Here is a 56748-nt window from a genome sequence, read left to right on the forward strand (position 1 = left end):
CTTGTAGACCACGCCGTCGATGTCATACGGCAGCGCGTCGCGGCGCTGGCCGATATCGCGATAGAAGTCCAGCAGCCCCTGCGCGCCCTTCACCACCTCGCGGTCCTTGCACACGGGCAGGCCCAGCGCGGCAAAGCCGTCGAGCATGGCGCTGTGGGTGGGCGGACGCTCCACGCCCTGCAGCTCACCCAGGCCGTAGGCAAAGAATGACAGCGGGCGCCTGGCGGTGATGCGCGGATCGAGCTGGCGCAGGCTGCCCGCGGCGGCGTTGCGCGGGTTGACGAAGGTCTTCTCGCCGGCCTCGGCCTGGCGCTCGTTGAGCTTGTCGAAGTCGCGGCGGAACATGAAGACCTCGCCGCGCACTTCCAGCACCGCGGGCGCCTGGCCGCGCAGCTTCAGCGGGATCGCCTTGATGGTGCGCACGTTGACGGTGACGTCCTCGCCGGTCTCGCCATCGCCGCGGGTGGCGGCCTGCACCAGCCGGCCGTCCTCGTAGCGCAGCGACATGGCCAGGCCGTCGAACTTCAGCTCGCAGGCATACTCGACCGCATCGGCGGCGCTGAACAGGTCCTGCTCGCCGGCGGCGGGCGCGGTGCGGCCCAGGCCCTGCGCGCAGCGGCGGTCGAAGTTCAGCACGTCTTCGTCGGCGAAGCCGTTGTTGAGCGACAGCATCGGCACGCGGTGGCGCACCGAGTCAAAGGCCGACAGCGGCTCGCCGCCCACGCGCTGCGTGGGCGAGTCCGGCGTCTGCAGCTCGGGATGTTCAAGCTCAAGGGCCTGCAGTTCGCTGAAGAGCGCGTCGTATTCCGCATCGGGAATGGTCGGCGCGTCGAGCACGTAATACTGGTGATTGTGGCGGTCGAGCTCGTCGCGCAGCCAGGCCACGCGCTTTGCTGCGGCTTCGGGCGGCAAGGCGCCGACGGGCGCGGAGGCATCTGCCTGCGCGCCGCGGTGTGTTGCGGTCATGGCAGGCTCCGGCTAGTTGCTGAACAGGCGCAGCGTCACCGACGAACCGGCCGGCATGCCGCGCGCTTCCAGCTTGTTGTACAGCGTTTCAAGCTGGCTGAAGATCGCGACGAACGAGGCTTCGGTCAGCGGACGCATATTGTCGTCGACCAGTTGCGCACCCATGCGCTGGGCCAGCGTGTGGCCGTACTCGCACACCGTCTTGAACGGCTTGGCGGCCTGGTCTGCCACCGGCACGTCGAGCAGCAGCGTGATCTGGCGGCCGGCCTTGACGGTCAGGTCGTCGCGCAGGAAGTTGGTGTCGCCGAACTGCAGCGTGAACAGCGGACGCTGCACGCCCTCGGCATTGGCCTGATAGCGGATAAAGCGGGTGCCGTCGCGCGACAGCACCAGCCCGTCCTGCGTGGCCACGTTCTGCACATAGGCTGCCGACCATGGCGCGCCGTCCGAGATCACGTTGACGCCCAGCTGCACGTCGCAGCCGGCGGCAAAGCCATCCAGCTCGCGTGCATTGGCCACGGTCTCGCTCATGTCTGGCAGGTCGGCGGAGGCGTCGAGCGATTCGGCCAGCGACTCCACCGCCGTGACGAATTCCGAAAACTCCAGCGCGTTGAGCGGGCCGCCGCGGTTGGCCAGCTGCACGCCGACCTGCAGGTCTTCGTACTGATGGCCGGCGGTGACCGGCTCCCACGCGTTGGCCTCGGTGCGCAGGCCCTCGATATGAACCGGCTTGGTGCCGGCGCGGCGCAGCCGGCCGGTCAGCGGCAGGATGCGGTCGCCGGAGGCCTTGCGCTCCAGATGCAGCGGCACGATGCAGTCGATCAGCGGATCGACCACGGCCGGCGCGGGCTGGCCGTCTGGCACAGCAGCGACCGGGGCCGGCGCGGGCGCGGGCGCTGGTGCTGGTGCTGGTGCCGCGACCACTTCAGCTTGGGCCTCGCCGGCCTGCGCATGCGAAGCCGCGACGGCTACTTCTTCGGCGACGGCTTCGTCGGCATCGGCCGTGCTTGCGGCAGCCGCGGCGGCGGCAGCCACGTGGTTGTTGTCAGTCACCGCCGCGGCGCCGGCCCTGGCTGACGCCTGCGACAGTGTCGGCTCGCGTCGCGGTGGCTGCTCGGCAGCGGCTTCATGCAGGCGCGCGGCAGTTTCCGGCGCGGTGCTATGCCCGACCACCGGCTCGCGCATCGGCGGCAGGTCGTCTTCGGGGCTCAGCTCGCGCGGGCGGCGCGCCTTGCGGATCTGCCACTGGTTGTAGCCGAACACCAGTACTACGAAAACCACGCCCGCGACGATCAGCGCGGTCTGCAGGTCCATGTTCAGGTTCATGCTGCCTCCGCCATCGAAACCGCCGCGTCCATATCCACGGCCACGATACGCGATACGCCCTGCTCCTGCATGGTCACGCCAATGAGTTGATGAGCCATTTCCATGGCGATCTTGTTATGTGAGATGAAAACGAATTGAGTCTTGTCCGACATGCGCGCCACCATATTGGCGTAGCGTTCGGTGTTGGCGTCGTCCAGCGGTGCGTCCACCTCGTCCAGCAGGCAGAACGGTGCCGGGTTGAGCTGGAACATGGCGAACACCAGCGCGATCGCGGTCAGCGCCTTCTCGCCGCCCGACAACAGGTGGATGGTCGAGTTCTTCTTGCCCGGGGGCTGCGCCATCACCTGCACGCCGGCATCGAGGATTTCCTCGCCGGTCATGATCAGGCGCGCCTGGCCGCCGCCGAACAGCGACGGGAACAGCTCGCCGAAATGGTGGTTCACCTGGTCGAAGGTGCCCTGCAGCAGCGCGCGGGTTTCCTGGTCGATCTTGGCGATCGCGTCTTCCAGCGTGTTGATGGCGTCGTTCAGGTCGGCCGACTGCGCATCGAGGAAGGTCTTGCGCTCGCGCGCCGCGGCCAGCTCGTCGAGCGCGGCCATGTTGACCGGGCCCAGCGCGTTGATGGCGTTGTTGATGCGCGTGACTTCGCCCTGCAGGTACGACGGCTTCAGGTCGCCGGTCAGCTTGTCCGCCAGCGCAACCTCGTCCACCTCGGCCGTGGTCAGCTGCTCGCTGAACTGCTCTTGGTTAAGGCGCGCGGCCTGTTCCTTGAGCTGCAGTTCGGTGATGCGGTCGCGCAGCGGCTGCAGGCTGCGCTCGGCGGCCAGGCGCTGTTCGTCGAACTGGCGCAGCTGTGCCGACAACGCATCCAGTTCGGTGCGCGCGATGGTGAGCTTTTCTTCCTTCTCGGCGCGGCGCTCCAGCGCTTCCTGCAGGCCGGTATGCGCGGTCTGCTCGTTGATGGTCTCCAGCTCGGCGCGCGCGTTTTCCAGCGACTCGGCAATGCGTTCGGCCTGGTCTGCCGCGACCTGGATATTGCGGCGCAGCTCGTCGATGCGGCTGGCCAGGTTGCGCTCGGCAAAGAGGGCTTCCTGTGCGGCGCGTTCGAAGTCGCGCAGCTGGTGGCGTGCGCCCGAGAGCTTGCTGTCCAGCGCCTCGAAGGCCATCTGCTGGTCTTCGTGACTGGCCTGCATCTCGGCCAGCGCAGCGTCGTGCTGCTCGAAGCTGGCTTCGGATTCGGCGCGGATGGCGCGTTGCTCTTCGATCTGCGCGTGGATCTCGTCCAGTTCCTCGCGGATCTGGCCGCTGCGCGCGGAATAGCGCTCCATCGCCTGCGACAGCTTGAGCACGTCCATCTGCAGCGCATGCACGCGGCGGGTGGCCTGCTCGGCGCGGCTGCGGGCATCGCCCAGGCCCTGGCTGGCCTGGGTGTAGGCCGCTTCGGCACGCACGGCCTGGGTCTTGGCTTCGTCGGACAGCAGCAGCTGCGCGCGTGCCTGCTTGTGCAGGTTTTCGATTTCCTGCTCGCGCGCCAGCATGCCCGCCTGCTCGGAATCTGCGGCGTAGATCTGGATGGCGTTGCGGCCCACCACGTGACCCTCGGCCACGACAAACGACGCGCCGTCCGGCAGCGTGTTGCGCGCGGCCAGCGCCTGTGCCATGTCGGTGGCGACATAGATATCGGCCAGCCAGTCCTGCATCACCGCGCGGATGCCAGGCTCGGTGATCTGCACCAGCGACATCAGCGGGCGCAGGCCGGCAGGCGTTTCCAGCGGACGGGCCGCGGCCGGCGGCGAGTAGAACGCCAGCTTGGCCGGCGGCGCGTCGGACAGGAAGGCCTTGACCCAGTCCAGGTTCGACACTTCCAGCGCGGCCAGCTTCTCGCGCAGCACGGATTCGAGCGCGTTTTCCCAGCCCGGCTCGATATGGACTTTCTTCCACAGGCGCGGCAGCTCGGCCAGCTCATGCTTGGCCAGCCACGGCTGCACCTTGCCGTCGGTCTGCACGTTCTCCTGCAGCTGGCGCAGCGCCGACAGGCGCGCCTCCAGCGTGGCGATGGCGGCGGCTTCGCTGTGCACGCGCGCCTGCGCGGCACGGCGCTCTTCGTCCAGGCGCGGCACGCTCTCTTCGGCATCGGCCAGCACGGCCTGGGCTTCCTCGACCAGCGCTTCCTGCTCGGCCAGTTCGGCGCGGGCCTGCTCCAGGCGGGTCTCGTCGGGGCGGTCCAGGCCTTTGTCTTCCGCCGACAGGCGTTCGCGGCGCTGTTCCAGCTGCTGCAGCATCTGGTCGGCGCTGCGCTGCTGCGCGGCTTCCAGCTTCAGCGCCTGCTCGGCCTGCATGATGCCGGCACGCTGCTCGTTGAGCAGTTGCTGCGCGTCGCGCCATTGCGCTTCCAGCGTCGGCAGTTCGTCGCTCTTGTGGGCAACGGCTTCCTGCGCCTCGACGGTGCGGCCTTCGGCCACGGCCAGGTTCTCTTCAGCCTGCGCCAGTTCGTCGGTGGCCTGTTCGGCCTTGCCCTGCCACTGCTCGCGCTGCGCGGTCAGCGCAGCGATCTGGGCTTGCACGCGGTTGCGCGATTCCACCACGTAGCGGATCTCGGCTTCCAGCTTGCTGACCTCGGCATTGGCCTCGTACAGCCCACCCTGGGCGGCGTGCATGCCATCGGACGCCGCGTAATGCGCGGCGCGCATGGTTTCGAGTTCGGCCTCGACATGGCGGAGCTGCGCCGTCTGCGCTTCCAGGTCGATCTGGGCCTGCTCGATGGCGCGCTGGTGGCGTTCCTGCTCCTGCTGGGCCTCGCGCTTGCGCAGCAGCCACAGCAGGTGCTGCTTTTCTTCGCCATCGGCCTGCAGCGTCTTGAAACGCTGCGCCACTTCGGCCTGGCCTTCCAGTTTCTCGAGGTTGCTGCCGAGTTCGCGCAGGATGTCTTCCACGCGGGTCAGGTTCTCGCGCGTGTCGGACAGGCGGTTCTCGGTCTCGCGGCGGCGTTCCTTGTACTTGGACACGCCCGCGGCCTCTTCCAGGAAGATGCGCATGTCATCGGGCTTGGCCTCGATAATGCGCGAGATCATGCCCTGCCCGATGATGGCGTAGGCGCGCGGGCCCAGGCCCGTGCCCAGGAAGATGTCCTGGATGTCGCGCCGGCGCACCGGCTGGTTGTTGATGTAGTAGGACGACGTGCCGTCGCGGGTCAGCACGCGCTTGACCGCGACTTCGGCGTACTGGCTCCACTGGCCGGCGGCGCGGCCCTCGGCATTGTCGAACACCAGTTCGACGCTGGCCCGGCCGGCCTGCTTGCGCGCGGTGGAGCCGTTGAAAATGACGTCCTGCATGGATTCGCCACGCAGCTCGGACGCGCGTGACTCACCCAGCACCCAGCGCACCGCATCGATGATGTTCGATTTGCCGCAGCCGTTGGGACCTACGATGCCGACCAGTTGGCCGGGCACTTGAAAATTGGTGGGATCGACGAATGACTTGAAGCCCGCCAGCTTGATCGAGGATAGTCGCACGGTTTCTCGTGTGGTATCGGCCACTCCGGTATCGGAACCGGACCTGGCCTGGTATCGGGGCTATTGCACTGTTCAGAAAGCCGGGCTGCGCGGGAGCCGGCGCGGCGTGACGCCAGCACCTCAAAATACCCCTCGGGCCCGAGAATTGGGGCTAATCATACCATCGCAGATGCCTTGGCCGGCCCGTTTGCCGGTCGCCCCGGCGTCATATCCCATGGCGGATTTCCCTTGCTATTCCGCCGCTTGCAAGCGTTTCCACAAGCACTTTGGCAGGCCGCGCAGGCGCTGTCAGCCGGCATGGCCGGTCGATCGTTGGGAAACTAACTAGGGTAAATGCTAGTCTCTCATCTGTTGACGTGACTTCGGATGCCCTCCGGAGCGCACACCCATCAACGCGCCCCTCGCAGCCTTTGGCCAACCAGGAGGACAGAGCATGAGTGAACCGTCAGCGGCCGCCCGGCCGTGGTCTGTCAACGATATCGACTACCAGGCGATCGACGTGGAACGCGTGCGCGGCGACCGCGACCTGTTCTACCTGCTGGTGTCAGCCTCGTTTATCGAGAGCGGCTCCGACACCTATGCCGGTAATCTCGCCACCTACTACGCCCGCGTGCCCGACGCCGCCGGCTGGCTGTCCGAGCACTGGGAGGCCGAGGAACTGCAGCACGGGCTGGCGCTGCGGCGCTATGTCGAGCATGTCTGGCCGGAATTCGACTGGGAGCGCGGCTATGCGCGCTTCTTCGACGAGTACAGCAAGACCTGCTCGATCGACCAGTTCGAGCCGACCGAAGCCCTGGAAATGGCGGCCCGCTGCGTGGTGGAAACCGGCACCGCCGCGTATTACCGCGCGCTGGAACAGGCCAGCGACGAACCGGTGCTGCGCGACCTGACGCGGCGCATCTCCAACGACGAAGTGCGGCACTACAAGCACTTTTACCAGTTCTTCAACCGCTTTGCGGCATCGGAGCGGCTTGGCCGGCTGCGGGTGCTGGGCGCGCTGGCGCGCCGGCTGCTGGAGATCAAGAACGAGGACGCCGCGATTGCGCTGCGAAACGTGCTGCGCATGGAGCGCGGCGTGGAGGCAGTGGCGGAAGCCGAGGTGCGCGCGCTCAATACGCGCGTGTCGGGCGTGATCCGGCGCAATATCCCCATCGACATGACCGTGAAGATGCTGCTGCGGCCGCTGCACCTGCACCGCGGCGTGGAGCGCGCGGTAAGGACACCGCTGGTGGCCATGGTGTCGCGGGTCATGCTGCACTGACCCGCGACTAGTTACAGGCAGCTGCCTCGGCATGCGCCGGGGCCGGCGCCGAGGGGCGGCTGCGGTGCACCAGCCCCGACAAGGCGCCGGCTGCGATGATGCACAGGCCTCCGGCCGCTTCCTTCCAGCTCAGCACCTCGGTCGCCAGCCACCACGACGACACCGCGGCAATCACGATCTCGAACAGCATCAGCAGCGACACGCGGTTGGCCGGCAGCCGCTGCAGCCCGTACTGCACCACCGAGTTGCTGACCACCAGCACCGCCGCCAGGCCCAGCACCAGCATGCCTACGCTGACGTGTGCCCCCGGGACGATTGTCACCGACGGGCCATCGAGCAGCAGCGCAGCCGGCACCCCGACCACCGTGCAGCCCAGATAGACCACCACCGTGCGCACGCGCGCGTCCGTGTCCGGGAAACGCTGGCCGGCGCGGCGCGACAACACGTTGTTGACGGCAAAGCCCATGCCGCCGACCAGGCCCGACCATTCGGCGGCCGAGCCCGGCAGCGGCACGCCGACCTCGGGCGTCCACAGCATCAGCCCGGCGCCGAACAGGGCCAGCGCCACCAGCGACAACCCGGCCGCCGACAGCCGCTCGCCCAGGAACAGCCGGGCGAACAGCGCGGTCCAGACCGGAGTCAGGTAGAACAGCAGCAACACGCGCATCACATGGCCGTTGACGCTGCCCCAGACGAAGCCGGCATTGGTCACGCCCGCCGCCAGCCCGATCGCGACGAACAGCCAGTGCGGACGCAGGCCCACCACCAGCAGCGACAGGATGGCCGCGACCGAGCTGACCAGCGCCGCGGCGTGCATGCCGCCCAGGCCCCAGCCCGCCAGCACGCGGTACGGGAACCAGGCGATGCCCCAGACCGAGGCGCCGATCAGGATGGAAAGCGATGCCTTGACCGCATGGCGGTCGGCCGGCGCATGCTGCGCCGCAACAGTATTTGTGCTCATAAAGGGAATCTATGCGAGGCGAGCCGGGCCGCCGGCCGGTGACAGGCAGGCAGCGTCCGGACGGCGCCGGCGGCATCACCGGGGCGTGATGCCCGCCATCTGTGCCCGCGGCCGGCCCCGCGGGCCTGGCCGGCGCACGGAAACCCGCGCCGTTCCTCTATAATGCGTCGTTTTAACCGGCCCCGACTGACACTGTGAATCCGCGCCTCGACCTGCTCCAGCCCTACCCGTTCGAGAAACTGCGGGTGCTCTTTGCGCAGGTGAAGCCTGCCGACAAGCCAGCTATCAGCTTTGGCATTGGTGAACCCAAGCATCCGACGCCTGAATTCATCAAGCAAGCGCTGGCAGAGTCGCTCGCGGGGCTGGCGAATTATCCCACAACCGCCGGTTCCGATGCACTGCGACAGTGCATCGCCAGCTGGCTGGAACGCCGCTACGGCCTGCCCAAGGTCAACGCCGCCACTGAAGTGCTGCCGGTAACCGGCTCGCGCGAGGCGCTGTTCGCCTTTGCCCAGACCGTGGTCGACGGCACCCGCCCCGGCGCGCTGGTGCTGTGCCCCAACCCGTTCTACCAGATCTACGAAGGCGCGGCGCTGCTGGCCGGCGCCACCCCGGTATTCGCCAACAGCGACCCGGCGCGCAACTTCGCGCCGGCCTTCGACCGCATCGCCGACGATGTCTGGCAGAAGGTGCAGCTGCTGTTCGTGTGCACGCCCGGCAATCCGACCGGCGCGGTGCTGTCGCTGGAAGACTGGAAGCAACTGTTTGCGCTGTCGGACCGCTACGGCTTTGTGATCGCCTCGGACGAGTGCTATTCCGAGATCTATTTCGACGAAGGCCGCGCGCCGCTGGGTGCGCTCGAAGCCGCGCACAAGCTGGGCCGCGGCTTTGACCGGCTGGTGATGTTCTCCAGCCTGTCCAAGCGCTCCAACGTGCCGGGCCTGCGCTCGGGCTTCGTCGCCGGCGATGCCGCGCTGCTGAAGAAATTCCTGCTATACCGTACCTACCACGGCGGCGCCATGAACCCCGCGGTGCAGTCCGCCAGCATCGCCGCCTGGAACGACGAGGCCCATGTGCGCGAGAACCGCGCCGCCTATGTGCGCAAGTTCAGCGAGGTCACGCCGATGCTGGCCGAGGTGCTGGACGTGGCACTGCCCGATGCCGGCTTCTACCTGTGGGCCGATGTCTCGCGCACCGGCCTCACCGATACGGAATTCGCCGCGCGCCTGCTGGCCGAACAGAATGTGACCGTACTGCCTGGCAGCTACCTGGCGCGCGAAGCCGATGGCATCAACCCCGGCGCCAACCGCGTGCGCATGGCCCTGGTGGCTACGCCTGAGGAATGCCTGGAAGGCGCGCGCCGGATTGTCGAATTCTGCAAATCGCTGGGCTGAGGCTTTGGCCTTGACCACTGCTTTGCTCCCCTCTCCCGCTTGCGGGAGAGGGACCGGGGGAGAGGGCAGGCATCTCTGGATGCGTGGTCGCTAGCTAAACCACCCCTCTCCCCGACCCTCTCCCACTGAGGGGAGAGGGAGAACACAATTGGCCTGACACAAGCATCAACATCAACACTGAGAAAACGAACATGACGCAAGCTCTGCAAGCCCTGATCGACCAGGCCTGGGAAGACCGCACCAGCCTGTCGCCCAAGTCCGCCCCCAACGATATCCGCGAGGCCGTCGCCAACGTCATCAGCCAGCTGGATTCCGGCGCGCTGCGCGTGGCCGAGAAGCAAGGCAAGGACTGGATCGTCAACCAGTGGATCAAGAAGGCCGTGCTGCTGTCGTTCCGCCTGGAAGACAACGCGCCGATGAGCGCCGGCGGCTTTGCCCAGTTCTACGACAAGGTCCCGACCAAGTTCGCCAACTGGAGCGGCGATGACTTCGCCAAGGCTGGCTTTCGCGTGGTGCCGCCGGCCGTGGCCCGCCGCGGTTCGTTCATTGCGAAGAACGCCGTCCTGATGCCGTCGTACGTCAACATCGGCGCCTATGTCGATGAAGGCACCATGGTCGATACCTGGGCCACCGTCGGTTCGTGCGCGCAGATCGGCAAGAACGTCCACCTGTCGGGCGGCGTGGGCATCGGCGGCGTGCTGGAGCCGCTGCAGGCCAACCCGGTCATCATCGAAGACAACTGCTTTATCGGCGCGCGCTCGGAAGTGGTCGAAGGCGTGATCGTGGAAGAGAACTCGGTGATCTCGATGGGCGTGTACCTCGGCCAGTCGACCAAGATCTACGACCGCGAAACCGGCGAGATCCACTATGGCCGCGTGCCGGCTGGCTCGGTGGTGGTGGCGGGCAACCTGCCGTCCAAGGATGGCAAGTACAGCCTGTACTGCGCCGTGATCGTGAAGAAGGTCGACGCACAGACCCGCGCCAAGACCAGCCTGAACGACCTGCTGCGCGGCGACTGACCGCGCCTGGCGCAGCCCGCAACGGTTGCGCCGCCCCGCCCCGAGGCCGGGCCTCGGGGCAGTATTTCCGTTGTCACCCCGCCTGGCCAGGCTGAACATGCCTTCCCTCCGCAAGCGACTCATGGCCCTGGATCCCACCACCGTCAGTACCGTGCTCTCCCTGCTGCCCACCATTCTCGAGCAGGCCAACAAGACCATCGAGAAACTGAAGAAGAACAAGCGCAAGGATGGAACGCCGGAAGGCGCGGTAACTGACACGCGCGATCCCGCCGCCCGCATTGCCGAGCTGGAAGCCGCCGCCGTGCAGCAGGCCGAGGCCGTCAAGCTGCTGGCCGAGCAACATGCCATCACAGTCGATGCGCTGCGCAAGGAAGCCGCCCGGCTGGACCGCCGGCTGCGCCTGATGACCGCGGTGGCGATGGGCGGCGTGGCGCTGGGCCTGGGCGGCCTGGTGATTGCGCTGAACCTGCTGTTCCGCTGATTCCATTCCATCAAGACTAGCCATGACCGTCCTGCTCTACGGCATTCCCAACTGCGATACCGTCAAGAAAGCCCGCACCTGGCTGGATGCCAACGGCGTGGCCTATACCTTCCACGACTTCAAGAAGCAGGGCGTGGATGAAACCATGCTGCGCGGCTGGCTCAGGCATGTGCCGCTGGCCACGCTGCTCAACCGCAAGGGCACCACCTGGCGCGCACTGTCGGACGCCGACAAGGCCCGCGCCGAGCAGGAAGCCGGCGCGATCGCGCTGATGCAGCAGAGCCCGTCGCTGATCAAGCGCCCGGTGCTGGCCCACGATGGCAAGGTGATGGTCGGTTTCTCCGCCGACCAGTACGCCGGCCAGTTCTGATTTCCTTTCCTGTAGTCCCATGACCGCCACCCCCGCCGCCACCCTCGCCCTCACCGAAGACCTGATCCGCCGCCGCTCCGTCACGCCCGCCGACGAAGGCTGCCAGGCCATCCTGGAAACCCGCCTGAAGGCGCTCGGCTTCGACTGCGAAGCGCTCGTCAGCGGCCCCGACGATTTCCGCGTGACCAACCTGTGGGCGGTCAGGCGCGGCACGCAGGGCAGGGACGGCAAGCTGCTGGTCTTCGCCGGCCATACCGACGTGGTGCCGACCGGCCCGCTGGAGCAGTGGCATTCGGACCCGTTTGCGCCGACGCACCGCGACGGCAAGCTGTACGGCCGCGGTGCCGCCGACATGAAGACCTCGATCGCCGGCTTCGTGGTGGCGGTGGAAGAGTTCGTCAAGGCGCACCCGGCCCATGCGGGCTCGATCGCCTTCCTGATCACCAGCGACGAGGAAGGTCCGGCGCATGACGGCACCATCAAGGTGGTCGAGGCCCTGTCCGCGCGCGGCGAACGCCTGGACTACTGCGTGATCGGCGAGCCGACCTCGGTCGACACGCTCGGCGACATGGTCAAGAACGGCCGCCGCGGCTCGCTCTCGGGCAAGCTGACCGTCAAGGGCGTGCAGTGCCATATCGCCTACCCGCACCTGGGCCGCAACCCGATCCATGAAGCCGCGCCGGCGCTGGCCGAGCTGGCCGCCGAAGTCTGGGACCACGGCAATGAGTACTTCCCGCCGACCAGCTGGCAGATGTCGAACATCCACGGCGGCACCGGCGCCACCAACGTGATCCCGGGCCACGTCACCATCGACTTCAATTTCCGCTTCTCGACCGCCAGCACGCCCGACGGCCTGAAGGCGCGCGTGCATGCGATCCTGGACCGCCACCAGCTGGAATACGCGCTGGACTGGACCCTCGGCGGCGAGCCCTTCCTGACCCCGCGCGGCGAGCTGTCCGACGCGCTGTCGTCGGCGATCGAGGCCGAGACCGGCGTCAAGACCGAGCTGTCGACCACCGGCGGCACCTCGGACGGACGCTTTATCGCCAGGATCTGCCCGCAGGTGATCGAGTTCGGCCCGCCCAACGCCAGCATCCACAAGATCGACGAGCACGTCGAAGTGCGCTTCATCGAGCCGCTGAAGAACGTTTACCGCGGCGTGCTGGAACGCCTCGTCGCCTGATTGATTTCCCGCCGAAAGACACCATACATGGCAATGCCCTCCCCCCTGCGCACCGTGCGCGACCTGCTGCGTCTCGCAGTCTCGCGCTTTACCGCCGCGCGCCTGTCCTTCGGCCATGGCAGCGCCAACGCCTATGACGAAGCAGCCTACCTGGTGCTGCATACGCTGAACCTGCCGCTCGACACGCTCGATCCCTTCCTGGACGCGCGCCTGCTGCCCGAGGAAGTCGATGCCGTGCTCAAGGTCATCGACCGCCGCGTCAATGAGCGCGTGCCGGCCGCCTACATCACGCACGAGGCCTATATGCACGGCCTGCGCTTCTACGTCGATTCGCGCGTGATCGTGCCGCGCAGCTTTATCGGCGAACTGCTGCAGGACGGCCTGGAGCCGTGGGTCGGCGAGACCGACAGCATCGGCCCGGTGTTGGAGCTGTGCACCGGCTCCGGCTGCCTGCCGATCGTGGCCGCGCACGTCTGGCCGAACGCGAAGATCGATGCCGTCGACATCTCGCCCGACGCGCTCGCCGTGGCGCGCCGCAACGTGGCCGACTACAAGATGGACGACCGCATCCGGCTGTATGAAGGCGACCTGTACGCGCCGCTGCCGCACGGCGCCACCTACGACGTGATCCTGACCAACCCGCCCTACGTCAACGAAACCTCGATGCAGTCGCTGCCGCCGGAATACCTGGCCGAGCCGCGCATCGCCCTGGCCGGCGGCGACGACGGCATGGACGTGGTGCGGCGGATCATCGCCGGCGCCAAGGCGCGCCTGAACCCGGGCGGCGTGCTGGTGGTGGAGATCGGCAACGAGCACGCCAACGTGGAAGCTGCGTTCCCTGAGCTGGAAATCGTCTGGCTGCCGGTCAGCGCGGGCGATGAGCAGGTGTTTTTGCTGACGTACGACGCGCTGCCGGGGTAATTGATCCACGCGATTGTTTGCTCCATCTCTCCCGCTTGCGGGAGAGGGGCCGGGGGAGAGGGGCCGGGGGAGAGGGCAGGAGCTTCCAGATGCGTGGCGCCTTGCCAGACCGCCCCTCTCCCCAACCCTCTCCCACTGAAGGGAGAGGGGGCCGGCCTGTGGTCTGTGATGCGACTCCACTGCCACCACGCGCAAATTGGGCGAACACCGGCCATCCCCCGGCCATGAATACCGCGCCCGCTCTACACTCGCTGCAGATACCACCTCAGTTCGTGAAATGCCCGCCAGGGCATCCCCCCTCAACCATAGCGCCTTCGCCCCGCAGCCAGTGCGGTGGCAAACCCTGAAGCCGTGACCGCCAGCAACACCCGCCACCCCGGTTCGCCCGACGCCGTGCCCGCCCACGCCCCGGCAATGCGCGCCGCGCGCGGTATCTCCCTGCTGACGTTCGCCTTTGCGCTCAGCCAGTTCTTCCGCTCCTGCCTGGCGGTGATGGCGCCCGAGCTGCAGCATGACTTCGGGCTGTCGCCGGCGGGCTTTGGCGCGCTGTCTTCGTCGTTCTTCCTGGCCTTTGCCGTAGCGCAGATCCCGGTGGGCATTGCCTTCGACCGCTATGGCGTGGGCCGGCCGACCGCGCTGCTGCTGGCGGTGGGGGCCGTGTCGTCGATCCTGTTCGTACTGGCGCCCAACGGCGCGGCGGCCACGCTGGCGCAGGTGGGGCTGGGGCTGGCGTGCGCGCCGGTCTTCATGGGCCTGCTGCATTTCGCCTCCGAGCAACTGTCCGAGCGCGACTACACCCGCGTGGTGAGCCGCTCAAATGCCATGGGCATGATCGGCGCGCTTTGCGCCACGGCGCCGCTGGGCTGGGCCATCTCGCTGATCGGCTGGCGCCCGTCGATGGCGGTGTCGGCCCTTGGCATGGTGGCGGCCTGCTATGGCGTGTGGCGCTTCGTGCGCGACCAGGGCCATGCCGAGGCGCGCAGCGCGTCATGGCCGGCGATGCTGTCGGAAAGCATGCAGTTGCTCAAGCTGGCGCCGCTGTGGACGCTGATCCCGCTATGCCTGGCGATGTCCGCCGGCACGGCCTTCCGCAATGCCTGGAGCGGCCCTTACCTGGCCGACGTGTTCGGCCTGGGCTCGGCGCCGCGCGGCGTGGCGCTGACGCTGCTGAGCCTGGCCGGCTTCCTGACCGCGTTCCTGCTGCCGGTACTGGTCCGCCGCAGCACGCTCAAGACCACCATCGCCGGCTGGTCGTGCTTTGCCATGTCGGGTTCGGTCCTGCTGACGCTGTGGCCGGACAACGGCATCGGCTACGGCGTGGCGATGATGGCGCTGCTGTCGACCATCGGCATGCTGCACCCGCTGGTGATGGCGCAGGGCCGCGGGCTGATCCCGCCGTCGCGGCGCGGGCGCGGGCTGGGGCTGCTCAATACCTTCGTGTTCCTGGGATCGGCGCTGACGTCATGGGGGTTCGGGCTGATCGCCAATGCCGGCCATGTGCGCGGCTGGCCACAGCCTTCCACCTATGCAGCGATCTTCCTGTCGGCGGGCTTGCTGATTGCCGCGGCCCTGGTGCCCTACTGCTTCAGCCCGCCGCATCCCACCAATCAATAGCCAGACTCAGGCCCCTGACAGCGCCCGCACCATGTCGGCAATGATGGTGAAGCGGATCACGCGCAGGCAGGCCAGTTCGCCGGCAAACCCACCGGTCAGCGCTGGTCGCTCCCTCGACATTTCCGCGTTCTGTTGCTCGACCAGCGCATAGAGCGCCTGCGCCGCAGGCCCGATGCCGCGCAGCATGGCATCCAGCCGCCGCTCGGCGGTCACGCCGGTCAGGCCCAGCGCGCGCCCCGCTTCCAGCACCAGCGCGCGCGCAAAGTCGCCGTAGAACTCCACGCCCAGCACCGGCCAGGCAAAGCGGTGCGCCTGCGGCCAGCCGGTCTTGTCGTAGGTGCGGGTGGCATAGGCCGCCTCGCTGAGCAGGTCGTAGAACGGCGCCAGCGCAATGCCGGCATCGGACACCAGGAAGCTCAGGTTCTTCAGGTGTGCGTCGGAATTGCCGACCAGGATATTGAACACCAGCCAGTCGAACAACCGCGCCCGCGCCACTGCGGGCGCGCGGCACAGCGTTGCCAGCTCCGCCAGCCGCGCGACGCTGCCCTGGTCGTACTTGAAGATGCGCGGCAGGTTCAGCAGCTGGCAGGCATCGATCGCATGCAGCCGCTGCCACTGTCCTTGCGGCGTCAGGCTTCGGTCGAAGCGGTCGATCAGGTAGACCGGCGACGGCACATAGCGCCGGTGCACCGGCGGCACGTCAAGCTTCAGCCGCGCGGCCAGCGACATCACGAACCACTCGTTGATGACGGAATGCGGATAGATTTCCTGCATCTGGTGGGTCGGCTTCAGGATATGCGTGGAGGGCATATCCGCGCCGGGCTCAAACAGTGTGTCGTCCTGCAGTACCACCGCCAGCTTGTGCTGGGCGCCGGCCAGCGACATGCGCTTGACCGCGCCATGCGTGAGCGGCACGCTGGGCAGGCTGTGGATGCGGGCATCGAGCGCGGCATCGCTCAAGGGGCGAAGGGCCGGCGCGGTGGCGGGCTCGCGGCCGCGCGGCAGCAAGGTCAGCGAGCCCGCAGACTCGGCCCCGTAATGCGCGAGCAAGGCAAAGGCATCGGCCTCGTTGCGGATGCTGGCATCGCGGGCCAGCAGCGCGCGCTGGCCGTCCTCGGGCAGGAGGTTGTCGAAGTACCACTGCACCGGCCGTAGCGTGCTGCCATCGGCGAGCGCACCCGGCTGCAGCGGCAACGCCGGGCTCAGGGCAAAGGCGCGCGGGTTGCCGACCCACGCCGCGTCATAGCGGAACGACCAGATATCGCCGGCCTCGTGCAACTCGCCCACCGGCGTGCCGTTGATGCTGGCCACCAACACCCGCTCAGCCATGCTGGCCGCCTCCCGCAGCGGCGGCGCGCCGGTTGCGGCTGCGCGCCTGGCGCTGGCTGAGCTTGCTGCGTTCGGCCTCCACCAGCGGGGCTGCGGCCTCCGGCAGGTCGACCACCACGCGCAGGCCAAGCCCCTCCAGCACCTGGAACAGCTTGCCCCACTGGATGCCTTCGGCCCCGTTCTCGACCCGCACCATGAAGTTCTCGCTGACGCCGATGGCACCCGCGGCATCGTCCTGCCGCAGGCCCTGCGCCTTGCGGGCGGCACGCACGAAGGCGCCGATATCGCCCGGTTCGGTGAGGGTCATCTGCATGAAAATCTCCTTGATTGCAAAGACTTTAGTGCCTAGAGGCCGGAAAATCAAGAAATCTCCCTGTTCGCAAAGATTTTTGCCGTACACCGGAGTCAACCCCAAAAATCTCCCTGATTGCAGAGATTTTTACCGCAGCGGTTGCCTCGATGGCGGGCCAACGGCCAACATGCACCAAAGTCACCGCCTGCGGTGCCCTACCGCTTCGCCTGCAAAAAGCCAGACTTATCGATTTAAGAATTCCACTGGCGCGCGCACACCTTTACCGTTTGTGACACCAACGTCCCAGCCACGACCTGGCGACATGGGACAACGGCCGCGCCCGCGGCCGGCACAATGAGGAGACAACCTGATGGCATCCATATCGCGCCCCGCCTGGGGCCGCCGCGCATGGCTGGCCGGCATGCTGACCACGGCCGCCGCAATCGCCCTGCCGTCCGGCGCCAGTGCCCAGACCTGGCCTGCGCGCCCGATCCAGCTGTTGATCCCCTATCCGCCGGGCGGCAGCGCCGACCTGCTGGCGCGCCCGGTCGCGGCCAAGCTGCAGGAGCGCCTGGGCCAGCCGGTGGTGCTCGACTACCGGCCCGGCGCCGGCGGCACCATCGCCAGCCAGGCGCTTGCGCGGGCCAAGCCCGACGGCTACACGCTGATCATGGTACTGGCCGCGCACGCCATCAATGCCAGCCTGTACCCCAAGCTGCCCTATGACACGCGCAAGGACTTCGCGCCGGTATCGCTGGTGGCCAACCTGCCGATGATCCTGGCCGGCAGCCCGTCGCTGCAGGCCACCAATGTGAAGGAGCTGATTGCCGAGGCCAAGGCCGCGCCCGGCAAGCTCACCTTTGGCTCGGCCGGCAACGGCAATACCGGCCACCTGGCGGGAGAGCTGTTCGATTCGGTGGCGGGCATCAAGATGACCCACGTACCCTACAAGGGCAGCGCACAGGTGGTGACCGCGATGCTGTCGGGCGAGGTCCAGCTGACCTTCGACAGCATCTCCACCACGCTGCCGCATGTAAAGAGCGGCAAGCTGCGCGCGCTGGCCGTGACCGGCAGCCAGCGCGCCGCCGTAGCGCCCGAGGTACCAACGCTGGCCGAGGCCGGCGTGCCGGGCATCAGCATCACGGGCTGGTATGCGGTACTGGCACCGGCCGGCACGCCGCAGCCCGTGATCGACCGGCTCAGTACCGAGATTGCCACGGTGCTGCGCCAACCCGACCTGAAAGCCAACCTGGCCACCAACGGCTATGAGCCGGTAGGCTCGACGCCCGCGGCGCTGCGCACCCATATCGACGCCGAGATCAACCGCTGGAGCAAGGTGGTGAAGGACTCCGGCGCACAGATCCAGTAAGTCAGCTTCGATCCATCATTGCTCATCGGGTGCGCCGCGCCGGCACCCGCATTTCCTTGCCGACCATGACCCAACCGACACCGCTCCAACGCCCCTTCACCACCATGTCCGTGCTCGTGCGCGAGCATGCCACGCAGCGCCCCACGCAGCGCGCCCTGATGCATGGCGAGCGCGTGCTCGACTATGCCGGCCTCGATGCCGCCATGGACCGCATCGCCGCGGCGCTGGCCCGTGACGGCGTGCGCCCCGGCGAAGCCATCGCCATCTGCGCGTCGTCCTCGATCGAATATGCCGCGGTCTACCTGGGCGCGGTGCGCGCCGGCGTGGTGGTGGCGCCGCTGGCGCCGTCGTCCACGCCGGACAGCCTGGCCGGCATGATTGCCGACGCAGGCGCGCGCATCCTGTTCGCGGACGCCACCGTGGCCGACGTGCTGCAGCCCGTGCGCGACAAGCTCACCGCCACGCCCATCGTCACGCTGGACGGCAACGGCGCAGGCCAGCCGTACCAGGCCTGGCTGGCGCCCGCCGGCACGCCGGCGGCCGAGCCCAGGATCCGCCCGGAGATGCCGCTCAACATCATCTATTCGTCCGGCACCACCGGCACCCCCAAGGGCATCGTGCAATCGCACGGCATGCGCTGGGCCCATGTTTCGCGTGGCGCCGCCACCGGCTACGGCACGCATGCGATCACGCTGCTGTCGACGCCGCTGTATTCCAACACCACCCTGGCCAGCTTCTTCCCGACCATCGGACTGGGCGGCACCGCCATCCTGATGGCCAAGTTCGATGCCGGCCAGTACCTGGCGCTGGCGCAGCAGCATCGCGTCACGCACACCATGCTGGTGCCGGTGCAGTACCAGCGGCTGCTCGCGCATCCCGAGTTCGACCGCCATGACCTCTCGTCCTTCCGGCAGAAGTTCTGCACCAGCGCACCGTGCAGCCCGGCCCTGAAGGCCGAAGTGCTGCGGCGCTGGCCGGGCGCGCTGACCGAGCTGTACGGCATGACCGAAGGCGGTGGCGGCTGCCTGCTGTTCGCCGACCAGTTCCCGGACAAGCTGCATACCGTCGGGCGCCCCGCCACCGGTGCCGACGTGCGCATCATCGACGACGAGGGCCGCGAGCTGCCGCCCGGCAGCACCGGCGAAGTGGTGGGCCGCTCGGCGGCGATGATGAACGGCTACCACAACCAGCCCGACAAGACGGCCGAGACCGAATGGCACGACGCGCAGGGCCAGCGCTTTATCCGCACGGGCGATATCGGCCGCTTTGACGAAGACGGTTTCCTGGTGCTGATGGACCGCAAGAAGGACATGATCATCTCAGGCGGCTTCAACCTCTACCCGAGCGATCTCGAGGCGGTGGTGCGCGACCACCCGGCAGTGGCCGATGTGTCAGTGGTGGGCGTGCCGTCGGAGCGCTGGGGCGAGACCCCGGTTGCCTTCGTCGCGCTGCGTGCCGGCAGCGAAGCCAGCGCGCAGGATGTGCTGGCCTGGGCCAACGAACGCCTGGGCAAGACCCAGCGGCTGGCCGCGATCCATGAAGTGGAGAGCCTGCCGCGCAGCGCCATCGGCAAGGTGCTCAAGCGCGAACTGCGCGACCGCATCGCCGCTGCATGACGCACTGAAAGACGCGCTGCACACGGCACAAGCGCAGGCATCCAGGCAAAAAGTTCGCGGGGGTGCTTGCACAATCGAAAAGGCGTCTCTATAATTCGCGCCTTCGCTAGGCTCGTAGCTCAGCTGGTTAGAGCACCACCTTGACATGGTGGGGGTCGTTGGTTCGAGTCCAATCGAGCCTACCAACGCACAACGGAACACGGACGGTACGCATCGCGTACCGTCCGTTTTTCTTTTTGGCCGCGCCAGTGGCTTCTCCGGGGCCGGTACGCCTGCCGACAGCGTTACCGCCCGGGTTCAGGGCAGCAAGTGCGTATCGCCGGCAGCCTGCGGCGGCAGCTTGATTGCCAGCGCCTTGAATTCGCCGCTGGTGGCGACCGAACCCGCATGCGCGGCGCCCTTCGGGATGATGATCAGGTCGCCGGGGCGGACCTCGCGCTGTTCATTGCCCAACCAGAATGTGCCCGTGCCCGAAATGATGTACTGGATCTCGTCGGCGCTGGTGTGGTAGTGCTTCGGCACGTTGCCCGATTGCACGGCAATGGTCCCGTGCGGCGTCGCCACCAGCCCCTTCGTACGCAGCGTGCCCATATTGGGAACCTGCGGCCCGATGTCTTCACTGGTCATGGCCACCAGGTTGATCACTTGCGGTGCCAGCGCGGCCGGCGGGGTCTGGGCGTGGGCCGGCGGCAGCCCCGTGTGGGCGGCAAGGTAGCCGCAAGCAAAAGCGACCGGGACTGCAGCAAGAACGGCAAAGCGATGCATGTTTTTCTCCCTTCGGTTGGCCTGCGGTCATTGCATCGCCACGACGCCTGAGCCGTGCGACACGGCTGGATTGTCTCACCGCGATCCACGCTCAGAAGTGGGGAAAACCCGTGCCGGAGCCAGCCATCCGGGGCATGCCGCCCACCACTTATCTCCCTTTATCGTGCCACCGCGCCCGCGATGCCGAATTCCGCCAGCACCGCATCCGTATGTTCGCCCAGCAACGGCGCCACACCGAGCGGCCGCGCGGCGCTGGCCTGCCCGGGCAGGTTCGCCCAGGGCAGCTCTCCCAGTCCGGCCTGCACCACCTGCGCGAATACACCCGCCTCCATGCACTGCGCGCTGCCGCGCAATTCGCGCGGATGGCCGATGCGCGCAAACAGCACATCATGTTCCGTAAAGATGGCCTCCCAGTGCGCCAGCGGATGCGCGCGCAACGCCGCCGCCACGCGCCGGCCCAGTTCCGCCGCGCGTGGCAGGCGTCCGGCACTGGTGCGCAGCCCGGCATCCGCCAGCCAGTCGTCAAATCCAAGGAGCGTGGCAAGCCGGTTGAACATCGCATCGTTGAGCATGCTCAGATAGAGCTGCCCGTCGGATGCCTCGAACATGCCCGTCGGCGCATTGGCCGCGGCGAGTTCTGCATCCGGGAACATGGCGTCATCCAGCACCAGGTATGACTGCAGTGCGGCGCTCGCCTCCAGCAGCGACACCTGCACATGCCGCCCCTTGCCGCTGCGGGCGGCCTTGTACAGCGCTGCCGAAGCACGCTGCGCCGCGTAGAGGCCGGTGCTGAGATCGACCAGGAAGAAGCCGATACGCCGCGGCTGGCCAGCACTGTCGCGGTTGATATGCATCAGGCCGCTGAAGGCCTGCATGGTGGTGTCCACCGCCGGCATCGCCGCCATCGGCCCGGTGTGGCCGTAGCCGGAGATCGACACATAGACCAGCGCCGGATTGTGCGCGGCCAGTTCCTGGTAGCCCAGGCCCATCCGCTCGGCCACGCCGGGGCGGAAGTTCTGGATCACCACGTCGGCACGTTCGGCGAGCGCACGCATGGCCTTGCGCCCGCTTTCCGTGCGGGCGTCGAGCACCACGCTTTCCTTGCCGGCGTTGTAGGCAATCGAAATCGCGGTCTGGCCTTCGCGCACCCGCCCCATCTGCCTGGCCCAGTCGCCGATCGGCGGCTCTGCCTTGATCACGCGCGCGCCCTGCTGGCGCAGGATCAGGCCGCAGTAAGGGCCGGCGATGCCCTGGCTCAGGTCCAGCACGGTCAGGCCATCGAACATGGCATCGTCGGTTGCTGCTTGTGCATGGTGCATGTCGTTCTCTCCGTTCAGATATCCAGCATGACCTTGCCGATGGCGCGGCGCGACATCGTGGTGTCGACGGCGTTGAGCCAGTCGCTCAGCGGGAAGTGCTGCAGCACGGGCGGCGCCAGCTTGCCGCTGGCTGCCGCCTGCATGATCTCGGCCACCATCGCCTGCACCGGCTGCGCAAAGCGCCGGCGCTCGTCGGTCAGGCCCCAGCCGATGTAGTAGCCATAGTTGAAGCCGATCAGCGTCAGGTTCTTCACCAGCAGCAGGTTGGCCGGCACCTCCGGGATGCGCCCGCTGGCATAGCCGATCGACAGCAGCCGCGCGCCCGGCGCCGCGCAGCGCAGCGAGGCGTCGAAGAGATCGCCGCCGACCGGGTCGAACACCACGGCGGCGCCGCCCGCCGGGCACAGTGCCTTGACCGATGCCGCCGATGTGGCCGCGTCGGACTCCAGCGCATGCGCGGCGCCGTTGCGCAGCGCCGCCTCGCGCTTGGCCTCGGTACTGGCGGTGGCAATCACGCGCGCACCCATCAGCCGGCCCACCTGTACCGCGGCCGTGCCCAGCGCGCCGCTGGCGCCGTGGACCAGCATGGTTTCTCCCGGCTGTAGCGCGGCGCGCCAGGCCAGCGCGGCCCAGACCGTGCCGTAGGTGATGGGCAGCGCGGCCGCCTGCGCCAGTTCCAGCCCGTCAGGCACCGGATAGACCGTGTCGGCGGTGGCCACCGCTTCCTCGGCAAAGCCGCCCCAGTCCAGCGCCGCGGCCACGCGCTGGCCCGGGTGCAGGCGCGTGACATCAGGCGCCACCTCGATGATCTCGCCCGCGACTTCGGTGCCGGGCGTGAACGGCAGCGGCGGCTTGCGCTGGTACTTGCCGGAGACAAACAGGCTCAGCGCAAAGCCCACGCCAGCATGCCGCACGCGGATGCGCACCTGGCCCGGGGCCAGCGGCTGGCGCGGCATGCGTTGTAGTTCCAGCTCGCTCCAGTGGCACCAGCGGGAGCAGACCAGCCCCAGGTATTCGCTTGCTTGCATCGGGACTCCTGTCATTCGAGCGTGATGCCGACATCGCTGATGATGCGGCTCCATTTGTCGCGGTCGTTCTTCATCACCGCGGCGAAGGCTTCCGGCGTGCCGCCGATCGGCACCAGGTTCAGGTCCTGCATCTTCTTCGCGATTTCCGGCAGGCGCACGATGCGCGCGACCTCGCGCGACAACGCGTCCACCCGTGCTTTCGGCACGCCGGCGGGGAACAGCAGGCCCATCCAGGTCTCGGGTTCGAAGCCCTTGTAACCCGCTTCGCCGAAGGTCGGCACGCCAGGCAGCAGCGCGGACCGTTCGCGGCCGGTGATCGCCAGCGGAATCAGCTTGCCGCCCTTGAGCAGCGGCATCGCCGTGCCTACCGCGATAAAGCCGATCTTCACGTGGCCCGCTGCCAGGTCGGTCGCCAGCGGCGCGCCGCCCTTGTACGCGACATGGTCCATCTCCAGGCCGGCCTCGCGCTTGAAGAGCTCGCCCATGATGTGTCCGGTGGTGCCGGCTCCGTACGAACCGTACGGGTACTTGCCCGGATTTGCCTTGACCAGAGCCACCAGCGCCGGCAGCGAGCGCACCGAGAAGTCTGGCGACACGGCGAGAATGCTCGATGAATTCGCCACCTCGCTGACAGCCGCGAAATCGGTGATCGGGTCATAGCCAATGCGCGGATACAGCGTCGGGTTCTGCACGTGGGCGGTGAACGTCAGTAGCGCCGTGTAGCCGTCTTTGGCGGCCCGGGCGACGTACTTCGTGCCGGTGGTCGCCCCGGCGCCCGGCTTGTTGTCGACGATCACAGGCTGACCCCAGGTCTTCGTCAGCTCCTGCCCGATCAGCCGCGCCACGGCGTCGTTCACGTTGCCCGCCACCGACGGCACCACGATGGTGAGCGGACGTGATGGATAGGGTTCGGCGGTTGCGGAATCGGCGGCGGAAACTGCCGCCGGGATGACCGCCAGCAGCATGGCGGCCACGGCTGCGCGCAGCCGTGCGGAACGGTGTTGCATCGCTTTGTCTCCTGTCCTGGTTCCCTTCTGTGGTGCCCGCGGGATTGCGGTGCGCGAGGGATGCAACGCAGTCTAGGCCAGCACCCCGGCCGGCGCGATTCCTGCGCGGCGCGGGCCAAGTCTTGCCAGGCATGGCGCAGCGCCGCATTGCCGCTGACCCTGCCCGCTGACGCGGCACTGGTGTTGGGCGGCGCTACAATGGCCCGCACCTTCCCCGTGCCATTGCCGAGCCATCACGCCCCCATGCGATTCGAGGATCTAGAAGCCTTCCTGGTTGTCTCCGAGCACGGCAACCTGCACCGCGCCGCCGAGACCCTGGGCATGACCCAGTCCGGCCTGTCCAAGACGCTGGCGCGGCTGGAAGGCGAAGCCGGCATGCCCTTGTTCGAGCGCACCCCGCGCGGGCTGGTACCGACCAGCGTGGGGCGCACCCTGGTCGCCCATGCGCGCCGGATCTCGCTGGCCGCCGGCGACATGCGCAACGAATTGGCCGAGCAGCGCGCGGCGCGCGCGGGCTCGGTGCGCCTGGGCGCCATTCCCTACCTGCTGCCGTCGCTGCTATCGCCGCTGCTGGCCCGGTTCTTCCTGAGCCGGCCGCTGGCCACGTTTTCGATCGAAACCCACCTGAGTGCGCGCCTGATGGCGATGCTGCAGAACGGCGAGGCCGACCTGATCCTGGGCGCACGCCCGACCAGCCTGCCACCGGACATTGCTTGGCTGCCGCTCGGGCCCCTCACCATGCAGATCGTGTCGCGCACCGGCCATCCGCGCCGCGAGGGATTTCGCACGCTGGCCGATCTGAGCGGCGAACGCTGGGTGGTGCCGGCCAGCTCGTTGTACCTGCGCCAGTGGCTGGAAGAACGGTTTACCTCGGTCGGATTGCCGCCGCCGCGCGTGGCGGTGGAAAGCACGGCGTCGCCGGTGGCGTTTGGCGAACTGCTGCGGCATTCGGACCTGCTCGGCATCATGCCGCCGCGCATGCTGCATCAGGCCGAAGGCAAGGGGCTGGCGGCGATCGAGGCGCCGGGCATGTCGTGGCAGCACGAACTGGCCGTGCTGTGGCGTGCCGATGGCTACCTGTCGCCGATCTGCCAGGACTTCCGCGATGCAGTGGTGACGTGGTCCGAAGAGATGGAGCTTTGAAGCCGCGGGGGCTCAGGGCACCCACCAGTAGCGCGTGATATGGAAGAACACCGGCGCGGCAAACACCACCGAGTCCAGCCGGTCCAGCATGCCGCCGTGGCCCTGGATCATGTGGCCCCAGTCCTTGATGCCGCGGTCCCGCTTGATTGCCGACATCACCAGCCCGCCGAGGAAGCCCATCAGCGCGATCACCAGCGCAATCGCGCCGGCCTGCCACGGCGAGAACGGCGTGATCCACCACAGCGCCGCGCCCAGCGCGGTGGCACTGGCCACCCCGCCGACAAACCCCTCGACCGTTTTCGAGGGCGACAGCAGCGGCGCGATTTTGTGCCTGCCGCACAGCTTGCCCCACACGTACTGCAGCACGTCGCTGCCCTGCACCACGATCACCAGGAAGGCGATCAGCAGCAGGTTGCGGCCGTCGAACCCCGGGATCGGCAGCGTCAGCAGCGCGGGCACGTGCGAGATGCAGAACACGCAGACCATCACCGCCCACTGCACCCCGGCGCAACGCTCCAGGAAGCGCGTGGTCTCGGACGACAGCGCCGCCAGGATCGGCAGGATCAGGAAGGCATAGACCGGGATCAGGATCGAGAACATGCCGTACCAGCCGACATAGACCAGCACGTACTGCAGCGGCAGGAACACAAAGAACGCGGCGACGATGGCATGATGGTCGCCGCGCCGCGTGGTGATGATGGTGACGAATTCGCGCAGCGCGAAGAACGACAGCAGGTAGAACAGCACGATCACCGCAGTACGGCCCAGCGCAAAGGCCGCGCCCATGATGCCGATCATCCACCACCAGGCCCAGACGCGTTGCGCCAGGTTGTCGATCACCGCGTGCTGGCCGCCCCCCGCCACGCGCCAGCGCAGCAGCGAGGTCACGGTGGAGGCCAGCAGCAACACGCCGAACAGGCCGCCGAACAGCAGCCAGGTCTCGCGGCTCCAGTGCAAAGTGGGCATGGCGGTCATTCCAGTTCCGGGGCTAGCGCGAGCAGGCCGTCGCGGCAGCGGGCAAGGAAGGCTTCCTTGGTTTCTTCAGCGGCCAGCAGCACCGGGTGGCCAAAGGTCACGGTGCACAGCAGCGGTACCGGCACGACTTCGCCCTTGGGCATCACGCGGTTGAGGTTGTCGATCCACACCGGCACGAACTCCACTTCGGGACAGACCCGCGCCAGATGGTAGATGCCGCTCTTGAACGGCAGCAGGCGCGCGTCGGTGGTATTGCGCGTGCCTTCGGGGAACAGGATCAGCGAGTCACCGGACGTCAGCGCGCCATGCATCAGCGCCACCGGGTCGCAGCCAGGGTCGCTGCGGGTCCGGTCGATCAGCAGCGCGCGGAACACGTCGCGGCCGATAAAGCGCCGCAGCGGCGAGCGCTCCCAGTAGTCGGCACCGGCCACCGGGCGCGTGATGGTGCGCAGGTCCGGCGGCAGGCAGCCCCAGATCAATACGAAGTCGCCATGGCTGCTGTGGTTGGCAAAATAGACGCGCTGCACCGCGGCGGGGATGCAGCCTTGCCAGTTGGCGCGCATGCCGGTCAGCAGCCGGGCGAAGACGATGATGGCGCGCGCGGTCGTGCGGGCAAGCCACATGGTTGTTTACCTCAGGATCAGGGAGAGCAAGGCCAGCACCAGCTGGCACACAGTCAGCGCCGCGCTGGCACGCACCAGCCGCAGCGCGCCACGGGCGCGGTCCGGCAGCGGGCGGCCGGCGCGTTGCGCTGGCATCCAGCCCAGCTCAAGCAGCGCGGCGTCCAGTCCGGCCAGATCGGGCTGGCCTTGCCGCCCGGTGGCGAGCGCATCGAACAGGCGGCGGTCGATTGCCACGCGCAGCAGGAGCCAGAGCTGGGGCAGCGCCAGCAGCAGCGAGGCTGCCGCCAGCCAGCACGAGATCGTCGTGGCCGCCCCCAGCCATGCCGTGACCACGGCGAAAGCCAGCCCGGCCGCGCCGATCCACACGGCGCCCGACAGCGCGCCGGTGACTGCGTGCGCGATCCAGGCTTCAGTGCGTTGCGTGAACTCAGCGTCCATCGTCGGGCTCCGGCATGGCGGGACGATCCAGGCAGCGTTGCAGCGCCTCGGCATGTTCGCGTCCCAGCACCACCGCCGGGCGATGCTCGCGCAGCACCGCCAGCGCAGCGCCGGCGTCGCGCAAGCCCTGCCGGCGCGCCAGCCACGCGGCGGCAACCAGCGCGCTGCGCGAATAGCCCAGCGCGCAGCTGACCAGCACGCGGCGTCCCTGCCGGTGCCAGGCGTCGAGCTGCGCCACGGCTTGTTCGATCTGCTCGGGCGTCGGCACGGTCAGGTCCAGCACCGGCACGCAACGATAGGCAATCCCCGGGCCGGTGGCCGCGCGCGGCAGCTCGGCAGTCAGGTCGAGCACGGCGTCCGCCCCGATCGTGCGCAGCTCGGCCCGCGTCGGGAAGCGGCCGATCCAGATGCCATCCGCAATGGCGCTGGCCTGCGGCGCGCGCCGCGTCCACCAGCGTGAATTGAGGAAGGCACCCAGCAGGTAAGGCGCCAGCACCCAGCGTGCGCCCGGCGCCATGGCGCCGTCGCGGTCCTTCTGGAACCACGCTGGCGCGGCCAGCGCGTAGATCCGGGCGACGCAGGCCAGCGCCAGCGCGGCCCACAACAGCAGGAATGCCAGCGTCACCGACGCGCCCACCGCCAGCACCGCGCACAGCAATGCCACCAGCGCGCCCACGCTGTAGCGGCGCGACAGCTGGCGCGTGCGCGCGTCGCGCGCACCGGCTGCCGCCGCGGGCAGTTGCATCGGGAACAGGTAAACGCACAGCCAGCCCGCCAGCGCCCCGGTGGGCAAGTCGATCAGGTGGTGCTGCCACGTGGTCAGCACCGAGACCCCGATCAGCGCAAACCAGCCATGCAGCAGCCAGCGCCAGCCGCCGCGCAGGTGGGCCGCAAAGGCGACCCACAGGATCACCAGCAGGCTGATATGCAGCGACGGCGCCTGGTTGAACGGCAGGTCGAAGCCGCCCAGCAGCGTGAACAGCTGGCCCGGCAAGCCGTCGGCCTCGGGCCGGGCAAAGCTGAAGCGCAGCGGGAAGGCGATAAAGCACGCCACCGAAACCAGTTGCGCCATCACCAGCCGCTTGACGTGCGTGAGCAGCGCCGCGCGCGTGCGCCTCAGGAAGAAGGAAATGCCGTACAGCAGGTCGATCGACCAGTACGGCAGGATGGTCCACGGCAGGAACGGAATCCCGCGCTCCCATTCGAAATAGAACGACGGCACGTTGGCGCGCTGGCTCGCCAGCCAGTTGGCAAAGCCATAGCTGGAGAAGAAGAACGCGCCGGCCAGCGCCAGCAGCAGGCAGGCCAGCCCCCAGGGCCGCTGCCCGGCTGGCTGGTCCGGAGGCGCCTCGGCGCCAGCCTCCGTGGGCACCGTGCTCATGCGCTGCGCCTGCGCGCCAGGCTGACGGTGAAAATGCCCCACGGGTCGATGCGCTGGGTCACCTTGTAGAAGCCCGCGGCCCGCACCAGTTCGTCCATCTCGGCCTGCGAGCGGCGGCGCATCACCCAGGCCGCGCCGGCACGGTGGCTGGTCAGCGCGCGCGCAATAAACTCCAGCTGCGGATGCCAGGGCTGGCCGGTGTAGACCAGGTAGCCGCCCGGGGGCACCGCGCGCGCCAGGCCGTCGAGCGAGCGCCGCACCATCGCGTTGTCGGGGAACAGTTCATACAGGCCGGACACCACCGCCAGCGTCGGCGCAGGCGTCAGCGCGGCCAGGCTGTCACCGTCGAAGGCATCGCCCTGCTCGAAGCGGGCCACGCCCTCCAGGCCCTTGGCGGCGATCAGCGCGCGGCCCTGCTCGACGTTCAGCGGGCTGTAGTCGCGCAACAGGATCGACTCGACCGCGGCCGCGCCGCCCTCCAGCCCGCCCAGCGCTTCCAGTACATAGCGCCCGTGCCCGGCGGCGATATCGACCATGCGCACCGGCATGCCGGCCGCCCGCAGCCGCCGCACGGCCTCAGCGATCAGTGCCTCGGCATGGACCTTACGCTGGCGGATGCCGCGCCAGCCGATCGCGTCCAGGTATTGCCGGTCGGCCAGCCGGCCCAGCTTGCCGCGGCCCGACGGCGTGTCGCGGTAAACGTAGTCCAGCGTCGAACCCGAATCGAAGCCGGTCTCATGGCCCAGCCGCACCCCGTCCGACAGCATCCCGCCCAGCTTCAGGTTGGCCCGCGCCGCGCGCCAGTACCACGCGGCCAGCCCGGCCGGCGCCGACGCCAGTCTGTCGGATTCCTCGCGGAACGGGCCGAGCTGGTCGGCATCGAGCAGCGAGCGCGGCGCCGATGGCGTGTCGAACTCGCGCAGGATAAAGCGGCGCGCCGCATCGACCGCCAGCTTGCGGTCGCGCTCGCCGAGCGTGTCGTGATAGAAGCCGTCCAGCACGATGCGCTCCTTGGTGCGCGACCCCAGGCGCTCATAGAAGCGGTCCTGCGGCCCGCGATGCACGACCCAGTCGGCGCCGGAGATCAGCAGCTGCGTTGGCACCGTGATCGCGGCGGCATCGGCCACGATGCGCTCCGCGGTCTCGTACAGGTCCAGCAGGATATTGACCGCTATCGCGCGCGTGATCAGCGGATCGCTGTCATAGCTCGCGATGCGCTCGGGATCATGCGTCAGGAACCTGGCCTTGACGTAGCTGTTGACGAAGAACTTGCCGCGCAGGCGCTGCATCAGCTTCAGCCCCGGCCGCGCAAACGGCACGTAGAGCTTGACCCTGAATGCCGGCGAGGCCAGCACCAGCGCGCGGATCGGCGGCGCGTAGTCATGCACCCAGGTGGCGGCCACCACCGCGCCCACACTCTGCGCGATCACCGCGGTGCGTTCCAGCGGAATGCCGTGGACTTCGGCGATATGGGTGGTGAAGGTCTGGATATCACGCACCGAGTCCGCCAGGCTGGGGCTGTAGCCGCGCTCGCCGGGCGAATTGCCGTGGCCGCGCGCATCCCAGGCAAAGATGTCGTAGCCGGGCAGGTTCAGTTCGTCGGCCAGGTGGGCGACGCGGCCGGAATGCTCATGGCCGCGATGGAACAGCACCACGGCGCCGCGGGCCGGGCCCTCCACGGCCGGCCAGTGCCGATAGAACAGCGTCTGGCGGTCGTGGGTCTCGAATTGCCGCAGCAGCGGCTGGCGCATCGACAGTCGGTCCATCTTGCTACTCCGCGGAGCGGGCCTGGGCCTCGGCAATGCCGCGGCGCACCCGGTTGGCAATCGTGAACAACGACAACAGCGACAGCAGCAGCCACAGCCAGCTTGCGGCCGCGCCAAAGCCCAGCCCCAGCCCGGCCCACAGTGCAATCGCGCCAACCGCGAAAGCGCGGTCGCTCTTGCCCAGCGGACCGTCGTAACGCCGGCTGGCGCCGACCTGCGGACCGATCAGGCCGGCAGCCTCGACAATCACCGCCAGCAGCGCGAAGGTGCCGACCTGCCCCAGGCTGAAGCCCGGCAGGGCAGCCAGCGGCAGGATCAGCGCCAGGTCCGAGACAATGTCGCCAAGCTCGTTCAGGTAGGCACCCAGCACGCTCTGCTGGCCATGCTCGCGCGCCAGCATGCCGTCGATGGCATTGAGCGCCATGCGCAGGAACAACCACAGGGGGAACAGCAGGAACAGGGCCGGGGTCTCGGCCACCAGCATGCCCAGCGCGGCCAGCACGCCCACCGTCAGCGAGCCCGCGGCGGCGGCCAGCGTCACCTGGTTGGCGGTCACGCCGCGCTGCGCCAGGTCCTGCACCAGAGGGCGCAACCAGGCCTGGAACCTGGGCTTCAGTTCGTAGAGCGTCATCGCACCGGCCTCCCTGCCGAGCTGATGCCGGAAGCGGCGCCATGCGCCAGGCCGCGGCGGCGCGAATGACACCGCGCTGGCCCACCCCGACCTCTTCCGTCTTGTTCTTGATTATTTGCTGACTGTTGCCCGGCTGCGGCAGCTGCCGGCCATAGTGTGGCGGCAGTGCCCGGCTCGGCACGCTACCGCCAACATCGAGACATTACCAGATGGCGCTTGCTGCCCGTCAGCGCGCCCGCTAGACCGAGGCAATGGTGTCCCGCACCGCGTCGGTCACCTGCCCCACCACGCCGTCGCGCCAGTCGTCGGCATCGCCATAGAAGGCGCGCCACATGGCGTGGCGGACCAGCGAGCGCTGGTTCTCGTCGGCTTCGGGGTGCCGGTGCAGCCAGTGGTCGCCGCGCAGCGCGTCCAGGACCTCGCCCACCGGCAGCGTGCCGAACTCCAGCGCGATGCCGGCATAGTCCACCGTGGGCAGCGTCTGCGGCACGGCGTGCCAGGCCAGCCCGGTCAGGTTGGCCGAGGTCGACGAGCCATCGTAGATCGAGGTCACCCGCTTGCCCCAGATCGCGCGCGTGCGCGTGATCGACTCCGGCGTGTCCGGCCCCATGTGGATGGGCTCGCCATAGCCCCAAGGCCCGAGGCCGGTATGGACGTCGATCCAGCGCAGCGCCTCGCGCCCGGCGCCGAAGCGCGCCAGGATGCGGCACAGCGTGTAGTTGCTCCAGGTGGCCTTGTCGCCGCCGTAGAACATGCCGACCGGGTCCTGGTACTGGCCGCGGCTGACCGCCGCCTGGTACCACGCCATGCCGCGCTCGGCCACGGCCTTCATCAGCTGCGCCTGGTCGGTGTCGGACGGCGGCCATTGGGGCGGCAGCAGCAGCGGCGCGATCTCGGCATAGGCCGCGTTCTCCGGCAGCGGCTGCGTGAAATCCATGAAATTGCGGTTCAGGTCGACGTTGTCCTCGTTGACCCGGCGCAGGTGGGAGAAGCCGTAGGGATTGATCGCGTGCACCAGCAGCAGGCTGGTGTCGGCGGCGGCGCAATCGGCAAGCAGCGCGGCGTCGTGCAGCAACGACACCTGCGCGCCCGAGCCGGCAAAGCCCTCGGCGCCGTGCGTGCCCGAGGTCACCATGATGCAGCGGCGGGCCTCGGCCGGGCCGGCCAGCGCCACGTCGATCGCCAGGTCTTCGCCGGCACTGCCGCGCTTGGTGGGATGCGGGAACTGCGCCAGGGCGGCGCCCGCCGCGCGGGCGGCGTCCAGGAACTTCTTGCGAGCTTCGGCGTAGCTGCGAGAAAAATGGCTCATGGCGTCACCAGCGGATGCGATGCAGGCATTAGACGCCAAATCCGCGGGTCTCGCCAGTCGCGGCTAGAACAGCGAGCCCGACTGGAATCCGGCCGGGGCGGGCGGCGGCTCTGTGTCAGGCCCCCAGATGCCGGACGACGTGAATGCCTGCGGATGCATCTCGATGCCGGCCGCGGCCAGCTGGCCGGCGGTCAGCACCAGGTGACGGGCCAGCCAGTCATGCAGGCTGCGCAGGAAGCGGATGTTGTCGACACTGTTGGATGCCGCGACCAGCCGTTCCAGCTTCACATGCGCGGTATAGACATCCAGCAGGTTGGTCGCGCGCAGGCGCGGCGGCGTGGACCGGCTGCGCTCGATCGCCAGGATGCGGCGCACCTGCGCCATGCCGATGTCGCCGGTGCGCTGGTACTGCTCATAGACGCCCTCAAGCGCCGGGAAACGCACTGTCGGCTGCACGCGCGGCACCGCGGCCACCTTCTCCATGCGCAGCACCAGGTAGCGGATCGCGGCGGCGCGCTCGGCCGCCTGCGCCTGGGCGGGATCGCGCCGGCGGGCCGGCGGCGGCAACTCGGGCAAGGCCGTGCGCGGCACCACATCGCGCTCGGTGTAGTCCGGCACCTGCTGCAGCAGGCCCGGATGCGGCACGGCGGCACGCGCGCAGTCGTCGCCAAAGGGATATTCGTGTCCTGCGGCGTCGCGCAGGATATAGGCCTGCCCGGAGGGAAAGCCATGGTGGCGGCGGCTCGCGCCCCGCGCATGGCAGCGCGTGGCGAGGTCGACGAAGTCCTTGCGTACGGGGGTCCAGCCCCCGTCGTGTGCCTGGGTCATGCGTTGCGGTATTGCCTGGGTATTGCTCGACCCGCCATTGTCGCCGATCCGCGCGATCGTCCCGGCAAATCCGCTTGTTGCGGTGGCTATTTCAGCATGAACGACATTGCCGACAGGCAGTTCAGCATGCGCACCGCCGCCTGGACCGATTCGGCCTGGAAAGAGAGCGTGACGCCGTCGCGACGTTCCAGCGTCGGCCACTGGCAGAAGAGGTCGGCGTGCGCGGGTGTCAGTGCCTGCAGGGTGCAGGCCACCGGCGCGCCGATGCGCAGGCATTGCGCCTGCGCGCGTTCGCGCACCGCGGTTGCGGCCGCCGCGGCAATGGCCTCGCGCGCCGCCGCCGGCGACAGCGAGGTACCGCTGCCGAAGCCGCCCGCCGACTTGGTCTCGACATAGCGCACCCACGGCATCAGCACGCGGGTCTCCTGCACGAAGACGTCGTCGCCGCTGGCCATCAGCACCGGCGCGCCGAACTCGCCCGCCAGCGCGGCGTACAGCCCGGCCTCGCCCAATTCCTTGTCGTTGAGCCAGACCCGCGCAAAGGCGCCGCTGTTGATGGTGTGCGCCAGTACACCGCGGCTTTGGGCGCGGCCGTGGTAGCCGATCATCAGCACGCCGTCCAAGGCCGCCTCGACGCCGGCCATCATGCCGAGGTAGCGCGGCTTGCCCAGCACCACCCGCGCGCGCGGATCGAGCTGGTCGGGCAGCAGGTTGCGAAAGCCGCCGTGCGAGTCATTGACCAGCACCTCAGTGGCCCCGCCGGCAACCGCGCCTTCGACCGCGGCATTGGCTTCGCCGGTCATCCAGGCCCGGGCGCGTTCGTATTCGCCGTTGCCGGGGCGCGTCTGCTCGGCATGGAAGACGCCGGCCACGCCTTCGATATCGGTGGAAACAAGGATCTTCATCAGGCGGTCCGGCCCAGTTCGGGCATCACGTCCAGCATTGCGCGCCGGCAGTGGCCGTCGCGGCCCTGCACCGGTGCGGCATGCCACAGGGCATGCAGGATGGCTTGCTCGACGCTGTCGGCCGCGGCGCGGAACAGCGGGTCAAGCCGGGTTTCATGGAGCATGGCGATGGCGGGCATCGGCCGGGCGGCGTCGTGCGGCACGGTATACGCGGTCGAGAACGCGAGCGCGATATCGCCCGAGCCATGCCCGAACACCGACCCCGTGCGCGCCAGCCCGGCGCCGGCGCGCAGCGACAGCCGGCGCAGCTGGCGCGCGTCCAGCGGGGCGTCGGTGGCGAGGATCATGATGATCGAGCCTTTTTCCGGTTGCGCCACGGTATCGGGCTGCGCGAGCCGCTGCACCAGATCTGGACCGACCAGCCTGCCGGCCACGGTCAGCGAATCCGGCGTGCCGAAATTGGCCAGCACCAGTGCGCCCACGCAGTAGCCGCCAGCCAGGCGCGAAGCGGAGCCGATGCCGCCCTTGACGCCGAACGCCGACATGCCGCGCCCGGCGCCGACCGCGCCCTGCACGACGTCCTGCCCGGCATCGGCCAGGGCCGCCTCATAGTGGCTGCCCTCCGCCGCCATGCGCTGGATATCGTTCAGGTAGCCGTCATTGCATTCAAACACCAGCGGATTGACCGTGGGCAGCGCGCGGCCGATCTCCGGATTGGCCACCACCGCCGCGCGGATCTGCGCTTGCGCCACCGCGCCGACCGAGAAGGTATTGGTCAGCGCCACCGGCGTTTCCAGCACGCCCAGTTCATCCACCTGCACCAGCCCGATGCTCTTGCCGAAGCCGTTGAGCACGGTGGCCGCGGCGGGCACCTTGTCGCGGTAGGGATCGCCGCCATGGGGGCGGATCACGGTGACGCCGGTCTGCACGCCACCATCGGCCAGCGTGCAGTGGCCGACGGTTACGCCCCCCACGTCGGCAATGCTGTCCAGCGGTCCCGCCGGAAGGCTGCCGACGCGCGGCACGCCCGTTGTCGATGCGGTCATGTTCAGCGGCCCCGATTCAGCGGCGGTCGATCTTGGGGTCGAGCGCGTCGCGCAGGCCGTCGCCCAGCAGGTTGAAGGCCAGCACGGTCAGGAAAATCGCCAGGCTCGGGAAGATCGCCACGTGCGGCGCGGTGACCATGTCGGCGCGGGCTTCATTGAGCATCGCGCCCCATTCCGGCGTGGGCGGCTGCGCGCCCAGCCCCAGGAACGACAGGCTGGCGGCAGTGATGATCGAGGTACCGATCCGCATCGAGAAATACACCACGATCGACGACACCGTGCCCGGCAGGATATGCCGCATCAGGATGGTCCAGTCCGACGCGCCGATACTGCGCGCGGCCTCCACATAGGTCAGCCGCTTGAGCATCAGCGTATTGCCGCGCACCAGCCGCGCAAACGCGGGGATGCTGAAGATGGCCACGGCAAAGATCACGTTGGTCATGCCGTTGCCCAGGATGGCGACGATGCCGATCGCCAGCAGGATGCCGGGGAAGGCAAAGAGGACGTCGGAGATGCGCATCACGATGCGGTCCCACCAGCCCTCGTAGTAGCCGGCCAGCAGGCCCAGCACGGTGCCGATCACCGCGCCGAGGATCACCGACAGGAAGCCCGCCGCCAGCGAGATGCGCGTGCCGGCCAGGATGCGGCTGAAGATATCGCGCCCGAGCGAATCCACGCCCATCCAGTGCGCTGCCGACGGGCCCGCGTTGAGTGCGTCATAGTCGAAGAAGTTCTCCGGGTCGTACGGCACGATATGCGGCGCCACGATGGCAATCACCACCAATACCAGCACGAACGCGCCCGCGCCCAGCGCCAGGTGCTGCTTGCGGAATTTGCGCCAGAACTCGGTCCAGGGCGTGCGCACGGCCTCTGGCACGGGGGCGGTGGCGGGTGCCGCTTGCGCTGCGGCGGGCGTGGAAAGCTCAGTCATGCCGGCCTCACTTGTAGCGGATGGTTGGGTTGATCACGGTGTAAAGCACGTCCACCACCAGGTTGATCAGGATAAATTCAAGCGAGAACAGCAGCACCTCGGCCTGGATCACCGGGTAGTCGCGCATCTCGACGGCATCGACCAGCAGGCGCCCCAGGCCCGGCCAGTTGAACACCTTCTCCACCACGATCGAGCCGCCCAGCAGGAAGCCGAACTGCAGGCCCATCATGGTCACCACCGGGATCATGGCGTTGCGCAGGCCGTGCTTGGCCACCACCAGTGGCTCGCGCACGCCCTTGGCGCGGGCGGTGCGGATAAAGTCTTCCTGCAGCACCTCGATGAACGAGGCGCGGGTAAAGCGCGCCATCACCGCCGCCACCGCGGCGCCCAGCGTGACCGAGGGCAACACATAGTGCTTCCAGGTGTCGGCGCCGATCGACGGCAGCCAGCCCAATTGCACCGAAAATACCTCCATCAGCAGCATGCCCAGCGCGAAGGCGGGGAACGAGATCCCCGACACCGCCAGCGTCATGCCGAAGCGGTCCGGCCAGCGGTTGCGCCACACCGCCGAGCCGATGCCGATGGCCATGCCGAACACCACCGCCCACACCATCGACGCCACCGTCAGCAGCAGCGTGGGCATGAAGCGGTCGCCGATCTCCTCGCTGACCGGGCGCTTGGTGCGCAGCGAATGGCCGAACTCGCCGCGCAGCGCATTGGAGAAGAAGTGGACGAACTGCTCGTGCATGGGCCGGTCCAGGCCCAGGTCCTTGCGCACCAGTTCGACCGTGGCCGAGTCGGCCTCCGGGCCCGCCGCCAGCCGCGCCGGATCGCCGGGCAGCAGGTGGACGAACAGGAACACCAGCACCGCCACGATCAGCAGCGTGGGGATCACGCCCAGCACACGTTTGAGGAAGTAATTCAGCATCACACACCATGAGGAAAGGCCGCGGGCCGCCCGCCTGCGACCCCGCGACGCGGGCAGGCGACCTACTTCGGCTTACTGCTTTACTGCTTACTGCTCGTTGGATGGGACAACGTAGATCGGGCCATGTGACTACTGCATGCGCCTGCCCTCTCCCCCGCCCCTCTCCCAGAGGGAGAGGGGAGAAAACCTTCGGGACTCAACCATCGCCCGCTGTTTGCTCCCCTCTCCCGCTTGCGGGAGAGGGGCCGGGGGAGAGGGCCGGAGCTTCCACAAAGTCCCGGCCCTCACCTCGCCCCATCACTGCTTGATATCGATCTCGTCGAAATTGAACGACCCGTCCGGCATCACATAGGCACCGGTCAGGCGCTTGCTGCGTGCAAACAGCACCTTCTCGGTCACCAGGAAGGCCCACGGCGCATCCTTCCAGATGCGTTCCTGCGCGTCCTTGTACAGGCGCGCCTTTTCGCCGCGATCGGTGGTGCGCAGCGCGCCGGCGATGTCGGCGTCGACCTGGTCGTTCTTGTAGTACGCGGTGTTCAGCAGCTTGGGCGGCATCGACTCGGAAGCCAGCAGCGGACGCAGCGCCCAGTCCGATTCACCGGTCGACGACGACCAGCCTATGTAGTAGATGCGCACGCCGGCGTCTTCCGGCTTCGGCACGCTCTCGACCTTCTCCACGCGCTGGCCTGCCTCGAGCGCCTGCACCGAGGCCTTGATGCCGACCTGCTGCAGCTGCTGCTGCACGAACTGGATCACCTTCTGCGCGGTGGTGTGGTTGTAGGCCGACCACAGCGTGGTCTCGAAGCCGTTGGGGTAGCCGGCTTCCTTCAGCAGCGCGCGCGCCTTGGCCGGGTCATACGGCCACGGGCCCAGCTTCTCGGCATAGTCCACGCCCGGCGGCACCACGCCTTCGGCCGGCACCGCGTAGCCGGCAAAGGCGACCTTGGCCAGCGCGTCCTTGTTGATGGCGTAGTTGATCGCCTGGCGCACCTTGGGGTCGTTGAACGGCTTGACCATGGTGTTCATGGACAGGTAGCGCTGGATGATAGACGGCGACGCGATCAGATCCACCTTGGGGCTGTTCTTCAGCACCGCGGCCTGCTCGAACGGGATGCTGAAGGCGAAGTCGGCCTCGCCGGTCTGCATGATCGCGGCGCGGGTGTTGTTGTCCACCACCGGCTTCCAGGTGATGGTGTCGATCTTCGGGTAGCCGGTCTTCCAGAAGCCGGCGAACTTCTTGCCTTTCAGGTGGTCGGGCTGCTTCCATTCAACGAACTCGAACGGGCCGGTCCCCACCGGGTGGAAGGCAATGTCCTTGCCGTACTTCTGCAGCGCGGCCGGCGAGATCATCACCGCCGACGGGTGCGCCAGCACGTTGATAAACGGCGAGAACGGCTCCTTCAGCGTGACCTTGACGGTATTGGCGTCGACCACGTCGGTCCTGGCCACGCGGTTGAACAGCGTGTAGCGCTTGAGCTTGTTGGCCGGGTTGGTGACGCGGTCCAGGTTGGCCTTGACGGCGGCGGCATCGAAGGTGGTGCCGTCGTGGAACTTGACGCCCTTCTTCAGCTTGATCGTATACGTCAGGCCGTCCTTGCTGACCTCGTAGCTGTCTGCCAGCACATTGACCAGCTTCATGTCCTTGTCCAGGCCGAACAGGCCCTGGTAGAAGCTCTTCCCGACCGCCTGCGACAGCGTGTCGTTCGAATCGTACGGATCCAGCGAGGTGAAGGTCGAGCTCACCGCCATCACGGCATCCTTGGCAGCAAAAACAGGGGCCGCGGCCAGCATGCCCAGTGCGCCGGCGGCAAAGGCACCGGCCATCCATCGGGGCGAAACCATACGTGCAGACATCGTCGAATCTCCTTGGTAACTTCTTGACTTCGAGGACTTCAATAAGCGCCGCCGACGGCATGCCGGGCGACATAATGGCCGAGCGACCCGCTGCCGGCGACCTGCACCAGCGGCTGCACCACCGGCTCGTCGCCGACCGCGCGGATCGGGCTGGGAATCTCGTCGTTCAGCGGCTCGCGCCGCAGGTGGCGCCGCGCCGGGTCGGCGATCGGCACTGCCGACATCAGCTTCTTGGTGTAGGGGTGCTGCGGGTTCTCGAAGATCGCGCGGCGCGGCCCGATCTCGACGATCTGGCCCAGGTACATCACCGCCACGCGATGGCTCACGCGCTCCACCACCGCCATGTCGTGCGAGATAAACAGGAAGGCGATGCCCAGCTCGCGCTGCAGGTCCAGCATCAGGTTGACGATCTGCGCCTGGATCGACACGTCCAGCGCCGACACCGACTCATCGGCCACCACCACCTTGGGGTTCAGCGCCAGCGCGCGCGCAATGCAGATGCGCTGGCGCTGGCCGCCGGAGAACTCGTGCGGATAGCGCGCCGCGTGCGACGGGTCCAGCCCGACCTTGTCGAGCAGCCAGGCCACGCGCTGCTCCGCCTCCTTGCCGCTGGCCACCTTGTGCACCAGCAGCGGCTCCATGATCGAATAGCCCACCGGCACGCGCGGATCGAGCGAGGCGAACGGGTCCTGGAAGATGAACTGGATATTGCGGCGCAGGGTCTGCAGCGCCGGGCCTTCCAGCTTGCTGATGTTCTGCCCGGCAAACTCGATGGTGCCGCTCTGGCTTTCCACCAGGCGCAGCAGCGAGCGGCCCGTGGTCGACTTGCCGCAGCCGGATTCGCCCACCAGCGCCAGCGTCTCGCCGGGATAGAGGTCGAAGCTGACCTGCTCGACCGCATGCACGCGCCGCGCCACGCGGCCGAACAGCCCGCCCGGCACGTCGAAGCGCGTCACCAGGTCCTGCACGCGCAGGATCGGCGCGACACCCGGCTTCACCGTGTCCTGCGGCGCGACCGGTTCTGCGTTGGCGCTGTCCAGCTGCAGCAGCGGGAACTTGGCCGGCAGGTCGGTGCCGCTCATGGCGCCAAGGCGCGGCACCGCCGACAGCAGCGCGCGCGTGTAGGGATGCGCGGGCGCGCGGAACACATCGTCCGAGGTGCCCTCTTCCACCTTCTCGCCGCGGTACATCACCAGCACGCGGTCGGCGACCTCGGCCACCACGCCCATGTCATGGGTGATGAAGACCACGCCCATGTGCATCTCGGCCTGCAGGCCGCGGATCAGTTGCAGGATCTCGGCCTGGATGGTCACGTCCAGCGCCGTGGTGGGCTCGTCGGCAATCAGCAGTGCCGGCTTGCACGACAGCGCCATGGCGATCATCACGCGCTGGCGCATGCCGCCTGAGAGCTGGTGCGGGTAGCGCTCCAGCACGCGGCGCGCCTCGGGGATGCGCACCAGTTCCAGCATGCGCAGCGCCTCGGCGCGCGCCGCCGCGCGATTCTTGCCCTGGTGCAGGCGGATCGATTCCGCGATCTGCTCCCCCACCGTGAATACCGGGTTGAGCGAGGTCATCGGCTCCTGGAAGATCATCGCCACGTCGGCGCCGCGCACGCCGCGCAGCGTGGCGTTATCCGCGCGCGCCAGGTCGATCACCTCGCCACCGCGCCGGCGCAGCGCCATGCTGCCCGAGACGATCTTGCCGCCGCCATGCTCCACCAGCCGCATCAGCGCCAGCGACGTCACTGACTTGCCCGAGCCCGACTCGCCCACTACCGCCAGCGTCTCGCCGCGGTCGACATGGAAGGACAGGTCGCGCACGGCCTCGACCGTGCGCTCCGACGTGGCAAAGCGCACGCTCAGCCCGTCGACCGAAACCACGCGCTGCGGTGGCAGCACGATGCCGGACCGGGAGGCTTGCATAGGGGATGTAGCCACTGGAACTCCTTGTAATACCGGGTGATGCGGGGGGATGGCGCTCAGCCGTAGATCGATACGTTCACGGCCTCGCCCACCCGGGCGAAACCGCGGTACATGCCTTCGGTATTGAATGGCAGCGTGACGTTGCCGGCGCGGTCCACCGCAATCAGGCCGCCGCGGCCGTTGATGGCGGGCAGCTTCTCCGTCACCACGCGCCGCGCCGCTTCCTCGAGCGGCAGGCCCGCATAGCGCATCTGTGCCGCCACGTCGTACGCGGCCACGGTGCGGATAAACATCTCGCCGGTGCCGGTGGCAGACACCGCCGCCACGTCGTCCGCATAGCAGCCCGCGCCGATCACCGGGGTATCGCCCACGCGGCCCACCTGTTTGTTGGTCACGCCGCCGGTGGAGGTGGCCGCGGCCAGGTTGCCGCGGCTGTCGCAGGCGACCGCGCCAACGGTGCCGAACTTGCTGTCGGGGTCGATCGGGTCGGCCGGCCCGACCTGGCCTTGCGCGGCCAGCGCGGCGGCGTCGTGGTCCAGCAGCGCCATGCCGGCGTTGCCAAGCGCGCGCTGCCACTGGTCGTGGCGGGCCTGGGTGAAGTAGTACTCCGGCGCCACCAGTTCCAGCCCTTGTGCCTGCGCGAAAGCCTCGGCGCCGGCGCCGGCAAAAAGCACATGTTCGCTGTGGTCCAGCACCGCGCGAGCGGCCAGCACCGGGTTGCGCAGGCGCGTGACACAGGCCACGGCGCCGGCTTCCAGCGTGGCGCCGTCCATCACCGCGGCGTCGAGCTCATAGGTACCGGCATGGGTCAGCACGGCGCCCTTGCCCGCATTGAACAGCGGGCACTCTTCCAGCAGGCGCACGGCCTCGGTGACCGCATCGAGCGCGCTGCCGCCCTCGGCCAGGATGCGCTGGCCGGCTTGCAGCACATGCTGCAGCGCTTCGATGTATTCGCGTTCGCGGGTGGCATCCATCGCCGCGCGGGTGATGGTGCCGGCGCCGCCGTGGATGGCAATGACTGCAGGTTGCATAAGGAGGCTCAGGACTTGCGGGTATTGGTGGATCGGCCGCGCGTGGCGCCGGCAATGGGTTCCGCGGGCTGCGCGGGCGCGGACCGGTGGGCCGGTTCGGCGTCAGGGGCGCCGTACAGCCACGGCAGCAGGAATTCAGTCATTTCGGCGGCGGCCTTGACCGGCCGCTCGGCCCGGTGCGCCACCGCACCGCACAGCGCCTCGATCAGCGCCAGCACGGTGGCGTCGGAGTTGGCCGACAGGCGGTTGCCGGCCTGCGCGTACAGCGCGATATCGGCCAGCGGCGCCAGCGGCGAGGTCGGCCCGTCGGTCAGCGCCAGTACCTGGCCGCCGCGCGACCTGACGCGCTCGGCCAGTTCGATGCTGTCCGTGACATAGCGCGGGAAGGCAATCACGATCAACAGGTCGCTCGGCTGCAGCTTGAACAGCTGCCGCGCCGCATGCGAGGCGCCGCCCGCCCCGGCCACCGAGGTCACCATGCGGCAATGCATTTCCAGCCCGTGCTGCAGCAGGCCCGCCAGGAAACCGCTGGCGCCGAAGCCGGCCACATAGACGCGCTGCGCCGCCAGGATCGCCGAGACTGCGCGCTCGCAGGCCTCCGGATCGATGCCGCGCCGCGTGGCTTCGGCATTGGCCGCGGCATCTTCCAGCGAGGCGGCGAAGACTTCGGCCACGGTCGCGGGGCGCTCCAGCTCGCTGCGCAGCCGCTCCACCGGCGCCAGCGTGGCCTCGAAACCGCGCACCAGCTCGGCCCGGAACTGCGGATAGCCGTCGAAGCCCAGCGCCCGCGCAAAGCGGTTGGCCGTGGCCACCGACACCTCGACCGCCGCGGCAAACTCGTCGATGCGCATGGTCGCCGCGCGGAACAGGTTGGCCAGCACGTATTCCGCCATGCGGCGATGCGCCGGCGTCAGCGTCGGCAGGCTGCGCGCAATGCGGTCGGAGATCGAATGGCCTTTTGGCATGGTGAAAGCGGTTGGCCAGGACGTCGTGTCATGGTCGTCGTCATGGCTGTCGTTGTCGTGAAAATGAATTTACACGGAACCAGCACGCAAGAAAATAGAGTTTTGCGAGACCAAGGGTAATCCCTGAATCCGCGAGCCACAAAGGCACATTGGCGGTGCAGGTTGCCGGACCGCTTTGCACCGCCACGGCGTGCGCCGCACCGGAAACGCTACAATGCCGGCCAGCGCACCAGACCCGGCGGTTGCCCGTTTTCTCTGCGCTTTTTCTGTTTTTCACTCAGGCATTTCCCCTCTCGTGATCCGAATCGACCAGCTAGTCCTCCAGCGCGGCACAAAAGTGCTGTTCGACCACACCAGCGTGACGCTCAACCCGGGCGAGCGCGTGGGCCTTGTCGGCGCCAACGGCAGCGGCAAGTCGACGCTGTTCGCGCTGCTGCGCGGCGAGCTGCATCCGGACGGGGGCGATGTCAACGTGCCGGCACAGTGGCGCGTCGCGCACGTGGCGCAGGAAACGCCTGCGGTCAACCGCACTGCGGTGGATTACGTGATCGACGGCGACACCCGCCTGCGCGAGATCGAAGCCGCCATTGCCGCCACCCAGGCCAGCGGCGACGGCAGTGCCGAGGGCGAAGCCCACGCCGCCTATGCCGACGCCGACGGCTACACCGCCCCCGCGCGCGCCGAAGCCCTGCTGCTGGGCCTGGGCTTCACGCTGGCGCAGGTATCGCAGCCGGTGGCCTCGTTCTCAGGCGGCTGGCGCATGCGCCTGAACCTGGCGCAGGCGCTGATGTGCCCGTCCGACCTGCTGTTGCTCGACGAACCGACTAACCACCTGGACCTGGACGCCATCGTCTGGCTGGAAGACTGGCTGGCGCGCTACCCTGGCACGCTGGTGATGATTTCGCACGACCGCGAATTCCTCGACGCGATCTGCAACGTCACCGTGCATATCGAGAACCAGCAACTGCGCCGCTACGGCGGCAACTACACGCTGTTTGAGACCCTGCGGCTGCAGCAGATGGCGCAGCAGCAATCGGCCTACGTGCGTCAGCAAAAAGAGATCGCGCACCTGGAATCGTTCATCACGCGCTTCAAGGCCAAGGCCACCAAGGCGCGCCAGGCGCAGAGCCGCGTCAAGGCGCTGGAGAAGATGGAGCGGCTGGCGCCGGTGCACGTGGCCGCCGGCTTTGCCTTCGAGTTCCGCGAGCCCGACGCCGCGCCCAACCCGATGATGGTGCTCGACGGCGTCGACTGCGGCTATGCCGAGGCCGAGCCGCCCGTCACCATCCTGCACAACCTGGCGCTGTCGATCCAGAACGGCCAGCGCATCGGCCTGCTGGGCGCCAACGGCCAGGGCAAGTCAACCCTGGTCAAGACCCTGGCCGGCACGCAGGACCCGCTCACGGGCAAGCTGCGCCTGGGCAAGGGCCTGCAGATCGGCTACTTCGCCCAGCACCAGCTGGAAACGCTGCGCGACCACGACTCGCCGCTGCAGCACCTGGCACGCCTCGCACCCGACACGCGCGAGCAGGAGTTGCGCGACTTCCTCGGCAGCTTCAACTTCCGCGGCGACATGGCCACCGCCCCGATCGAGCCCTTCTCCGGCGGCGAAAAGGCCCGGCTGGCGCTGTCGCTGATCGTCTGGCAGAAGCCCAACCTGCTGTTGCTGGACGAGCCGACCAACCACCTGGACCTCGATACCCGCGAGGCGCTGACCATGGCGCTGGCGCAGTTCGAAGGCACGCTGATCCTGGTCTCGCACGACCGGCATTTGCTGCGCGCCACCGCCGACCAGTTCATGCTGGTGGCCGACGGCACCATCAAGCCCTTCGACGGCGACCTGGACGACTACCGCGACTGGCTGCTGCAACAGGCCGCGGCCAAGCGCAATGCCGCCACCGCCGCGCACCAGGCGGAGAACGCCAGCGATGCCGCGGCTGCGGTCAACCGCAAGGACCAGCGCCGCGCCGAGGCCGACGAGCGCCAGCGGCTGTCGGCGCTGCGCAAGCCGCTGACCAGGGAACTGGAAAAGGTGGAAAAGCGCATGGCGGTGCTGCAAACCGCCAAGGAAGAGATCGACCAGTTCATGGCCGATGAAAGCAGCTATGCCGAGGCCAACAAAACGAAGCTGATGGAAATGCTCAAGCGCCAAGGCGAGGTCAACGGCGAGCTGGAGACGCTGGAAGAGAAATGGCTGGAGCTGCAGGAGCAGATCGAGCAGATTGCGTAAGCAGCATCAGCGCAAACAAAAACCGGCGCCCAGGCGCCGGTTTTTTGTTTGCTGCATCACCGCTCAGCGGAAATTCCTCTCCCGCCGGATCAACCCCACCGCCAGCGTCAGCGTCAGGATAAACAGCCAGATCAGCGACCATACTGGCACCGACAGCCCCAGCACCGGCGGCAGCGGCGCGGTGCACAGGCCATCGGCATAGAACACCTGCGGCAGCACCTTGGCCGTCGGCAGCGCGTTGACCCAGTTCTCCAGCGGGTCGATGCCGCAGGTGGCCTTGGGATTGAGCAGCAGCGACACATGGTAGACCGCCACGGCAATGCCGGCGATGCCCGACAGCATCCCCAGCCCCTGCCACAGCGAGCGCGTGTTCTGCGCCACCACCGCCAGCAGCGAGAAGATGCCGATGCCGATAAAGGCAAAGCGCTGCATCACGCAGAGCGGACAAGGCTGGTAGCCCTTTTCAAACTGCAGGTAGAGCGCAACGCCGACCAGGCCAAAGGAGACGATGGCGATCAGCAGGAAATAGGCGCGGGAGTTGGCTTGCATAGTGGGTGATCAGGGGTTCCGGCAAACGTTGCCGTCAGGGTGCCGTCAGTGGTTGGCGCGGCATTGCTGCGCATTATTACCTATTTTGCAGCGCCTGCAGTTGGCGTCACACGCAGCGCAAGCCCCCTGCCCTGTGGCGGATTGACGCAGGGGCCTCAGGCGCCGGATGCCTGCCACGCCGCGCGCGGCAGACGGTACAGGCAATGGGGCCGCAACGGGTGGCACGGCGGCACTGCGGGATGCTCGAAGCCCACGGCATCCTCACGCATGCCGAGCCGTTCCATGACCGCCCGCGAGCGGGCATTGGCAAGTGTCGTGAAGGACACGATCTCGTCCAGACCCAGGCGGCCGAAGCCGTAAGCGAGCGCGCCACGTGCCGCCTCGGTCGCGTAGCCGCTGCCCCAGGCGTGCCGCGCCAGGCGCCAGCCGATTTCCACGCACGGCGCGAACGGCAGCGCTGCGCTGGGCTTGTGCAGTCCGACAAACCCCAGGAAAGCGCCGTCCGCCTTGCGCTCGGCTACCCAGAAGCCCCACCCCTCTGCCGCAATCAGGCTGCGGCAGCGGTCGGCCATCGCATCGCTTTCGGCGCGCGTCAGCGGCGCAGGGAAATAGCGCATCACCGCCGCGTCGGCGTTGAGCGCGGCAAACGGAGCATCGTCCGCCTCGCGCCACTGGCGCAGCCGCAGGCGCTCCGTCTCGAAGGCGATGCCGGCGTCCATGGTCAGTCCAGATGGCGCACGCGGTCGATGGCCTGCTCGATGCGATCCACCGCAATCACTTCGAGCCCGTCGATCTTCTGCTTGGGCGCGTTCGCCTTGGGAATCACGGCGATCGTAAAGCCCAGCTTGGCGGCTTCCTTCAGGCGCTCCTGCCCGCGCGGGCTGGGGCGGATCTCGCCCGCCAGGCCGACTTCGCCGAACACCACCAGGCCGCGCGGCAGCGGCTTGTTGCGCATCGACGAGTGGATCGACAGCAGCACCGCCAGGTCGGCAGCGGGTTCGGTGATCTTGACCCCGCCCACCGCATTCAGGAACACGTCCTGGTCAAAGCAGGCAATGCCCGCGTGCCGGTGCAGCACCGCCAGCAGCAGCGCCAGCCGGTTCTGCTCCAGCCCCACGGCCAGCCGGCGCGGGTTGGGCACGTGGGCGGTATCGACCAGCGCCTGGATCTCCACCAGCAGCGGACGCGTGCCCTCCTGCGTCACCAGCACGCACGAGCCCGGCACGGTTTCTTCGTGATGCGACAGGAACAAGGCCGACGGGTTGCTGATGCCGCGCAGACCCCGTTCGGTCATGGCAAACACGCCCAGCTCATTGACTGCGCCGAAGCGGTTCTTGAAGGCGCGGATCAGCCGGTGCGACGAGTGGGTATCGCCTTCGAAATACAGCACCGTATCGACGATATGCTCCAGCACGCGCGGGCCCGCCAGGCTGCCTTCCTTGGTCACGTGGCCGACCAGGATGATGGTGATGCCGCTGCTCTTGGCAATGCGCGTGAGCTGCGCTGCGCATTCGCGCACCTGCGCGACCGAGCCCGGCGCAGAGGTCAGCGCTTCGGAATACAGCGTCTGGATCGAGTCGATCACCGCGACTTCGGGCTTTTCCACTTCCAGCGTGGCCTGGATCTTCTCGAGCTGGATTTCGGCGAGCAGGCCCAGCGACGGGCTTTCCACGCCCAGGCGCTGCGCGCGCAGTGCGATCTGCGCGCCGGATTCTTCGCCGCTGACATAGAGCACCCGGCGCTGCCCGGCCAGGTTGGCCAGCGCCTGCAGCAGCAGCGTGGACTTGCCGATGCCGGGATCGCCGCCGATCAGCACCACCCCGCCCGACACCAGGCCGCCGCCCAGCACGCGGTCGAATTCATCGATGCCGCTGGAGAAGCGCGGCACGTCCGCGGCATCGATCTCCGACAGCTTGCGCACCGTGGCCGACGCGGCCAGCGGCTGGAAGCGCTTGTTCGCGGCGGACTCTGCCACCGTCTCCACCAGCGTGTTCCACTGCTGGCAGTGCGGGCACTGGCCGGCCCAGCGCGGCGTGGTGCCGCCGCATTCGGTACAGGTATAGACAGTCTTGGTCTTGGCCAACGCAATGTCCTTGCAGGAAAAAAACGAGCCGGGCCCACAAGTGGCCCGGCCGGCAGATGGTAAGTGCGCGGACCTGCGCCCGCACCAACACCCGCGGATCAGGCCACGGCGGGCGCGGCGCTATCGGACGCGGTGATCGTTGCCACCGTGGTCGGCACGCGCGGCGCCAGCGCGCACATCAGCTCATAGCCGACCGTGCCGCTGGCCTGCGCCACTTCGTCAATCGGCAGGCCCTGGCCCCACAGCGTGACCGGGCTGCCGACCTTTGCCTTCGGGCACGGGGTCAGGTCCACGCACAGCATATCCATCGACACGCGCCCGACCAGCTCGGTGCGCACGCCATCGACCAGCACCGGCGCGCGCTGCTCGCCCCAGCCCGAGGCATGGCGCGGGTAGCCGTCGGCATAGCCGCAGGCCACCACGCCGATGCGCATCGGCCGCTCGGCGGTGAACAAGGAGCCGTAGCCGACGGTATCGCCCGCCTGCAAGTCCTGCACCGAGATCAGCTCGCTGTGCAGCGACATGGCCGGCTGCAGGCCGGTGCCGGCAATATCGGCGTCGCGGCCCGTGGGCGAGGCGCCGTACAGGATGACGCCCGGGCGCACCCAGGCGCGGTGCGCCTGCGGATGCCACAGCACCGCGGCGGAATTCGACAGGCTGGCCTCGCCCGGCAAGTTGGCCGTGGCGGCATCGAAGACCTCGACCTGGTGGGCGATGCCTCGGGGACTATCCGCATCGGAAAAATGCGTCATATGGACAATACTGCCCACACAGGGCATGGCGCGAGCGCGCTCCCAGGCAGTACGGTAGGCAGCCGGATGGAAGCCGAGCCGGTTCATGCCGGTATTGAGCTTGAGCTGGATCGCCAGCGGCCCCTTGGGACGTGCGCTTTCCAGCATGCGCAACTGCTCGTCGCAATGGATCGCGGTGGTCAGCCGGTACTGTTCGATCACGGCGACATCCTGCGGCTGGAAGAAGCCCTCCAGCAGCAGGATCGGGCCCTGCCAGCCGAGGTCGCGCAGCAGCACGGCTTCGTTCAGGTCCAGCAGGCCGAAGCCGTCGGTACCCCGCAGTGCAGCAAAGACGCGGCGGATACCGTGACCGTAGGCGTTGGCCTTGACCACCGCCCAGATGCGCGAATGCGGCGTCTTGCGGCGGATGACATCAAGGTTGTTGGCCAGGGCGGGTTGATGGATGACGGCTTGGATGGGTCTTGGCATGGGAGTCACATCTCGGAAGCAGACGAGCACGCAGCCGGCGCTGGCGGCATGTGCGGCCGGCGCGGGCGCTGGAAGGACGGCTCGGTCTCAGTGTCGATGGCGCAAACGTCACCTGTCGGTGTGCCGCAGCACGTTGGGGCGACTGGCATGCGGGATGCCCGCAATTGGCATGCCCAGGTTTCCCAGTCACCATATGTCTGTCAGACCGCGCACCAGATCAGGGAAGACCCGGTCGACTGGCGGCGGCCACAGCCGTTATTTGAACACATTCGGATGCTGTTGCCGGGGGTCACCGGGGAATCGGCACGGCAATTTGCTGTCCAAAAGAGCCCATGCCAGGGTTCGGGAATGTCATGTTTTCGTGATATAAAGCCGGACGCTCCGGCCATGTTCTAAAAGCGAAGCATTATGTCAATGACTGTCAGGCAGGCCTCACGGCGCCGCAGCGTAGCACCACCGACACAATTCGACACGGCTGCGGCACAAGGTTCCCTGCAAACCATGGCCTCACCGGCGGGCACCAGCCTGGCCAACCCGAGCGGAGCTCGCGATGGAGAGAAAGTCGACAGCATGAAGAAGGGTTTTTACACCATCATGGCCGCGCAGTTTTTTTCTTCGCTGGCCGACAATGCCTTGCTGATCGCCGCCATCGCCCTGCTCACCGAGTTGCATTCCCCGCAGTGGATGACTCCGCTGCTCAAGCTGTTCTTCGTCCTTTCCTACGTCGTTCTCGCCGCCTTCGTCGGCGCCTTTGCCGACTCGATGCCCAAGGGGCGGGTGATGCTCATCACCAACGCCATCAAGGTGGTCGGCTGCGCCATCATGATGTTCGGGCTGCACCCGCTGCTGGCGTATGGCGTGGTGGGATTCGGCGCGGCGGCGTACTCGCCGGCCAAGTACGGCATCCTGACCGAGCTGCTGCCGCCCGAGAAGCTGGTGATGGCCAACGGCTGGATCGAGGGCCTGACGGTGTGCTCGATCATCCTGGGCACCGTGGTGGGCGGCGCGCTGATCTCGGTGCATATCTCCAGCATCTTGCTGCGCTTTGACTTGCCCTATATCAATACGGGCATCGACACCCCGGCCGAGGCCGCGATGGTGGTGATCATGCTGTTCTACGTGATCGCCTCGGTGTTCAACCTGTTTATCCCCGAAACCGGCGCCCGCTATCCTGCGCAGGAAAGGAACCCGATCAAGCTGATTGCCGAGTTCGGCGACTGCTTCGTGGCGCTGTGGCGCGACAAGCTGGGCCAGATCTCGCTGGCGGTGACCACGCTGTTCTGGGGCGTGGGCGCCACGCTGCAGTTCATCGTGCTGAAGTGGGCCGAGAAATCGCTGGGCCTGAACCTGTCCCAGGGCGCCCTGCTGCAGGCCGTGGTGGCCGTGGGCGTGGCCGTGGGCGCGATCCTGGCCGCCGCGCGCATCCCGCTGCGCAAGTCGCTGTCAGTGCTGCCCTTCGGCGTGGCGATGGGTGCCACCGTGATGCTGATGGCGTTCTACACCAAGGACGCGATGCCCCAGGTGACGCTGGACGTGCTGGGCATGCACATGCCGCTGTACATGGCCATCGCCTACGTGTTCCTGATGCTGGTGGGCGCGATGTCGGGCTACTTTGTGGTGCCGATGAACGCGCTGCTGCAGCACCGCGGCCACGTGCTGCTGTCGGCAGGCCACTCCATCGCGGTGCAGAACTTCAATGAGAACGTCTCGGTGCTGCTGATGCTGTGCCTGTACGCGCTGCTGATCAAGCTGAACGTGCCGATCGGCGTGGTCATCATCGCGCTCGGCCTGTTTATCGTTGTGACCATGGCGCTGGTGCTCAAGCTGCACAAGTACAACGCGCGCACCTTCAACTCGCTGGCAATGATCGGCGAGGACAAGCACCACTGATCCTGCCTTCCCTGCCTGGCTGCGCCGGCTGGCGCAGCCAGGCTCAGGCCGCGTCCTGCGCGGCCTGCGGCCCCGGCCTTGGCGGCTCCGCCGCCCGCGCCAGCGCCCGCTCTTCCCACCCCGGCGGCACCACAAACCCGCGCGAGCATTCGCGCCACCAGCCCGGCGCCTGCGGCCCGGCGGGCTCCAGTTCGCACAGCATCACCGGCGACTCGCGCCGCCAGCCGTGGTCATGGCGCGGATCGGCGAAGCGCTGCGCCAGCATCGCGTGCAGCGCGCTCACTTCCTCCGTGCCGGATTCAGGGACCAGCGCCCCCGACAGCCACCCGGTACGCGGCAGGCGGCACCAGCGCAAGCCGGGCCGCGCGGCGGCGCGGGCGGCCCAGCCGTCGAGCGTGGACCACCAGCCGTACATGTGATCTGGCGCAATCCCCAGCGCGTCCAGCCCCGGGGGCACCCGGCCATCGCTATAGAACAGCCAGCCCAGCAGGTAGACCTCGCTGCGGTTCACCGTATGGCCCAGCAAGGCCTGCGCCTCCGCCGTGCACCCCAGCGGAAGCTGCCGGTGCACGATGTGGCCCAGCTTGTCGCCAAGGCGGTCGACCAGGTTGGGTCCGACAAAATCCTGCGCCCGTGGCGGCTGGTGGTCGCCCGGGGCCAACAGGTAGAACTTGGCCGCCATCTCCCAGTGGACCACCGCGCCCGATGCCTGATCGCGCCAGACGAAGTCCAGTTCGCCCAGCGTGCGCACGCCGTGCCGGCCCGCGCGCCGCACCGGCACGTTGGCGGCCAGCAGCGACAGCCCCTGCATATGGCGCAGCGCAAAATGCAGCAGCCGCTCGGCATGGCGGCCCAGGCGCAGGCTGCGGCTGGCGGGGTCCTGGTCGGCATCGTCGGCGGAGGGGGCGGCGTGGCCGTCGGCCAGTTCGTCGATGGTGGCGGGCAGCGTGGCGGGGTCCGCGGTTTCCAGCCAGTGCTGCCAGGCAGCCAGCGTGCCGGCAGGCCAGCGCGCCAGGGCCGCGCCCGGCACTGCCGCCAGCAACGGCGGCGACAGCGTGGTCCAGGCCAGGTCGCGCGTGCGCGCCGACGCGGCGCGGCGCCACAGCGGCGGGCCCGACGGCCCATGGCCGTCGCCGCCGCGGGTCAGAGAGAGGTCAGGCCCCAGCTCCCGCACGGTCATGGACCTCCCGGGCCAAGCACAGGTCTTCCCAGGCGCGCGCCTTGTCGGTCAGGGTGCGCAGCAGGTAAGCCGGATGGTAGGTCACCACCACGGGGATGCCCTCATAGGTATGTACGGTGCCGCGCAGCTTGCCGATGGGGGTGGTGGTGCGCAGCAGCGACTGCGCCGCGAAGCGGCCCAGCACCACGATCACTTTGGGCTTGAGCAGCGCGATCTGCCGGCGCAGGAAGGGCTCGCACTGCGCCACCTCCTCCGGCTCCGGGTTGCGGTTGCCGGGCGGGCGGCACTTGAGCACGTTGGCAATGAACACATTGCGCCCGCGCGCCAGCCCGAGCGCGCCCAGCATATTGTCGAGCAGCTTGCCGGCCTGGCCCACGAAGGGCTCGCCCTGCAGGTCCTCGTTCTCGCCGGGGGCTTCACCCACCAGCATCCATTCGGCCTGCCGGTCGCCGACGCCGAACACGGTATTGGTCCGGGTCTGGCACAGGCCGCAGGCGGTGCAGCCGGCCACGGCGGCATCCAATGCCGGCCATTCCATCGCGGCGATGCCCGCTTCGCGGTCCGCCTGCGCCGAGCCGGGTTCCGGGCTCGCGGGGACCAGCGAAGGTGCAACGGGCGCCCTTGCGACCGGCGGCGCCACCGGCGCCGGCACCGTCTCAACGGGATCGGCAAGCGCTGCGGCAACCGGAACAGCCGTTTCGGCCACGGGCGCCTCGACCGCAGGCAGCGCAGCCTGCACCGCCGCCATCTCCGGCACGGCTTCTGCCAGCGCGTCCTTACGCTCGCGCGGCACCCACTCAGTCGGGATGCCCAGCACTTCCAGGAACTGTGCGCGGCGGCTCATGCCTTGCCCTCCGTGCCTTCATTGGCGGCGGCCTGCGCCGGCCAGGCGCGGCGCAGCACGAGCGCGTCTTCGCGCTTGCCGCCGTGGGCCGGGTAATAGCCCTTGCGGCGCCCGATCTCGGCAAACCCCGCAGCCCGGTACAGCGCGATCGCCCCGGTATTGGACGGCCGCACTTCCAGCAGCATGGTATGGATGCGGTGCGCGTGCGAAGTCGCCAGCACCACCGCCAGCATCAGGCGCCCCAGTCCCTGGCGCTGGCGCCGCGGCTCGACGGTGATGTTGAGCAGGTGCATTTCATCGACCACCGGCATCAGCACGGCGTAGGCCACCAGCGTCCCCGAGGGGTCGCGCAGCGTCAGGCCGAGATGCCCGGTCTTGACCGAGTTCTCGAAGTTGCCGCGCGTCCACGGGTGGCTGTAGGCGCGTGCCTCGATGCCCGCCACCGCCTCCAGGTCCAGCGCGCTCATGCGGCCCAGCGCCCAGCCGTCCGGCAGCGCCGGCATGGCGGGCACTGGCGGCCAGTGATTGCGGTCATCGAGCGGATAGGCCGCGCTCACGATGCGCTCCCGGCCTGTGCCGCGGCACGTGCGACAGCGGCGGCTTCGCGTTCGGCGATGGTCTGGGCGACCTTGTCGCGCAGGTAGATGGGCATGGCCTGGTCGGCGTCGATGGCCTCGCCGCGCGCCAGTGCGCGCAGTGCGATGGCAACCATCGGCTGCGCATGGGGCATCGCCTCCGGCAGCACGCGCGCCGCGCGCGCCAGGCCCGCCAGCCGCTCGCCAAAGACGGCGGCGGCATTGCCGGCCAGCCAGAACGCACCGTCGGGCAGCGGCACGGTTTCCGGCGCGCTGACCCGCATCGGCGTGAGTTCCGCCCATTCGCCCGCACCGGCATGCCAGCGGAAGGCCGCGGAATAGGCCTCGTCCATGCGCGCATCCAGCGCCACCAGCACCGCGGTATCGTCCGGCAGCGCCGGGGTGGCGGCACGCGCGCGCTCGGCGCAGGTCATCAGGGTATTGACCGGAACCACTGGCAGCCCGGCGCCGAACGCCAGCCCCTGCGCCACGCCGCAGGCGGTGCGCAGGCCGGTGAACGAGCCCGGTCCGGCGCCGAAGGCGATGGCGGCGCAATCGGCCAGCGCGATGCCGGCTTCGGCCAGCAATTCACCGGCGGCCGGCAGCACGCGCGCCGACGAGCGTGCGCCGGTGTGCTCATGGCGCACCAGGCACTCGATTCCGGCACCCGACGCACGTCCGAGCGCGACCGAGCACCACTCCGTAGAAGTTTCAACAGCAAGAATCCAGGACATGCCGCGATTGTATCCGGTGATGCCCGGAATCGAGGGCTTCTTCGGTTTTATACGGACGGCGCGGGGCTGCCGGGCGGCTATCATCGGCCTCTCACTTTCGCAATCCAGACAGCACATACGGAGGAACCCCCATGAGCGACCTGCAGGCACGCTTCGACCAGGCCCAGATCGACGTCAAGCAACTGAGCGAGCGCCCCAGCAATATGTCCCTGCTGCGCCTGTATGCCCTGTTCAAGCAAGGCAGCGAGGGCGATGCCCACGGCGACAAGCCCGGCATGACGGATTTTGTCGGCCGCTACAAGTTCGAAGCCTGGGAAGCCCTGCGCGGCACCGCGCGCGAACAGGCGATGGAGCAGTACATCGCGCTGGTGGAAGAACTGCGCAGCGGCGCGGCCAGCTAAGGCAGGGCAGCCAGACCCGGCGCTCTCAGGCCGCCAGCACCGGCCGCGGCCGGATCCGCCACGCCGCGAGCATCGCGGCGGCGATCACCACGCCCACGGCCAGGAAGGTTTCATCGAAGGCACGGATGCGCGCCGCCTGCACGGCGGCGTCAACGCCGTGGCCCAGCACCGCGCCATGCTCAGCCAGCCGCCATTGCAGCCCCACGCCGGCCAGGCTGACGCCGATGGCCCCGCCCAGCTGGCGCAGGAAGTTGATGCAGCTTGATCCCTGCGCGATCAGCGTGAAATCCACGCCCCGCATCGCCCCCAGCGTCAGCGACGGCAGGATGCAACCCAGCCCGATCCGCCCCAGCACCGCCAGTGCCACCAACATCAGATAAGGCGTGGCACGCGAACTCAGCGCCATCAGCAGGAACGACAGCGACAGCAGCGCCAGCCCGAACGACACCTGGATATGCGGCGAGATCCGCTGCGTGAAGCGCCCCGTCATGGCGATCGTCAGCGCCAGCACCACCCCCGCCGGGAACAGCACCAGGCCAGCGCGCGACGGCGTGTATTCCAGCGCCATCTGCATGTAGACCGGCAGCAGGTAAGTCGAGCCGAACAGCCCCGCGCCATAGATAAACGCCACCACCGCCCCGGCCGCGAACTGCTGGTAGCTGTAGAGCCGCATGTTCATCAGCGGATAGGCCGCGCGCAGCTGCCACATCACGAACGCCGCCAGCATCAGCAGGCCGAAGCCCAGCAGCGCCATGCCCGCCGGTACGCTCTCGCGCATTTCCACCACGCCATTGAGCAGGCTCACCGTGGCAATGCCGGCCAGGCCCAGCCCGCGCCAGTCCAGCGGCTGGCGCTCGCCCATCATGATCGAGTCCACCGCCATGAAGCGCCGCGCCATCAGAACGCCGACCAGCGTCAGCGGCACCACCACGAAAAAGATCGAGCGCCAGCCGAAGGCCTCGACCAGGAAGCCGCCCAGGCTGGGCCCCAGCGCCGGCGCCAGAACCACGCCAAAGCCGAACATGCTGACCGCCTTGCCCTGCTCGCGCTCTTCGAACACGCGCAGGATCAGGATATTGGGCAGCGGCTGCATGATGCCCGCGGCGATGCCCTCGGCCACGCGCATTGCGATCATCACGCCGTAGGTCGGTGAAAAGCCGCCGAACAGCCCGCCCGTGCCCAGCAGCACCAGGGCTCCCAGGAAGGTGCGGCGCAGACCGTAGCGGTTCAGCAGCCAGGGCGTCAGCAGCATCGACAGCGTCATCGCAATCATGAAGCTGGCGGCCACCCATTGCGCGCGCTCCTGACCCAGCACGAAATGCCGGCTCAGGTCCGGAATGGCGACATTGATAATGGTGGACGAGACGATCGACGAGACCGTGCCCAGCATCAGCGTCACCAGCACCAGCCAGCGCAGCCGGTCGCCGTAGCGAGCGCGCAGCGCCTCCCGGGTTGGCAGTCCCGGCCGCTGGCCGGAACCCTCCGGCGTGGCGGGGCCCTCGCTCACCCCAGCCGCCCGGTGTCGGCGATCTCGCGGATCTTGCGGACGGTGTCGATGTCGGCCGCGTGATAGGCAGACTTGACGATCTCGGAATAGCGGTCGTCGCCGCTGTCATCGACGGCCGGCATGGTGGTGTCGTAGATAAAGCGCAGCAGCAGCGCGCCCGGGCCCGGGGTTTCGATCGCCATGGTCAGCGTGCCGCCGGCATGGTCGGCCGTGGCCGCGGTTTCATAGCGCACCAGCCGACGCGGCTCGTAGACCACGTGGTCCTGGATCGACGCCTTGCCAAAATGCAGCACGCGGTCGACCCAGTTGTCGCCACGGCCAACCACCTCGGCGCGGTCCAGGCCCAGCACAAAGAGTTCGGGAGACTCGGCGCGCAGCACCAGGCCTTGCCACAGCTGGTCAGCCGTCAGCGGATCCAGTTGAGGATTGCCCGGATCGTTGATCTCAACCAAGTGCTCGAAACGCAACTTCATTCTCCCTGTCTGCAGTAAGTTCGATATTATGAAGTCTCCGCGTATTCGGAAGACTTTTTGTCTACGCGATGCAACATGGCTTGACAAGGGCCCTTGCCCTTTATCGACCAACTTCCACGCCGACTGGAGTTCCGCATGAGCACCACGCCGCTGCCTGAAGCCGATCCCCTGCAGGTCCTCGTCTACGCCGACTCGCTGTCATGGGGCATCGTGCCCGGCACGCGCCAGCGCCTGCCGTTCCCTGTGCGCTGGCCCGGCCGGCTGGAGCTGGGCCTGAACGCCGACGGCGGCACCCCGGTGCGCATCATCGAAGACTGCCTGAACGGCCGCCGCACGGTCTGGGACGATCCCTTCAAACCCGGCCGCAACGGCCTGCAAGGATTGGCGCAGCGCATTGAAATCCACTCGCCGCTGGCACTGGTGGTCCTGATGCTGGGCAACAACGATTTCCAGTCGATGCACCCGCACAACGCCTGGCACGCCGCCCAGGGCATCGCCACGCTGGTGCAGGCGATACGCACCGCGCCCATCGGTAGGGTCGAGAACTGGCGCGCGCACGGTAGGCACCGGTGGTGATTCCACCGCTTTCGCAATGGCCCGCAATCCGGCAACCATAGTCACGTTTCCAGCTCCCGCCACGTCAAACGCAGCAT

The 56748-nt window shown here is 68.2% G+C and carries 50 protein-coding genes, 1 tRNA gene and 1 pseudogene (1 of these 52 cut by a window edge); 16 read left to right on the plus strand and 36 right to left on the minus strand.

What is annotated here, in order from left to right; translation table 11 throughout:
- The 3 genes in view from ligA to smc are tightly spaced (at most 12 nt apart) and all read right to left on the minus strand, a layout consistent with a single transcriptional unit that may run on beyond the window.
- A protein-coding gene (ligA, locus tag DN412_RS18650; RefSeq protein ID WP_115212956.1) for an NAD-dependent DNA ligase LigA crosses the window boundary here: on the minus strand, positions 1-966 show its beginning. It extends 1164 nt beyond the left edge of the window; 966 of the gene's 2130 nt are visible here — the first part of the coding sequence; the start codon lies at positions 964-966; the stop codon falls past the left edge of the window.
- Between the two features lie 12 nt (positions 967-978).
- Positions 979-2292: a cell division protein ZipA C-terminal FtsZ-binding domain-containing protein gene (locus DN412_RS18655; RefSeq protein WP_115212957.1), complete on the minus strand. Its 1314-nt coding sequence runs from the start codon at positions 2290-2292 to the stop codon at positions 979-981.
- Positions 2289-5804, minus strand: a complete 3516-nt coding sequence (gene smc / locus DN412_RS18660; protein WP_115212958.1) for a chromosome segregation protein SMC — start codon at positions 5802-5804, stop codon at positions 2289-2291. Before smc ends, DN412_RS18655 begins: the two co-directional genes overlap by 4 nt.
- A 433-nt stretch (positions 5805-6237) precedes the next feature.
- On the opposite strand from smc, the gene DN412_RS18665 reads away from it, so the two are divergent.
- Positions 6238-7065, plus strand: a complete 828-nt coding sequence (locus tag DN412_RS18665) for a ferritin-like domain-containing protein (RefSeq protein ID WP_115212959.1) — start codon at positions 6238-6240, stop codon at positions 7063-7065.
- Positions 7066-7072: 7 nt separating this feature from the next.
- Here the strand turns inward: DN412_RS18665 and DN412_RS18670 are convergent, their stop codons facing one another.
- Positions 7073-8026, minus strand: coding sequence for a DMT family transporter (locus DN412_RS18670; RefSeq protein WP_115212960.1), 954 nt, complete (start codon positions 8024-8026; stop codon positions 7073-7075).
- 194 nt (positions 8027-8220) lie between these two features.
- Here DN412_RS18670 and dapC point away from each other — a divergent pair, with 194 nt between their 5' ends.
- The 7 genes from dapC to DN412_RS18710 all read left to right on the plus strand — a co-directional run bounded on the left by dapC (position 8221) and on the right by DN412_RS18710 (position 15008).
- Positions 8221-9420 (plus strand): succinyldiaminopimelate transaminase, encoded by a 1200-nt coding sequence (gene dapC / locus DN412_RS18675; protein WP_115212961.1) that lies wholly within the window; start codon positions 8221-8223, stop codon positions 9418-9420.
- A gap of 191 nt (positions 9421-9611) precedes the next feature.
- A complete protein-coding gene (dapD, locus tag DN412_RS18680) occupies positions 9612-10439 on the plus strand; it encodes a 2,3,4,5-tetrahydropyridine-2,6-dicarboxylate N-succinyltransferase (RefSeq protein WP_078196573.1) in 828 nt (275 codons plus the stop codon).
- Between the two features lie 97 nt (positions 10440-10536).
- On the plus strand, positions 10537-10920 hold the full coding sequence (locus tag DN412_RS18685) for a hypothetical protein (protein ID WP_115212962.1): 384 nt from the start codon (positions 10537-10539) through the stop codon (positions 10918-10920).
- A gap of 22 nt (positions 10921-10942) precedes the next feature.
- Positions 10943-11290 (plus strand): ArsC family reductase, encoded by a 348-nt coding sequence (locus DN412_RS18690; RefSeq protein WP_115212963.1) that lies wholly within the window; start codon positions 10943-10945, stop codon positions 11288-11290.
- A gap of 19 nt (positions 11291-11309) precedes the next feature.
- The gene (gene dapE / locus DN412_RS18695; protein WP_115212964.1) at positions 11310-12473 is read left to right on the plus strand and encodes a succinyl-diaminopimelate desuccinylase; all 1164 of its coding nucleotides are present in this window, start codon (positions 11310-11312) and stop codon (positions 12471-12473) included.
- Positions 12474-12500: 27 nt separating this feature from the next.
- Positions 12501-13394 carry a 50S ribosomal protein L3 N(5)-glutamine methyltransferase gene (prmB, locus tag DN412_RS18700; protein WP_115212965.1) on the plus strand — a complete coding sequence of 298 codons (894 nt, stop codon included), beginning with the start codon at positions 12501-12503 and terminating at the stop codon, positions 13392-13394.
- Positions 13395-13745: 351 nt separating this feature from the next.
- Positions 13746-15008: an MFS transporter gene (locus DN412_RS18710; protein WP_115212966.1), complete on the plus strand. Its 1263-nt coding sequence runs from the start codon at positions 13746-13748 to the stop codon at positions 15006-15008.
- 6 nt (positions 15009-15014) lie between these two features.
- On the opposite strand, the gene DN412_RS18715 is transcribed toward DN412_RS18710, so the two are convergent.
- Both DN412_RS18715 and DN412_RS18720 read right to left on the minus strand, forming a co-directional pair.
- Positions 15015-16337: a HipA domain-containing protein gene (locus DN412_RS18715; protein WP_115212967.1), complete on the minus strand. Its 1323-nt coding sequence runs from the start codon at positions 16335-16337 to the stop codon at positions 15015-15017.
- Positions 16330-16650: a helix-turn-helix domain-containing protein gene (locus tag DN412_RS18720; protein ID WP_115212968.1), complete on the minus strand. Its 321-nt coding sequence runs from the start codon at positions 16648-16650 to the stop codon at positions 16330-16332. The genes DN412_RS18715 and DN412_RS18720 overlap by 8 nt, the downstream gene beginning before the upstream one ends.
- Positions 16651-16999: 349 nt before the next feature.
- On the opposite strand from DN412_RS18720, the gene DN412_RS18725 reads away from it, so the two are divergent.
- The 3 genes from DN412_RS18725 (at position 17000) to DN412_RS18735 (ending at position 19799) form a co-directional block, all read left to right on the plus strand.
- On the plus strand, positions 17000-17998 hold the full coding sequence (locus DN412_RS18725) for a Bug family tripartite tricarboxylate transporter substrate binding protein (protein WP_115212969.1): 999 nt from the start codon (positions 17000-17002) through the stop codon (positions 17996-17998).
- Positions 17999-18063: 65 nt separating this feature from the next.
- The gene (locus DN412_RS18730; RefSeq protein ID WP_115212970.1) at positions 18064-19614 is read left to right on the plus strand and encodes a class I adenylate-forming enzyme family protein; all 1551 of its coding nucleotides are present in this window, start codon (positions 18064-18066) and stop codon (positions 19612-19614) included.
- Between the two features lie 108 nt (positions 19615-19722).
- Positions 19723-19799: transfer RNA gene (locus DN412_RS18735), tRNA-Val, on the plus strand.
- A gap of 112 nt (positions 19800-19911) precedes the next feature.
- Here the strand turns inward: DN412_RS18735 and DN412_RS18740 are convergent.
- From DN412_RS18740 to DN412_RS18755, 4 genes are all read right to left on the minus strand, one after another.
- Positions 19912-20379 carry a cupin domain-containing protein gene (locus DN412_RS18740; RefSeq protein ID WP_115212971.1) on the minus strand — a complete coding sequence of 156 codons (468 nt, stop codon included), beginning with the start codon at positions 20377-20379 and terminating at the stop codon, positions 19912-19914.
- 158 nt (positions 20380-20537) lie between these two features.
- On the minus strand, positions 20538-21698 hold the full coding sequence (locus DN412_RS18745; RefSeq protein WP_115212972.1) for a CaiB/BaiF CoA transferase family protein: 1161 nt from the start codon (positions 21696-21698) through the stop codon (positions 20538-20540).
- A 14-nt stretch (positions 21699-21712) separates the two neighbouring features.
- Entirely contained in the window at positions 21713-22726 is a 1014-nt protein-coding gene (locus DN412_RS18750) for an NADPH:quinone oxidoreductase family protein (protein WP_115212973.1), read from the minus strand.
- A gap of 11 nt (positions 22727-22737) precedes the next feature.
- Positions 22738-23733, minus strand: a complete 996-nt coding sequence (locus tag DN412_RS18755; protein WP_115212974.1) for a Bug family tripartite tricarboxylate transporter substrate binding protein — start codon at positions 23731-23733, stop codon at positions 22738-22740.
- A gap of 243 nt (positions 23734-23976) precedes the next feature.
- Between DN412_RS18755 and DN412_RS18760 the strand changes: the two genes are divergently transcribed.
- Entirely contained in the window at positions 23977-24876 is a 900-nt protein-coding gene (locus tag DN412_RS18760) for a LysR family transcriptional regulator (protein WP_115212975.1), read from the plus strand.
- Positions 24877-24888: 12 nt separating this feature from the next.
- On the opposite strand, the gene DN412_RS18765 is transcribed toward DN412_RS18760, so the two are convergent.
- From DN412_RS18765 to DN412_RS18845, 16 genes are all read right to left on the minus strand, one after another.
- A complete protein-coding gene (locus tag DN412_RS18765) occupies positions 24889-25851 on the minus strand; it encodes a phosphatidate cytidylyltransferase (RefSeq protein WP_115212976.1) in 963 nt (320 codons plus the stop codon).
- On the minus strand, positions 25848-26474 hold the full coding sequence (locus DN412_RS18770; RefSeq protein ID WP_115212977.1) for a lysophospholipid acyltransferase family protein: 627 nt from the start codon (positions 26472-26474) through the stop codon (positions 25848-25850). Before DN412_RS18770 ends, DN412_RS18765 begins: the two co-directional genes overlap by 4 nt.
- A 6-nt stretch (positions 26475-26480) precedes the next feature.
- Positions 26481-26912 (minus strand): hypothetical protein, encoded by a 432-nt coding sequence (locus DN412_RS18775; protein WP_078196588.1) that lies wholly within the window; start codon positions 26910-26912, stop codon positions 26481-26483.
- Positions 26902-28293, minus strand: coding sequence for a phosphatase PAP2/dual specificity phosphatase family protein (locus tag DN412_RS18780; protein ID WP_115212978.1), 1392 nt, complete (start codon positions 28291-28293; stop codon positions 26902-26904). The genes DN412_RS18775 and DN412_RS18780 overlap by 11 nt, the downstream gene beginning before the upstream one ends.
- Positions 28290-30059, minus strand: coding sequence for a bifunctional alpha/beta hydrolase/class I SAM-dependent methyltransferase (locus DN412_RS18785; RefSeq protein WP_115212979.1), 1770 nt, complete (start codon positions 30057-30059; stop codon positions 28290-28292). The genes DN412_RS18780 and DN412_RS18785 overlap by 4 nt, the downstream gene beginning before the upstream one ends.
- A 4-nt stretch (positions 30060-30063) precedes the next feature.
- The gene (locus DN412_RS18790; protein ID WP_115213005.1) at positions 30064-30690 is read right to left on the minus strand and encodes a CDP-alcohol phosphatidyltransferase family protein; all 627 of its coding nucleotides are present in this window, start codon (positions 30688-30690) and stop codon (positions 30064-30066) included.
- Positions 30691-30928: 238 nt separating this feature from the next.
- On the minus strand, positions 30929-31999 hold the full coding sequence (locus DN412_RS18795; protein ID WP_115212980.1) for a M14 family metallopeptidase: 1071 nt from the start codon (positions 31997-31999) through the stop codon (positions 30929-30931).
- A gap of 63 nt (positions 32000-32062) precedes the next feature.
- Positions 32063-32827 (minus strand): hypothetical protein, encoded by a 765-nt coding sequence (locus DN412_RS18800; protein WP_115212981.1) that lies wholly within the window; start codon positions 32825-32827, stop codon positions 32063-32065.
- Between the two features lie 86 nt (positions 32828-32913).
- The gene (locus DN412_RS18805; RefSeq protein ID WP_115212982.1) at positions 32914-33732 is read right to left on the minus strand and encodes a M55 family metallopeptidase; all 819 of its coding nucleotides are present in this window, start codon (positions 33730-33732) and stop codon (positions 32914-32916) included.
- Positions 33732-34778, minus strand: coding sequence for a DmpA family aminopeptidase (locus DN412_RS18810; RefSeq protein ID WP_115212983.1), 1047 nt, complete (start codon positions 34776-34778; stop codon positions 33732-33734). Before DN412_RS18810 ends, DN412_RS18805 begins: the two co-directional genes overlap by 1 nt.
- A 16-nt stretch (positions 34779-34794) precedes the next feature.
- A complete protein-coding gene (gsiD, locus tag DN412_RS18815) occupies positions 34795-35709 on the minus strand; it encodes a glutathione ABC transporter permease GsiD (protein WP_115212984.1) in 915 nt (304 codons plus the stop codon).
- Between the two features lie 7 nt (positions 35710-35716).
- Positions 35717-36637, minus strand: coding sequence for a glutathione ABC transporter permease GsiC (gene gsiC, locus DN412_RS18820; RefSeq protein ID WP_115212985.1), 921 nt, complete (start codon positions 36635-36637; stop codon positions 35717-35719).
- A 297-nt stretch (positions 36638-36934) separates the two neighbouring features.
- On the minus strand, positions 36935-38491 hold the full coding sequence (gene gsiB, locus DN412_RS18830; protein WP_115212986.1) for a glutathione ABC transporter substrate-binding protein GsiB: 1557 nt from the start codon (positions 38489-38491) through the stop codon (positions 36935-36937).
- Positions 38492-38529: 38 nt separating this feature from the next.
- Positions 38530-40413 (minus strand): dipeptide ABC transporter ATP-binding protein, encoded by a 1884-nt coding sequence (locus tag DN412_RS18835; RefSeq protein WP_115212987.1) that lies wholly within the window; start codon positions 40411-40413, stop codon positions 38530-38532.
- Positions 40414-40469: 56 nt separating this feature from the next.
- Positions 40470-41444 carry an isoaspartyl peptidase/L-asparaginase family protein gene (locus DN412_RS18840; RefSeq protein ID WP_115212988.1) on the minus strand — a complete coding sequence of 325 codons (975 nt, stop codon included), beginning with the start codon at positions 41442-41444 and terminating at the stop codon, positions 40470-40472.
- Positions 41445-41452: 8 nt separating this feature from the next.
- Positions 41453-42409: a MurR/RpiR family transcriptional regulator gene (locus tag DN412_RS18845; protein ID WP_115212989.1), complete on the minus strand. Its 957-nt coding sequence runs from the start codon at positions 42407-42409 to the stop codon at positions 41453-41455.
- A 295-nt stretch (positions 42410-42704) separates the two neighbouring features.
- Here DN412_RS18845 and DN412_RS18850 point away from each other — a divergent pair, with 295 nt between their 5' ends.
- The gene (locus DN412_RS18850; protein ID WP_115212990.1) at positions 42705-44639 is read left to right on the plus strand and encodes an ATP-binding cassette domain-containing protein; all 1935 of its coding nucleotides are present in this window, start codon (positions 42705-42707) and stop codon (positions 44637-44639) included.
- A gap of 63 nt (positions 44640-44702) precedes the next feature.
- Here DN412_RS18850 and DN412_RS18855 read toward each other — a convergent pair whose 3' ends face one another.
- From DN412_RS18855 to alr, 4 genes are all read right to left on the minus strand, one after another.
- Positions 44703-45188 (minus strand): disulfide bond formation protein B, encoded by a 486-nt coding sequence (locus DN412_RS18855; RefSeq protein WP_115212991.1) that lies wholly within the window; start codon positions 45186-45188, stop codon positions 44703-44705.
- A gap of 155 nt (positions 45189-45343) precedes the next feature.
- The gene (locus tag DN412_RS18860; RefSeq protein ID WP_115212992.1) at positions 45344-45907 is read right to left on the minus strand and encodes a GNAT family N-acetyltransferase; all 564 of its coding nucleotides are present in this window, start codon (positions 45905-45907) and stop codon (positions 45344-45346) included.
- Between the two features lie 2 nt (positions 45908-45909).
- A complete protein-coding gene (gene radA / locus DN412_RS18865; protein ID WP_115212993.1) occupies positions 45910-47271 on the minus strand; it encodes a DNA repair protein RadA in 1362 nt (453 codons plus the stop codon).
- Between the two features lie 98 nt (positions 47272-47369).
- Complete coding sequence (gene alr / locus DN412_RS18870; RefSeq protein WP_115212994.1) at positions 47370-48491, minus strand: alanine racemase; 1122 nt, start codon at positions 48489-48491, stop codon at positions 47370-47372.
- Between the two features lie 570 nt (positions 48492-49061).
- Between alr and lplT the strand changes: the two genes are divergently transcribed.
- Positions 49062-50381, plus strand: a complete 1320-nt coding sequence (gene lplT / locus DN412_RS18875; protein WP_115212995.1) for a lysophospholipid transporter LplT — start codon at positions 49062-49064, stop codon at positions 50379-50381.
- A 43-nt stretch (positions 50382-50424) separates the two neighbouring features.
- Here the strand turns inward: lplT and DN412_RS18880 are convergent, their stop codons facing one another.
- Genes DN412_RS18880 through tsaB form a run of 4 tightly spaced genes read right to left on the minus strand, consistent with a single transcriptional unit; the run spans position 50425 to position 53714 of the window.
- Entirely contained in the window at positions 50425-51561 is a 1137-nt protein-coding gene (locus DN412_RS18880; protein ID WP_115212996.1) for a DUF1853 family protein, read from the minus strand.
- Positions 51536-52405 carry a uracil-DNA glycosylase gene (locus tag DN412_RS18885; RefSeq protein ID WP_115212997.1) on the minus strand — a complete coding sequence of 290 codons (870 nt, stop codon included), beginning with the start codon at positions 52403-52405 and terminating at the stop codon, positions 51536-51538. The genes DN412_RS18880 and DN412_RS18885 overlap by 26 nt, the downstream gene beginning before the upstream one ends.
- Positions 52402-52962, minus strand: coding sequence for a ribosomal protein S18-alanine N-acetyltransferase (gene rimI, locus DN412_RS18890; protein ID WP_115212998.1), 561 nt, complete (start codon positions 52960-52962; stop codon positions 52402-52404). Before rimI ends, DN412_RS18885 begins: the two co-directional genes overlap by 4 nt.
- Entirely contained in the window at positions 52959-53714 is a 756-nt protein-coding gene (gene tsaB, locus DN412_RS18895; RefSeq protein ID WP_115212999.1) for a tRNA (adenosine(37)-N6)-threonylcarbamoyltransferase complex dimerization subunit type 1 TsaB, read from the minus strand. The genes rimI and tsaB overlap by 4 nt, the downstream gene beginning before the upstream one ends.
- A gap of 131 nt (positions 53715-53845) precedes the next feature.
- Between tsaB and DN412_RS18900 the strand changes: the two genes are divergently transcribed.
- The gene (locus tag DN412_RS18900) at positions 53846-54115 is read left to right on the plus strand and encodes an acyl-CoA-binding protein (RefSeq protein ID WP_011615505.1); all 270 of its coding nucleotides are present in this window, start codon (positions 53846-53848) and stop codon (positions 54113-54115) included.
- Between the two features lie 25 nt (positions 54116-54140).
- On the opposite strand, the gene DN412_RS18905 is transcribed toward DN412_RS18900, so the two are convergent.
- A complete protein-coding gene (locus DN412_RS18905; protein ID WP_115213000.1) occupies positions 54141-55622 on the minus strand; it encodes a DHA2 family efflux MFS transporter permease subunit in 1482 nt (493 codons plus the stop codon).
- A complete protein-coding gene (locus tag DN412_RS18910; protein WP_115213001.1) occupies positions 55619-56095 on the minus strand; it encodes an SRPBCC family protein in 477 nt (158 codons plus the stop codon). Before DN412_RS18910 ends, DN412_RS18905 begins: the two co-directional genes overlap by 4 nt.
- A 135-nt stretch (positions 56096-56230) precedes the next feature.
- Here DN412_RS18910 and DN412_RS18915 point away from each other — a divergent pair.
- Positions 56231-56626 (plus strand): annotated as a pseudogene (locus DN412_RS18915) (SGNH/GDSL hydrolase family protein); the annotation flags it as partial.
- Positions 56627-56748 lie beyond the last annotated feature (122 nt).

The sequence above is a fragment of the Cupriavidus lacunae genome, from assembly GCF_003353055.1.
GTDB lineage: Bacteria > Pseudomonadota > Gammaproteobacteria > Burkholderiales > Burkholderiaceae > Cupriavidus > Cupriavidus lacunae.

Excerpts from the sequence above, each read along its gene's own strand:
- DN412_RS18655 (WP_115212957.1), bottom strand. The coding sequence starts at position 2,292 with ATGAACCTGAACATGGACCTGCAGACCGCGCTGATCGTCGCGGGCGTG.
- DN412_RS18665 (WP_115212959.1), top strand. The coding sequence starts at position 6,238 with ATGAGTGAACCGTCAGCGGCCGCCCGGCCGTGGTCTGTCAACGATATC.
- DN412_RS18670 (WP_115212960.1), bottom strand. The coding sequence starts at position 8,026 with ATGAGCACAAATACTGTTGCGGCGCAGCATGCGCCGGCCGACCGCCAT.
- dapD (WP_078196573.1), top strand. The coding sequence starts at position 9,612 with ATGACGCAAGCTCTGCAAGCCCTGATCGACCAGGCCTGGGAAGACCGC.
- DN412_RS18685 (WP_115212962.1), top strand. The coding sequence starts at position 10,537 with ATGCCTTCCCTCCGCAAGCGACTCATGGCCCTGGATCCCACCACCGTC.
- DN412_RS18690 (WP_115212963.1), top strand. The coding sequence starts at position 10,943 with ATGACCGTCCTGCTCTACGGCATTCCCAACTGCGATACCGTCAAGAAA.
- dapE (WP_115212964.1), top strand. The coding sequence starts at position 11,310 with ATGACCGCCACCCCCGCCGCCACCCTCGCCCTCACCGAAGACCTGATC.
- prmB (WP_115212965.1), top strand. The coding sequence starts at position 12,501 with ATGGCAATGCCCTCCCCCCTGCGCACCGTGCGCGACCTGCTGCGTCTC.
- DN412_RS18715 (WP_115212967.1), bottom strand. The coding sequence starts at position 16,337 with ATGGCTGAGCGGGTGTTGGTGGCCAGCATCAACGGCACGCCGGTGGGC.
- DN412_RS18720 (WP_115212968.1), bottom strand. The coding sequence starts at position 16,650 with ATGCAGATGACCCTCACCGAACCGGGCGATATCGGCGCCTTCGTGCGT.
- DN412_RS18725 (WP_115212969.1), top strand. The coding sequence starts at position 17,000 with ATGGCATCCATATCGCGCCCCGCCTGGGGCCGCCGCGCATGGCTGGCC.
- DN412_RS18730 (WP_115212970.1), top strand. The coding sequence starts at position 18,064 with ATGACCCAACCGACACCGCTCCAACGCCCCTTCACCACCATGTCCGTG.
- DN412_RS18740 (WP_115212971.1), bottom strand. The coding sequence starts at position 20,379 with ATGCATCGCTTTGCCGTTCTTGCTGCAGTCCCGGTCGCTTTTGCTTGC.
- DN412_RS18745 (WP_115212972.1), bottom strand. The coding sequence starts at position 21,698 with ATGCACCATGCACAAGCAGCAACCGACGATGCCATGTTCGATGGCCTG.
- DN412_RS18750 (WP_115212973.1), bottom strand. The coding sequence starts at position 22,726 with ATGCAAGCAAGCGAATACCTGGGGCTGGTCTGCTCCCGCTGGTGCCAC.
- DN412_RS18755 (WP_115212974.1), bottom strand. The coding sequence starts at position 23,733 with ATGCAACACCGTTCCGCACGGCTGCGCGCAGCCGTGGCCGCCATGCTG.
- DN412_RS18760 (WP_115212975.1), top strand. The coding sequence starts at position 23,977 with ATGCGATTCGAGGATCTAGAAGCCTTCCTGGTTGTCTCCGAGCACGGC.
- DN412_RS18765 (WP_115212976.1), bottom strand. The coding sequence starts at position 25,851 with ATGACCGCCATGCCCACTTTGCACTGGAGCCGCGAGACCTGGCTGCTG.
- DN412_RS18770 (WP_115212977.1), bottom strand. The coding sequence starts at position 26,474 with ATGTGGCTTGCCCGCACGACCGCGCGCGCCATCATCGTCTTCGCCCGG.
- DN412_RS18775 (WP_078196588.1), bottom strand. The coding sequence starts at position 26,912 with ATGGACGCTGAGTTCACGCAACGCACTGAAGCCTGGATCGCGCACGCA.
- DN412_RS18780 (WP_115212978.1), bottom strand. The coding sequence starts at position 28,293 with ATGAGCACGGTGCCCACGGAGGCTGGCGCCGAGGCGCCTCCGGACCAG.
- DN412_RS18785 (WP_115212979.1), bottom strand. The coding sequence starts at position 30,059 with ATGGACCGACTGTCGATGCGCCAGCCGCTGCTGCGGCAATTCGAGACC.
- DN412_RS18790 (WP_115213005.1), bottom strand. The coding sequence starts at position 30,690 with ATGACGCTCTACGAACTGAAGCCCAGGTTCCAGGCCTGGTTGCGCCCT.
- DN412_RS18795 (WP_115212980.1), bottom strand. The coding sequence starts at position 31,999 with ATGAGCCATTTTTCTCGCAGCTACGCCGAAGCTCGCAAGAAGTTCCTG.
- DN412_RS18800 (WP_115212981.1), bottom strand. The coding sequence starts at position 32,827 with ATGACCCAGGCACACGACGGGGGCTGGACCCCCGTACGCAAGGACTTC.
- DN412_RS18805 (WP_115212982.1), bottom strand. The coding sequence starts at position 33,732 with ATGAAGATCCTTGTTTCCACCGATATCGAAGGCGTGGCCGGCGTCTTC.
- DN412_RS18810 (WP_115212983.1), bottom strand. The coding sequence starts at position 34,778 with ATGACCGCATCGACAACGGGCGTGCCGCGCGTCGGCAGCCTTCCGGCG.
- gsiD (WP_115212984.1), bottom strand. The coding sequence starts at position 35,709 with ATGACTGAGCTTTCCACGCCCGCCGCAGCGCAAGCGGCACCCGCCACC.
- gsiC (WP_115212985.1), bottom strand. The coding sequence starts at position 36,637 with ATGCTGAATTACTTCCTCAAACGTGTGCTGGGCGTGATCCCCACGCTG.
- gsiB (WP_115212986.1), bottom strand. The coding sequence starts at position 38,491 with ATGTCTGCACGTATGGTTTCGCCCCGATGGATGGCCGGTGCCTTTGCC.
- DN412_RS18835 (WP_115212987.1), bottom strand. The coding sequence starts at position 40,413 with ATGCAAGCCTCCCGGTCCGGCATCGTGCTGCCACCGCAGCGCGTGGTT.
- DN412_RS18840 (WP_115212988.1), bottom strand. The coding sequence starts at position 41,444 with ATGCAACCTGCAGTCATTGCCATCCACGGCGGCGCCGGCACCATCACC.
- DN412_RS18845 (WP_115212989.1), bottom strand. The coding sequence starts at position 42,409 with ATGCCAAAAGGCCATTCGATCTCCGACCGCATTGCGCGCAGCCTGCCG.
- DN412_RS18855 (WP_115212991.1), bottom strand. The coding sequence starts at position 45,188 with ATGCAAGCCAACTCCCGCGCCTATTTCCTGCTGATCGCCATCGTCTCC.
- DN412_RS18860 (WP_115212992.1), bottom strand. The coding sequence starts at position 45,907 with ATGGACGCCGGCATCGCCTTCGAGACGGAGCGCCTGCGGCTGCGCCAG.
- alr (WP_115212994.1), bottom strand. The coding sequence starts at position 48,491 with ATGCCAAGACCCATCCAAGCCGTCATCCATCAACCCGCCCTGGCCAAC.
- lplT (WP_115212995.1), top strand. The coding sequence starts at position 49,062 with ATGAAGAAGGGTTTTTACACCATCATGGCCGCGCAGTTTTTTTCTTCG.
- DN412_RS18880 (WP_115212996.1), bottom strand. The coding sequence starts at position 51,561 with ATGACCGTGCGGGAGCTGGGGCCTGACCTCTCTCTGACCCGCGGCGGC.
- DN412_RS18885 (WP_115212997.1), bottom strand. The coding sequence starts at position 52,405 with ATGAGCCGCCGCGCACAGTTCCTGGAAGTGCTGGGCATCCCGACTGAG.
- tsaB (WP_115212999.1), bottom strand. The coding sequence starts at position 53,714 with ATGTCCTGGATTCTTGCTGTTGAAACTTCTACGGAGTGGTGCTCGGTC.
- DN412_RS18900 (WP_011615505.1), top strand. The coding sequence starts at position 53,846 with ATGAGCGACCTGCAGGCACGCTTCGACCAGGCCCAGATCGACGTCAAG.
- DN412_RS18910 (WP_115213001.1), bottom strand. The coding sequence starts at position 56,095 with ATGAAGTTGCGTTTCGAGCACTTGGTTGAGATCAACGATCCGGGCAAT.